Origin of the sequence: Alteromonas antoniana (assembly GCF_019249295.1) — a bacterium.
Taxonomy (GTDB): Bacteria; Pseudomonadota; Gammaproteobacteria; order Enterobacterales; family Alteromonadaceae; genus Alteromonas; species Alteromonas antoniana.
Genome location: NZ_JAESDH010000009.1, coordinates 1 through 57,671, shown reverse-complemented (window position 1 = coordinate 57,671; position 57,671 = coordinate 1). Strand labels below are relative to the sequence as shown.

Genomic DNA, 57,671 nt, shown 5'->3' with positions numbered 1-57,671 from the left:
AAATGCTGAAATCTGTACCATAGACAACCCATCTTCAGGTACCTGGCATATCGGTATTCGTGCGTACAGCAGCTATAGCGGTGTGACAATGAATTACTCTTACGAGTAATGTTACCTACCAGATAACTTAGCAAAGGCCGGTGTACCCGGCCTTTTTTGTGCACGGTGTCTTCATATCTTCCGTTTACCCGTCGGTTTCCTGCACGAATAAGCGTAAACCGCTTACGAACAGGTCTACGTAGCCAGTATTTGAGAGCGTACCGGCTAAGATTATGCCAGCAAACTTAAGGATGGGAGCGACAAGAGACACCTATGCCGGAGTGTGCTTAAAAATTAGACTAATTGCTACCCCCTCAAGACTATCAATAACAGCAAATCGGATTACACTATCGCCCTGTTGTCAGCAGCGCTTTTAGATGCTGAAAGCGCCACGCCTAGATTTGGTGAGACATTCGGAAAGTACACCGGTGCGCGTTACTGACTACATGTGTAAACCTTTTATCACTGTTTATCCATAACGCGTGTTCGTCTGACTATGAAACTGATCAAAGCACTGAGTGACATCTCGACAGATATCTCCCTTGATGCCGCACAAAAAATGCAGCGATTGCTGGTGCTGGGGTGCGAGGCCACCGGCCAGCCTATCGGGATCATCAGCCATATCGAAAACGACACTTATACTGTCATCGCTGCGCACACGCCAGACGGCAGTATTCAGCCCGGCGATACATTCGCACTCGGCGATACGTACTGCAAAGACACTTTACAGGCAAACGGCGTTGTGGCTTATCACAATGCCACCAAGTCGCCGGGTATCACCCATCCCTGCTGTGAAAAGTTTGATCTTTACAGTTACATCGGCGTTCCGGTCAGAATTCACAATGCGCCTTATGGCACGTTAAATTTTTCCTCGCCCGAGCCCTCTGACGCGCCTTTTACCGATTTACATTACGACTATCTGACACTTCTGGCTGAATGGCTCGGTATGATGATCAGCTGTAAAGAAGCGTTTGGTGAGTTGATGGCACATCAGGTGAAACTGGAGCAACAAAACGCCTTGTTTAACCACGTTTGTGAAATGGCCAGCGTAGGAGCATGGGAGCACATCGTAGATTTGGGTGAGATCAAGTGGTCCTCTACCATGAAGAAAATGCATGGACTGGAGGAGGACACGTCAATCAGTGTTGAACTAGCTTCATCTTTTCCTGCCTATATTGCCGACCGACAAATTATGGTTGACCTTAACCGAAGCACTATTGAGCGCGGTGTCCCCTGGAATAATCAATATGAAGTGCAACTCAAAAACGGTGATCGACGCTGGTTTAAGACTTATGCCAGACCAGTAATGCGAAATGGCAGGTGCGAACGGATTATTGGCTCTACGCAGGATGTCACCGCCAATGTTGAATATGAAAACAGGCTTCGTAAGCGACGTGAAGAAGCGGAGAGCGCGTTGAAAGTGCGTACTGAGTTTATTGCCAACGTAAGCCACGAATTACGAACCCCCATCCATGGCGTGATGGGAATGCTGGATGCGCTGGAGAGAACAGGACTCACTGTCAGGCAGCGAGAGCTGACTGATGTCGCACAGCGAAGCGCAGGGATTTTGCTTAATCAGGTCAATGACGTTCTGGATTTCTCAAAAATCGATGCCGGGCTGATGACATTTGTCAATCAGCCTGTTGAATTGAATGCTGTAATAGCGCAAGTGATCCTCCTGCATCGTCACGATGCAGAACACAAAGGGCTGAAACTTGAGACAGAGATAGCGTTAACCCGCGGACTAACCATTGATGCTGATGTGGTAAGAATAAAGCAGGTACTCACTAACCTTCTCTCAAACGCGGTGAAGTTTACGCACACAGGGTTCATTAACGTGTCTACCCGGGCTTTAAAACATAAAGACAATCAATACCTTGTGCAGCTCATTGTGAGCGACAGTGGAATTGGGATTGACCCCGACTGCCTGAGTAAAATTCTCACTGCCTTTGAACAAGGCGATGGTTCAGCAACCCGAACTTACGGTGGCACCGGGCTTGGACTGGCAATCGTCAACCAGATTGCGACGCATTACAATGGTGGAGTGAGTGTAAAGAGTAAAGCCGGAGGAGGCTCTACCTTTACGGTGTCATTTCAACTGAAACAAAACACGCTGCAGCCTGAGCAGAGCAATTCAGACACCCCGGACCATGATCCCGGCATTGAGGGGCTAAACGTGCTGGTAGCGGAAGATAACCCCATTAATCAGTTGGTTATTGAAGAACAGCTTACTGCGCTGGGCGTAACAATGACGATGACAGGTAATGGCGACCAGGCACTCAGTGCGGTGGTTAACGCCCAGAATACTGACTCGCCATTTGATGTGATTATCATGGATTGTCAGATGCCGGTGATGGACGGATACGAAGCTGCAACACAGATACGTCAGCTTTCGGGTAATCCTCAACATATTCCCATCATCGCGTTAACCGCCCATGCGATTGCTGGTGAGCGGGAAAAGTGTCTGAATGCAGGCATGAGCGACTTTCTGACAAAGCCTGTAGGCATAAACGAACTTAAACGCTGCCTTTCGCAACACGCCGGACGCAAATTGAAACCCGAGGAAGCTGGCATTTAGCCCATATTTTTTCTATAGTAGAGCCTCGTCAGGCCTCCCCTGCATCGTTTAAAAATAATTCACTTTACCGCTATCACTTTCCAATCTTTTCTGTTATAGTTTCGCGCCCTTTTTATGGGGGTATGTACATAAAAGCAGCAAATTGTGTTGTTTTTTACAGCAATAACGACTCGGGAGAGTCTTAATTAGAGCGGAGCACTAACATGATCCAAATGCAAACTAACCTGGACGTTGCAGATAACAGCGGCGCTCGCAGGGTTCAGTGTATTAAGGTTCTTGGTGGCTCGCATCGCCGTTATGCAGGTATCGGTGACATCATCAAAGTTACTGTTAAGGAAGCAATTCCTCGCGGTAAAGTTAAAAAAGGTGACGTACTGAATGCAGTGGTGGTGCGTACTAGAAAAGGCGTTCGTCGTGCAGATGGTTCTACTATCCGCTTTGACGGTAACGCGGCTGTTTTGCTTAATGCAAACAAGCAACCAATTGGTACGCGTATCTTTGGACCGGTTACCCGTGAGTTGAGAAGTGATAACTTCATGAAAATCATCTCATTGGCCCCAGAGGTACTATAAGGAGTCACGATAATGGCTAATAAAATTCGTCGTGATGATGAAGTAGTCGTATTAGCGGGTAAAGACAAAGGCAAAACAGGCAAAGTCCTGAAAGTGCTTATTGCTGATAACCGCGTAGTTGTAGAAGGCGTAAACCTTGTCAAGAAGCACCAGAAGCCTAATCCTCATATGCAGGTAGCTGGTGGTATCGTTGAGAAGGAAGCTTCTATTCACGTTTCAAATGTAGCGATTGTTAACCCGGCAACGGGTAAAGCGGATCGCGTTGGTTTCCGTTTCGAAGACGAGAAGAAAGTTCGTTTCTTCAAGTCTAACGGCGAACTTGTTTAATTGATTGGAGAGTACGATGGCGAAACTGCATGATTTCTATAAAGAAACAGTAGTAGCTGAACTTGCGAAGCAGTTCGGATACAAAAGCGTCATGCAAGTCCCTCGGATTGAAAAAATCACCCTGAACATGGGTCTGGGTGAAGCAGTTGCTGACAAAAAGATCCTTGAGAATGCTCAAGCTGACATGGCGGCTATCGCTGGTCAGAAACCGATTGTCACAGTTGCTAGAAAATCAGTAGCGGGCTTCAAAATCCGTGAAGGTTATCCGATTGGCTGTAAAGTAACCCTGCGCGGCGAGCGTATGTGGGAATTCCTGGAGCGTTTAGTTTCTATCGCGATTCCTCGTGTTCGCGACTTCCGTGGTTTGAACCCTAAATCATTCGACGGTCGTGGTAACTACAGCATGGGCGTGCGTGAACAAATCATCTTCCCTGAAATCGATTTCGATAAAGTGGATAAGGTTCGTGGTATGGATATTACTATCACTACCAGTGCCGAAACTGATGACGAAGCACGTGCTCTGCTGAACGCGTTCAACTTCCCATTCAAAAAATAAGGGGTGTAGGGTTATGGCAAAAGAATCAATGAAGGCTCGTGAAGTCAAGCGTGCAAAGCTAGTAGCTAAGTACGCTGAAAAACGTGCCGCACTTAAAGCGATTATCAGCGACGTTAACGCATCTGAAGAAGAGCGTTGGGATGCTGTTCTGAAGCTACAACAACTACCACGTGACAGCAGTAAATCACGTCAGCAAAACCGCTGTAACATTACTGGTCGTCCACATGGTTACCTACGCAAATTCGGTCTTAGCCGTATCAAGCTGCGTGAAGCAGCGATGCGCGGTGAAGTCCCTGGCCTGAAAAAAGCCAGCTGGTAAGGAGTAGCTAAAATGAGCATGCAAGATCCTATCGCGGATATGTTTACCCGCATCCGTAACGGCCAGATGGCACAGAAAGTTTCTGTAACTATGCCTTCATCAAAACTGCGTGTTGCTATCGCAGGTGTGTTGAAAGCAGAAGGTTACATCACTGACTTTGCTGTTTCTGGTGACGTAAAGCCTACTCTTGAAGTGACACTTAAGTACTTCGAAGGTAAGCAAGTAATTGACACTATCGAACGTGTTAGCCGTCCTGGCCTGCGCATCTATAAGAAAAAAGATGAGCTGCCAAAAGTAATGGGCGGACTGGGCGTAGCAATCGTGTCAACTTCTAAAGGTGTGATGACTGACCGTGCAGCGCGTAATGCTGGCATGGGCGGTGAGATCATCGGTTATGTAGCGTAATCGGAGGAGTTGAAATGTCACGAGTAGCAAAAGCCCCGGTAGACGTAGTATCAGGTGTAGAAATTTCTATTTCTGGTCAAGAAGTCTCTGTAAAAGGCAAAAATGGCACTTTGAGCCGTGTCTTCAACGATGCAGTTGAAGTGGTTCAGGAAGATAACCAGTTAAAAGCACTTCCTCGCGAAGGCTTTGCAAATGGTTGGGCACAAGCAGGTACTGTACGTGCAATTCTGAACAGCATGATTCAAGGTGTTTCAGAAGGTTTTGAGAAAAAGCTTCAGCTAAATGGTGTTGGTTACCGTGCGCAAGCACAAGGTGCCAAACTGAACCTGACGCTTGGTTTCTCTCACCCTGTAGTATACGAAATGCCAGAAGGCATTACGGTTGAAACTCCTAGCCAAACTGAAATCGTCGTCAAAGGCGCCGATAAGCAGGTGGTAGGACAGGTTGCGGCGAACATCCGCGCGTACCGTCCACCAGAGCCTTACAAAGGTAAAGGTGTACGTTATGCAGACGAGCACGTACGTCGTAAAGAAGCTAAGAAAAAGTAGGTGGGTGATACGATGGATAAGAAAACAGCTCGCATTCGTCGCGCAACTCGCGCACGAGCAAAAATTCGTGAACTGGCCGCGCATCGCTTGGTTGTAAACCGTACACCTCGCCACATCTATGCTCAGTTAATCGCTCCTAGCGGTGCTGAAGTATTGGCAGCGGCTTCTACTGTTGAAAAAGATCTTGCGAAAGATCTGAAATCAACTGGTAACGCTGAAGCAGCGGCGAAAGTCGGTAAAGCAATCGCAGAACGTGCAATCGAGAAAGGCATCAAAGATGTGGCCTTCGATCGTAGCGGGTTTAAATACCACGGTCGCGTGAAAGCATTGGCTGATGCAGCTCGCGAAGCTGGCCTTCAGTTCTAGGAGTTTATAATGGCTAAACAAGAAGTTCAGAACGGTGAACTGTTAGAGAAATTGATTGCCGTAAACCGCGTATCTAAAGTGGTTAAAGGTGGTCGTATCTTCAGTTTCACTGCATTGACAGTAGTGGGTGACGGTAATGGTCGCGTAGGTTTCGGTTACGGCAAAGCACGTGAAGTGCCTGCTGCAATCCAGAAAGCTATGGAAAAGGCACGTCGCAACATGGTTGACGTTGACTTAAACGGCCACACACTGCAGCACCCAATTAAAGGTCGTCACTCTGGCTCTAAAGTTTACATGCAGCCTGCATCAGAAGGTACCGGTATCATCGCCGGCGGTGCAATGCGTGCAGTACTTGAAGTAGCTGGTGTACAGAACGTACTTTCAAAATGTTACGGCTCTACAAACCCAATCAACGTTGTTCGTGCAACAGTAAACGCGCTGACCGAGATGAACTCGCCAGCGGGTATTGCCGCGAAACGTGGATTGTCTGTAGAAGAGATTTTGGGGTAATCAGACATGGCAACGATTAAAGTAAAGCAAACGAAAAGTGCGATTGGCAGACTGCCAAAGCACAAAGCGACGCTTAAGGGCTTAGGCCTGCGTAAAATCAACCATGTCCGTGAACTGGAAGACACCCCAGCAGTACGTGGCATGATCAACCGTGTAAATTACATGGTTGAGATAGTGGAGGAATAAGACATGCGTTTAAACGATATTTCTCCTGCACCAGGAGCAAAACATTCAGCTAAGCGTGCTGGCCGTGGTATCGGTTCAGGTCTTGGTAAAACCGGTGGCCGTGGTCACAAGGGACAGAAAAGCCGTTCAGGTGGTACTGTTAAGCCAGGATTTGAAGGTGGTCAGATGCCAATCCAGCGTCGTCTGCCTAAGTTTGGTTTCACGTCACGTAAAGGCATGGTTTCTGACCAGGTTACACTGACTGAAATCGCGAAGGTAGAAGGTGATACCGTTTCTCTTGAAACTTTGAAAGCTGCGGGTCTTGTTAAGAAAGAAATGCAGTTCGTCAAAGTCGTTAAGAGCGGTGAAGTATCACGCGCGGTAACGGTTAGCGGGTTGAAGGTTACTAAAGGCGCTAAAGAAGCGATTGAAGCTGCTGGCGGTAAAGTAGAGGAATAAGCTAGATGGCTAAACCAGGATTGGACTCAGGCGCCAAAAGCGGCCTGAGTGAGCTGAAATCAAGATTGTTGTTCGTACTTGGTGCGATCGTAGTATTCAGACTAGGCTCATACGTGCCTATTCCTGGTATCGATCCTGCGGTCCTTGCACAGTTGTTTGAACAACAAAAAGGCACCATTGTAGAAATGTTTAACATGTTCTCTGGTGGTGCTCTTGAGCGAGCGTCCGTTCTGGCTTTGGGCATTATGCCATACATTACTGCGTCCATTATTATGCAGTTGCTCTCGGTGGTTCATCCACCGATGATGGAGCTTAAAAAAGAAGGCGAAGCAGGTCGTCGTAAAATTAGTCAGTACACGCGTTATTTAACGCTGATCCTGGCTACATTCCAGTCAATTGGAATTGCGACCGGTCTGCCCAACCTGATTAATGGATTGGTGATAAGTCCTGGCTTCGGATTTTACTTTACGGCAGTAGTGAGCTTAGTCACAGGAACTATGTTCCTGATGTGGTTAGGTGAGCAAATTACTGAACGAGGTATTGGTAACGGTATCTCTATATTGATCTTTGCTGGTATTGTTGCCGGTCTGCCAACAGCGATAGGCCAGACTGCGGAACAAGCAAGACAGGGCGACATTAATATGCTGTTCCTGTTACTGATCGGTGTCATTGTTATTGGTCTGACTTACCTGGTTGTGTTCGTTGAACGTGCACAGCGCAGAATTGTGGTGAACTATGCGAAGCGTCAACAGGGCCGTAAGGTCTTTGCAGCGCAAAGCACGCACTTACCACTTAAAGTCAACATGGCTGGTGTCATTCCACCTATCTTTGCGTCCAGCATCATTCTGTTCCCCGGAACCATCGCAGGATGGTTTGGTCAGAATGAATCTACAGCGTGGTTGCAGGATGTAGCGCTTATGCTCTCTCCTGGTCAGCCGCTGTACGTGATGTTATATGCAGCTGCGATTATCTTCTTCTGCTTCTTTTACACGGCGTTGGTTTTCAACCCGCGTGATACAGCAGACAACCTGAAGAAGTCTGGCGCGTTTATCCCTGGCATTCGCCCGGGTGAACAAACGTCGCGCTATATCGATAAGGTAATGACTCGTCTGACACTGGCTGGCGCACTTTACATAACCTTTATTTGTTTGGTGCCTGAATTCATGCTGATTGCCTGGAATGTGCCGTTCTACTTCGGTGGTACGTCGCTTCTGATTATTGTGGTAGTTATCATGGACTTCATGGCGCAGGTGCAGACACATTTGATGTCCAGTCAATATGAGTCTGTTCTGAAGAAAGCTAATCTTAAAGGCTACGGCCGCTAAGTTAGCCTACTACGGAGTGATGTAATGAAAGTTCGTGCATCAGTAAAAAAGATTTGCCGTAACTGCAAAGTCATCAAGCGCAACGGTGTTGTGCGTGTGATTTGCACAGAGCCAAAGCATAAGCAAAGGCAAGGTTAATCTACGCGGTACAGAATATACGCATGAAAGTGTAAGCAGAACCTGACATCAGGTTCTGCTGTCTTGCTTGCAGTAATCTGGACCTTAATTTGCAATTTAGTCGACGGGTAAGTATCCTATCGGGCTTTTTAGGTCGTCGACAATAATTAGAGGAGTGCTGTTAATGGCCCGTATCGCTGGCATTAACATTCCTGAACACAAGCACGCTGTGATTGCTATCCAAGCAATTTATGGCGTTGGCCCTACACGTGCGAAAAGCATTTGTGCGGGTGCTGGTGTTGCAGAAAATACAAAAATCAAAGAGTTAGACGAAGCTACTATTGATAAGCTTCGTGATGAAGTGGCGAAATTCACTGTAGAAGGTGATCTTCGTCGTGAAGTATCAATGAGCATCAAACGTTTGATGGACCTGGGTTGCTTCCGTGGCATCCGCCACCGTCGTAGCTTGCCTCTACGTGGTCAGCGCACTAAAACTAATGCGCGTACCCGTAAAGGTCCTCGTAAGCCAATTAAGAAGTAAGCGGGGGAGTTAAGTTATGGCAAAAGCACCTACTCGTAGTACGCGTAAACGCGCAAAACGTCAGGTTGCAGACGGTATGGCTCATATCCATGCGTCTTTCAACAACACAATTGTGACTATCACAGACCGTCAAGGCAATGCACTTGCTTGGGCAACTTCTGGTGGTTCAGGTTTCCGTGGTTCACGTAAATCTACCCCATTTGCTGCACAGGTAGCTGCTGAGCGTGCTGGCGTAGCCGCACAAGAATACGGTCTGAAGAACCTTGAAGTGTTCGTTAAAGGTCCAGGTCCAGGCCGTGAGTCTGCGATCCGTGCTCTTAACGCTACAGGTTATAAGATCACAAACATTACCGATGTGACCCCTATTCCTCACAACGGTTGTCGTCCACCGAAAAAACGTCGCGTTTAATCGACGGACAGTTGGAGAAAGATCATGGCAAGATATTTGGGTCCTAAACTCAAACTTAGCCGTCGCGAAGGAACAGACCTGTTCCTGAAAAGCGGCGTTCGCGCAATCGATTCTAAATGTAAAATCGATACAGCGCCTGGTCAGCATGGTGCCCGTCGTGGCCGTTTGTCTGACTACGGTGTTCAGCTGCGTGAAAAGCAAAAAGTACGTCGTATGTATGGCGTATTGGAAAAGCAATTCCGTAACTACTATAAAGAAGCGGCTCGTCTGAAAGGCAACACCGGTGAAAACCTGTTGCAACTTCTTGAGCAGCGTCTTGATAACGTAGTTTATCGGATGGGATTTGCCAGCACTCGTGCAGAAGCGCGTCAGCTGGTTAGCCACAAAGCGATTATGGTTAATGGCAAAGTGGTAAACATTCCATCTTTTAACGTTACTGCCGAAGACGTGGTTTCTGTTCGTGAAAAAGCTAAGAAGCAATCGCGCATCGTGGCTGCTTTGGAACTGGCTGACCAACGTGAGAAGCCAACCTGGATTGAAGTAGACAGCAACAAGATGGAAGGTACGTTCAAGCGTATTCCTGAAAGAACTGACCTGTCTGCCGATATTAACGAACAGTTGATCGTCGAACTTTACTCTAAGTAAAGCTAACTAAAGAGGAAGCATTGTGGGTTCTGTGACTGAATTCCTAAAACCGAGATTAGTTGAGATCGAAAACCTTTCTCCTACTCGTGCCAAAGTAACTTTGGAACCACTCGAGCGCGGCTTCGGCCACACTCTGGGTAACGCCCTGCGCCGCATCTTACTGTCATCCATGCCTGGTTGTGCAGTAACAGAGGTTGAAATTGACGGCGTGCTACACGAGTACAGCACCAAAGAAGGTGTTCAGGAAGATGTGATTGAGATCTTGCTAAATCTGAAAGGTTTAGCGGTTCGCCTTGAAGGTAAAAACGAGGCAACCCTGACACTAGTGAAATCTGGCGCTGGCCCTGTTGTTGCTGGTGATATTCAGCATGACGGCGATGTAGAAATTGTAAACCCTGATCACGTTATCTGTACTCTGACTGGCGATGCTGAAATCAGCATGCGCGTTAAAGTAGAGATGGGCCGTGGTTATGTTCCAGCTTCTACGCGTCGCTCCTCTGAAGAAGATGATCGTCCAATTGGTCGTTTGTTAGTTGACGCTTCATACAGCCCAGTTGAACGTATTGCATATACTGTTGAGTCTGCCCGTGTTGAACAACGCACAGACTTAGACAAACTGATCATCGATATGGAGACGAACGGTACCTTGGATCCTGAAGAAGCGATCCGCCGTTCTGCGACTATCCTAGCTGAACAGCTGGATGCATTCGTAGATTTACGTGATGTATCTGAGCCAGAAGCGAAAGAAGAGAAGCCGGAATTCGATCCGATTCTACTTCGCCCGGTTGATGACCTGGAGCTGACAGTACGTTCTGCAAACTGTTTGAAAGCAGAAGCTATCCAGTACATTGGTGACCTGGTACAGCGCACTGAGGTTGAGCTACTTAAAACGCCTAACCTTGGTAAGAAATCGCTAACTGAAATCAAAGATGTTCTTGCATCTCGTGGACTGTCTCTGGGCATGCGCCTGGAAAACTGGCCACCAGAGAGCATCGCTGAAAAAGATTAATCAGGTTTATATCAAACTGATTTGTAGAGAAGGATAAAACTATGCGCCATCGTAAGAGTGGTCGTCAGTTGAATCGCAACAGCAGCCATCGTCAAGCTATGTTCAAAAACATGGCCGGTTCATTGGTTAAGCACGAAGTGATTAAAACGACGTTGCCAAAAGCGAAAGAATTACGTCGCGTAATCGAGCCTCTTATCACTATGGCTAAAGAAGACAGCGTTGCAAACCGCCGTCTGGCTTTCGCCCGCACTGGTGATAAAGAAGTTGTAGGTAAACTGTTCAACGAGCTTGGTCCTCGTTACGAAGCTCGCCCAGGCGGTTACACTCGCATTCTTAAATGCGGTTTCCGTGCAGGCGACAATGCCCCTATGGCATTCGTTGAGCTAGTAGATCGTCCAGTTGAAGAAGTCGCTGAAGAAGCGGAAGACGCAACTGAAGAGTAAGTGATTGCTCTTTTATCTTAGGCTTAGGTCTTTGATAGATTTGAAAAACCCCGCTTAGGCGGGGTTTTTTTGTTGGAGTGAGTTTATAGTTGCTTTAACGTTTCGATAATTGGAGTGAGCTTTTCAGGTAGCGTGTCGCCGATAAACTGAGGCTTTAACTCTTCGCCGGACATTGATGCTTTCTTTTCTCTGATGTACTTTGATACCGACTCTCGAGTAGTTGGCGCCCTCACTACGAAGCGAGCGTTTGTTTGCATACAAAAATAATCTGGTCTTATATTATTGATAAGCTCTACATCTACATTACCTGCGGTATGTACAAAAATAACCGTTTCAAACAGTCTGGAGATGTATTGGAACATGCTGTAAGCGGAGGAAGAACCAAATAAAATGATCTTCTGCTTAAATAATGCCATTTCATTGTGCATCGTTATTATGCGGCCAAAGTTAGGCAGCTGATTATCATATACGACTACATCCCGATAGTTAAAGCTAGCAAGTACATCTTCATCCGCGGATCTCGGCGGATATACCTTTCTTCCCAAATCTCCGAAGGCTTGTCGTTTTATATATTCGTCGTCCTTAAACGTTTCTCGAATCCGCTTATCATACCCGGTCAGGGTTGTAGTAAGTTGAATAGCAGCTTCTCTAGCCCCATGAACGGTCCAGTGGGTATCGCATACCCTGAAGGACCTTTCAGGCAATCGACTTAGTTGCATGACTGGAAAGATAAAATTAAATGATTTTGGGACTATCTTTTGTAACTGCTTTATTGGGGTACTGCGGGCTTCACTATATGGATAGTAGTCTGAATAAACGTTTTCTTTGGACGGGGCAATAAGTAAACATGTTGGTATTTTTGTTAAGGCTGAAAGCTCAATTAAGCTTTTAAAATAACTTTTCCATTTAGACTTTTCAAAGCGTGAAAGCTTCACATTACCAGTGTACTGCTCGACGCTCTGGTTAGAGTCATTATCAAGAAATAGCCAATTATTTTTCCCTTCCAGAACTTTAAAAGCGCCTTCGATTGTACCTTCAACCAAAGGATAGTACTTCCCACGACTTACAACCCCAATGCTGAAACTGGAATCGGGAAAGGTCACTGAGTGTCTGAATCCGCATAAAAGCTTGTCGTGACCTTCTGCTTCTTCCTTAAGGACTCGTTCTATAACATCCGGCCGCGATTCATTAAAGGGTAACGGCTTGACGACATTACCGCACATTAACGCTACAGAAGGTTGTGCATTGTCTGTGGGAAGAACCCACCCGCGGACTCTAATACCCTTTTCACCAATGCGTACATCAGAAACTGAAAAATCATCTTTAGGTGAATCCAGGCACCATCTGAAAACACCTTCAGCAGCGGATGATGAATGTTTAAGTTTAATTTTATAGACAGCCACTACTTAATCCTTGTAAAGCGACTTCCTTTCTAAAGGTAGGCGTTAACAACATCATATTCATCACCTAGTTTACTCTTTAAACTCGCTATTCTTTTAGGTATTTGAGTTCCAGGTTTGTTTCTTACGTTTCGATATTCTGTTTGTATTTCCATATCCAATAATCCTACGAGCCTGTCGATAGATTCTGAATATCGATGGACTGAACCAACAAAGTCGAAATCAGTAATTGGAACATTTGAAAAAAATCGCGTGTAAATGTGGGTCAAAGACTCAGCACGTTTGTACTTGATCAGATCATAAACGATGTTTTCTTTGTCTGTGATTCCTTTATCAAAATAAAGCTTTTCAAGTATAGAGTAGTGTGGATGACCTACACCTATAGCCAGAAGATGGCCTACAAGAGACCATATTCGCTCAATAGGGTCTCTAATCCAGACCAGCCGCTTTGCGTTGGGGAACTGATCAAGATGTAGAGGATGAGGCCGAAAATGTCCGTGTAGAAATATTGACCTTGATGGCACCCAAACAGGTTCACCGGCACTCATTTCAGTCGCTCCTGTGTTTGCATACACACCAAACACGCGAGATTTTCCAACAGCATTCTCAAAGCTGTATCTTAGAGAGCTCCCTGCCGTTTTGGGAATATGGTGGGAGATCCATGCTACATTTTTGTTTGGATTTAAGGGCGTAGTATCCGAAGGACGGAAAAGCTTTTCTACTTTCCAAAGAGGATGAATTCTGTACGTCATAGACCGTTATCTTTCTAAAGCGGAGGACATTAGACCACAATAGTGGTTTCTTTAAAACTTAGCCGCTTTAGGAATTGGTTGGACTCGGCGGTTATTCCTCAATACCATATGTTGGTTTTATAGCGATCTTAAAGAGAAAAGATGTCTACGACCGCCCCCGACTTTGCAGAACAGCAGTTTGATAGAGCTTGGTACTTGAAGCAATATCCGGACGTTGCCTCAGCCGGAGTTGATCCAAAGCACCACTTTTTGCAGTTTGGCTGGCAAGAAGGCCGTTGGCCATGTGGGTTTGGGGTTGTAGAATTAGACCATAAAATATGGTCTGACCTATCACCTGAAAAGTCGCTAGAATCGCTTAGAGATATTATTTTCAAGGGAAATAGTCCACAGTCTGGTCTTGCAGCTTGGTTTTTATGCCGTTGGCTAGCTAGTTGGGCCAGATGGGAGGAAGCAGCTGTTTTTATCCCGGTGATGCTTGAAGATCAAAACGCTCTGTCCTTTATTCGTCATCAAGGGCCTTATCTACTCGCCTTCAGCATTTACAGTAAACTTAATAATCTACGTGAAGCTGAATCTGTATTAGGTTCGAAAAGTTGGGCGAATACACATGATAAATCTCTGGCTCGCTCAATGCTGTTTACCGGATCAGATAAATTAGAGGTTATTAACGACGTTTTTAGAACCCATGGATTGAGTGAAATTTTGAGTTGCTCTAATCCCGGTATGAATTCAATAAACTCAGAAGCGAAAACAGAGGCTACAAACAATCAGTTTTTAAGCCCTCTGGTTTCTATCATCATCCCTTGCTTCAATGCCGAGGAAACGCTGCCAGTAGCACTCAGGAGCTTGTGCGCTCAAAGTTACAGGAAGCTCGAAATTATTGTTGTAAATGATGCATCAACTGACAACAGTGAAGATGTCATCCAGCAGTTCGTTAACGAAGACAGTCGAGTAAGATACATCGAACAACCCCAGAACAGCGGTGCGTATGCGGCACGAAACGCTGGCTTAGCAGTTGCTAAAGGTAGTCTCATAACAACTCATGACGCAGATGATTGGTCTCATCCTCAAAAAATTGCGCTACAGGTCAGGGCGTTAAGAACTAACAGAAGAGCTGTTGCTTGTTTGTCGCATTGGGCAAGAAGCGATAACTTGCTTAACTTTGAAAGATGGCGAATGGAAGATGCTTGGATATATAGGAATATCTCCAGTTTGATGTTTCGCCGAAGGGTCCATAGGAAACTTGGCTTTTGGGATAACGTTTCTGTGAACGCCGATACTGAGTATGTTAACCGTGTATCTAAACAGTTTGGAAGCTCAAGAGTTATAGACGTTTTGCCGGGTGTACCTTTAGCTTTTGGAAGAGTCGATCCCGGCTCGCTGACTCAAACTAGTGCAACACACCTCAGAACCCAATTCCGCGGATTACGCAAAGAATATATAGACTCCGCTACTTTGTGGCATACGCATAATAAGCGGTTATACATGCCAAAATCCGGAAACCGGAAATTTACAGTTCCACCTCATATGTGTCGAGGTAGCCAGGTCACTAACGAGCAAAACTTGCTGGCATATCTAAAGAGCACAAATCTGTTCGATGCTAAGTGGTATCTGGAGAAGAACCAGGATGTTAAACAAGCCGGTGCAGAGCCATTAAAACATTTTGTTAAGTGGGGCGTTTACGAAGGCAGAGATCCTACATCTACATTCAGCCTGAGTGCCTTTGCACTCATAGAAGAGAAATCGTTTTTTGATGCGATGTGCCTTTGGGTTTCCGATGCGTCGCAGCGTGAGAAATCGTTAAATGTATTAGGGCACGTCTCTGAAAAGCAAGGTAAAAGAATATTGATGTTTGGCCACCTGGCGGGTGTCGAACTGTTCGGAGCTGAACGCAGCTTTTTAGATACTGTTGAAATGCTTTCTAGTATGGGCGCGACGATTGAGGTAGTCCTGCCAGAAGCGAAGAACATCGAATACATTAGTGAAATCAAGAGATACGTCACAAAAATCCATTTCCTGCCTTTAGCCTGGTGGCATGAAACCAGAAACCTTTATACCTCAACGATCGCAGAGGTTGAAAAGATAATTGATAGATTATCTCCTGAGGTAGTTTATATAAATACGATAACACTTTGGGAGCCTTACATTGCCGCGAAAAATAAAAAAGTAGAAACAGTCACACACGTTAGAGAGTTGCCGGCTTATGACAAGGAGTTGTGCCAACTGCTAGGATCCAGTGCGGATAAAATCAGAGACTCGATCATTGGGTTATCAGATAGATTTATCGCCAACTCGGTAATAAGTGCCAATTATATCAATTTGCCGAAGCGGACATCTGTTGTTCACAATGCAGTTCGTGCCAAACACTTCAAAACGAAAGCTGTAAGTAACGGCAACAACATAAAAGCGGTAATGTTAAGCAGCAATACCAGAAAAAAAGGAATCGAAGACTTTTTCTCAGTCGCAAGGCTATGCAGTGACGCCGATTTGCCAGTAAAGTTCGAGTTGTACGGTCCCGATACGGAAGACTTACGAAACTGTATGGATGATGGCTTTCCGAACAATGTTTTCTACAAAGGCTATACCAATGATGTTGCCGCAACGCTTGGCGATGCTGATATCCTCTTAAATTTATCCCATTTTCAGGAGTCATTCGGGCGAACCGTTGTAGAAGGCATGGCCGCAGGTTGTGTTGTTATCGCGTATAGGTGGGGTGCAATTCCTGAGGTCGTATCCGGAAAATCCGGTGTGTTGACTGAGAAAGGTAACGTCAATGGCATATTCGAAGCAATACGCGATGTAAGCAGCAACACGGAGAAGCGCAGAGCGCTCTCCTCAGAAGCAGTGAAAGAGGCGTCCATGCGTTTTGATATATCGGTAATACAACAAAAACTCATGCACGGTGTATTTAACATTGATGAATGATTAGCCACAGCAGAGAAATCAACCTGCCGCCTTCCATCGGTGTAATTTTATTTCAATAATGCTAAACTTTGCGGTTATAGCGAGGGAGCGTTAAGTATTCGTAAATAGTACGACTGCATCAGTATTGGTAGGCAGCGTCGTCCTCGGAAAACGATAAAATATTGAGCAAGCAAATTTGTTGCTATTCTCAAAAGATGTTAGCCATGAACCAGTCCACAAACCCAGTACGACATCGTTCACATCATCTAACACGTCGAGTAAACATTTTAGAAAGTGTCAACGAAGGAGCGTACGCGTTTCGAATATGATTAATCAGACCTCTAGTAAAAAACTCATTTCGAAAACTAAAAGGGCGAATTCGTTTCGTTTACTTTCTTTGCTAAATAGCAGTGTGCGGAGCATTTTATGACTGTGATATTGACCCTTTCTAATAGTGATGATTGGGAACGAATTGTAAGTAAAACCCCTACCCAAAATGTTAGACATATTAGTGATGCTTCAAAAGCTGATGGCGGCTGCATTGTAAGGCAACCAGCTTCAATGGATGACTTACGCTCGACGCTAACCACATGCGAGTCGGTTTTACTGGTTTATCCATCAATAGAATCAGTCTTATCTGCAGAGATGAAAAGTGGAGCAAGCGAAGAAACCGCAGTGAGCAAAGGAATCAACTTTGGCGAAGAGCTTCTTACCATACACAAAGGTGCGCGTAGGAAGCTTAAATTGGTGAATATGCGTCATTTGAGCGTTGCTACGGAGGACGAACTACAGGCTTTATCTGAGCATGGATGGGATATATCAGGATCTCCGGAAATAGCGCCTGATGATGTATTTGTGCTTGCCGCCCTCCAACTCATTAAACAAAACAAAAAACTAAACAAATGCACTGAGCTACTGTCCGCAAGCAGTATTCCATTAAGTCAGTCAGCCGGCGATGTTGATATTGATTCGATACTGAATGGATATAAAACACTTGCAGTGGATGTGGAGAAGTCACGTCAGTCTGAAGAGGATAAATTACATCAAATTTCAGATCTAAAGCATGAATTAAGTCAAAAGGTGGGCAATGTTCATGCAATGCAGAATGAAAGGGACCTGTTACAGTCACAGTTAATTCAGGTTCAGGAAGAACTGGAGGCCTACTACACCCAGTCTGAAGAGCTAAAAGCATCACTACAGCGAGAGAAAGTTACTGCAACACAATCTGAACGCAAAGCGCAAGACGCTGTTCAAGAGCTTCAGCGTTTAAATGCCGCTCAGGTTGAAGACCTCAATTCGTTGAAGTTGGCTTTGGCCAATAAAGAAAGCTTAGCAAATGATCTTTGGGAGCAGGTTCATGACGGCCTTGCCAAGATTGAGGCACTGCTTAACGAGCGTGAAGACGATAAGAATACATTGTCAGAAAGATCAGCGTTACTGAAATCTTTTGAAGCTCAGGCTGAGGAACGGAGCAAAGAGAATGAACTGCTAAAAGCGCATTTAATTACCGTACAGGAAGAGCTGGAGAAATATTTTGTAAATGCCTCTAACGCAGAAGAGCACCTTACAACTGAATTAGAGCAACGTAATGCGTTGCAAAACGAGCTAAGTATTTCTCAAAAGAAACTGCAGCAGCTTACATCGGAAAACGCCACTCTTGAGTCTCGTCTGTTAAGGGTTGAGGATGCTAAGCGTCAGCAACATAGCGCGCATATCAGAGAACTTAAACAACAGCAACGAGAGTATACAAAGCTGGAACATAAGTTTAAGCAGCAGCGTGGTGAGCTTGCATCACATACTCAGCAAGTGAAGCGCCTGGAAAACGAGCTGGAAAATATCAAGAAGTCAGGCTCTTGGAAAATCGGCGCACCTGCAAGAGCCGTTGGAAGAGCCTTAAGCAAGGTTGATAAGAAAAAACATAAGCTTCAACAAGATATTGGCTTGCTTTATACCAGTGACTTATTCGACGCCGACTGGTATTTGAAAACATATCCGGATATTGCGGAAGCTGGTGTTGATCCAGCCGAGCATTATCTTAAATACGGTGCGGAAGAAGGGCGCTTACCCAGCGCATATTTCGACGGTAACTGGTACTTACAACGATACCCAGACATCGCTGATTCGAAGGTTAACCCGCTAATCCATTATCTGAAGTTTGGACAAAACGAAGGCCGCACTGGTTCTCCAAAGCTTTTAGAGAATAGCGCTGAGTAGGTAGGTGGTAATAATGAATAGTAAACAACTTATCTGGATAGGCGCGGGAACAGCAACAGCACCTGAGTTTAATTTCGACAACTACGCTTCTGTGACTCTCATTGAGGCAAGAGAAGCCGCATGTCGCGAACTATCAGCACTATTTCAACATAGCGAAAATGTAACGGTAAAGCATTGCTGTGTCTCGGTCACAGGCAAAGAGAGCAAGTTTTTCACGTGCAACGTAGAGGAGTTCTCTGCACTAGCAAGACCTGCAGAGTTAAAGACGTTATATCCTGGGCTTAAAGTCGAAGATTCTTCAGAGTTAGAAACGGTACCTATTGACGAACTTATCGAGCAAGAAACAAAATATGCCGATTTGGAACTATTCATCGATATTCCGGCTACAGCTGGTGAACTGGTTCGCAAGCTTGATGGTAGTGGAGTTCTGGAAAGAGTAACCAAATTGCATGTAACTGCAGGTAGTGACCTCTTGTATGAGGAAAGCCTGAGTATTACCAGCATTAAAGAGCTGCTTGATGGCTACTTCCTTACCGAAACGGCAAGGGATGAATCAGATCCTGATATTCCTACCGTGACTTTTGCATTGGATAAAAGTGCGAAAGCGATAGGGCAACTAAAGGCCGAAAACGAAAAGCTCAAAGAGCAATTGCAAGCGGCCAGGCAGCAAGAAAAAATGGCCGCAGAGTTAGTTGAAGAGCGCAACATCAGAGAAAGTCTTCTGAAAGAAAAAGAGCAGGAGCTTGAAGCCAAAACAAACGAATTGAAAGGCTTGGCTGAAGAACTGGAGTCTATAAAGAACGATTGTAACTCTAAGCATTCTGAGTTTGAGAGTGCACTAAGCAAAAACGCTGAGCTTGAAGAGAAACTTAGCATGTCAGAGCAAGCGTTAGATGAAGCAAATCAGGAGCTTGAGGAAGAAAGCAGCAAGCTGACAAAGGCCCAAGAATCTTTGCATTCAACACAATCCGAGCTGGAAGCAGCATTAAACGCTAAGGCTGGCTTCGAGGATGAAATTAAAGCGCTCGAGCAGGATGCTTACGAAAAAGAGAACGAAGCGTCGACTAAGCTCAAGAAGGTTTCAGAAGCTCTTGAAGAACTGAAGCAGAGTGAGGAGCAAAAGCGCAACGAACTTAAAGCGTCTCAGCTAAAGGTGGAAGAGTTAACTAACCAGGTTTCGAAGAAAGAGGCGGAATTAGAGGCGGCTAAAGCGCACAACGAGAGCGAAATAAGTAAGCTCAAAGATGAAGCCACAGCATTAAAGAAAAAAATTAATGAGACTGACTCTGTAAACGTAAACCTCAGTAAGTCACTGGATATCACAACAAAGCAAAACCTGAAACTGCAAGTGGACCTTGATGATTTACGGGAACGCTTTGCAAATAGTAAAGAGAATGAAGCTCGACTGAAGGCTCTCATTAGCGACCTTCACGAAAAATTACAAAAGGCAGCGAACTTCTACCACCGACTTGAAAAAACAAATCCAGAATTGCTGAGTCAAAGTGATGAGTGAAATAAAAGACGACCTACAGCAATTACATACCGAGTTGAATGACGCACTGAAGCTTGTTTCAGAGTTTAGCGGTGTCTCTGCCGAGCGTGACGTCACTCTGGATCATAACCTGCAAATAAAAGAGACGCAGAGCTTGCTGGAGAGGTGTAACGAGGTTGTTGCAGACGAAGAAGAAAAGCCAACGATACGTTTAGTTCATCATTTTGCTTGCACCGGCGGAACTTTGATATCCAAATGTATTGCCTCTCAACCCAATGTTTATCTGTTGAGTGAGGTACACCCTACAACGAAGGTTGGTTGGGTACCGAACCAAACTACTTTCATACCCCGTGATATTATCACTAATCTACGTCGTGCAGGTATTCCAAACGAAAGTAAGCTTTCTGAAGAAATTTTTGAAGCATCAATATTACAAACTGTCCGCCATCTGGAAAAGAGAGGGGGCGAGTTGGTGTTACGGGCACATACTCATTCTGACTACTGTACGACAGACGAAGTGCCTGAGATTGATACTCTATCAAGGGTACTGGAGCCTCGATTTAAATTAGCACACTTGGTAACCATCCGAAATCCAATAGATTCGTACTTGTCGCTTCAGCGTAACGGCTGGGTGCATTTCACACCTGCTAACTTTGATGAGTATTGTAGAAGGTTTCTGAAATTTATCTCGCCATTTAATAAATCCCAAATCTTTAAATATGAAGACTTTGTCAGCGACCCTGAGTCAGCAATGAGAGATATTACTTCGCAACTAGAATTATCATTTTCAGCCGAATCACTATTGGCATTTGATATGTTTGCTCTCAGTGGTGATAGTGGAAGAAAAGCATCAGAGATAAGTCCTCGATCCAGACATGAAGTTAGTGAAGAGTTAAGAAACGAAGTTCTAAGCTCAAAACATTACAAAAAAATATCCGAAATGTTTGGATATGAAATTTAAATCAAAGTAAAGAAATTTTAAAATGGAAAAGTTTGTTGTATATGATGCCGACTGGCAAACACCTGCCAGAACAGAACAGTATGTTTATGAAAGTTTGTCTAACGATGCCGAAATTTTGGATAATGCAGTTTATGTTGCGTTCCCATGGGCTAACTTAATAGATGGGTTGGCAAGACAAACTGAGTTGGGCTCTCGCCTATTAGTAGAATACGAAAAGTTAGTAGCCGAGTGTAAAAACATTAGCGGAAAGCGCATTGTTACAGCATGTCAGCACATAAAATTTAAAGACTACTATAATCTTTTTTATGATATTGGTATTACAGACCTTTTTGTCTCACACAAGGAGAAAGGTCAGACAAATCTAGGCGCGATTAACTTATATCCTCTACAGCTTTTCCCTGTTCAAGCCGCTTCAGAAATAAAGGAGCTTTATGAAGTCGCGGACTCTATCACTGAGTTTCAAAATCGTGAGTACCTCTTCTCATTTGTAGGTGCGTATGATGGAAGGTATTATCTTACAGATAGCAGGAAACATATTTTTGAAGAATTGAAAGGATGTTCTGGGGGGTTAGTAACAGAAAGATTATCATGGCACTATCAAGCCCGGGTGTATGACGAGCAGGTATACGGAAAATCTCTGTCTTCCGAATATTTAACAGAAGAACAAAGAAATGCTGTTGAATATATTAACGTTATGCAGAACAGTAAGTTCTCACTGTGTCCATCGGGTACCGGCCCCAACTCCATTCGTTTATGGGAGTCTTTGGAATATGAGTGTATACCAGTAATCCTAGCGGACACACTTGATCTTCCCAGCGATCAATCATTGTGGGAAGAAGCGTGTGTATTTATTAAGGAAGATAAACACTCTATTGCTAAGATACCTGAAATCCTAAAAAAAATAGAGTCGGATAGCGACCTCCTAAAACAGAAGTTAAGTGCGCTTAAAGAGCTCAAAAGGACTTTAGGTTTAGAGAACTTCAGTTCACATATTAGACAGGAATTAGATCTTATAAATGATAAGTCTCATTCCGGAAAGTCACTAACACTGGTTTGTGCAAATATTTCTGATGCGCAAGCCTATGAGTGGTTATCTTATTTAGAATCAGTATTTAATTTTTTCTCATACGATTTTTCGGTAAGAGTTGTAGGTTTTGAGGCGATTGACGTCAATAAGTATGACTTCAGTATTCACAAGCTTAATAGCTGCCAATTCGATTTTTCACAAGACTTTGTGACTCTCTTCGATAGTAAAACCTTGTCTGCCCCTATTTTAGACAAGTTTGATAACTTCTTCCTTATTCCCAAAAGCGCACCTAAGCTAAAAAATAAGCAACTCTATAAACTTATTTCAGAGCAGGAAAGTGAGTCTGAAAGTAAGTGCTGGTCGCCTCGCGCAACTATCATTACGTCAATGTTTAATGGTGACGAGTATAAAGATGGATTCCTTGATAATGTGGGTAAATTTTCTAATTTAGAAGAGTTAGAGAATTTTATTTTCCGGCCTCAATCACGAGGAAAAGAGCATGAAGACATTGTCGAATTCGGATTGCGACACAGTTCTACGGTTTATTTTTGGTTAAAACAAGATCCTGGTCTCTATGATGTATGGAATTTCGCAGCTAGAATTTCTAGTTCAAAATACCTGACTAATGCAAATATCGACGATAAAAGAGCACCTTTGCATATTGCCTCATTAACAGAGGCTTTAGATCAGAATGCAGACTGCGATGTGGCGAGCTCGGGCCTGAGAGTGACTGATACAAAGAATCTCTCTTGGGAGGAGTCATCTGATGAGATGGTCTGGTATACCCCAAAGACTCCAACAAAATATAGTGTTGAGAAGCTCGCAAAATACAATGACCAACAAAATGTCATGCAGGCACACAACATTCCTCATTGCATGCCGGTGTGGCGGACTAAGCTTCATAGGGAAAATGGCTACTTCAATGAGCGTCGTTTCGGACCATCATCTGACTGGGAATTTTGGTTAAGGTGTGGGAAGAATAGTAGCCAATTTTACCTATTAGACCAATCATACGGCTTATATTATCGGGCTCCTCAGTCTTATTGGCGTCGAGACCCGAATGCAAAGAATTATGATTTGGTAATTAGCAAAGAATACTTTTCAGGAGATGTACTAAGAGCGTCTCCTTTCACTGCAAATCTTAACGCACCTAAGTTTTCAGAACTTCTAAATAGCTTTGCAAAGTCAGATTATTATCATGGTATTTCTTTGCTATTTGAGGTAGCTCGAATTCCAAATAAAACGCAAAGTGAAAAAGACCTTATTGAAAGAATATCTAGCTATTATTTAGAAGTTGGATATAGCGATATTGTTGATGCTGCTCAAAGACTCGAGCCTGTGAGAGAGACGAAGGATATATATGCTGATTTGTTAGGTTGTTATTTACGAGCTTTGAAAACACCTAGTGAAGGGCTACTAAAACGTCTTCTATTATGTGCGGACAAGGTTGTTAGCGCAGATAACGACCTACTAGGCTGGTTGTTCTTCGCTAAGATTTACAATGTAGCGGGAGAGTTGGAAAAAGAATCGCTTTGCTTATCGAACGCTTATAAGGTGGACTCCTATGAATTTTGGTGTTCTGTAAACAGATTCTATGGATGTGAATATAGTCTTAAATACTTTATTGATTTGTTGGAAGACTATACAGACGTACCTTTAATGTCCGATTTGTCCTGGGTTCCAAAGGACGGTAGCGGTACCATCTACTTCTTGCCGGATTATACACACGGGAACCCCTATCAGACATTACTGTATCAAAATTTAGTCAAGTCTGGAGTTTCTGTTTCCGGGCTATCAGAAAATGATAGTATTAATCTTGATCTAGATAAGTTTAAAACAAGAGATGTTCTGCATATACATTGGATCAATGTTTTATTTAGAGGCCATACTCTTGACACGCTTCCAAGTTATCTCAATAGCTTCATCGATAAATTAAAAGAGTTAAAGGAAAAAGGCGTTAAGCTTGTCTGGACTGTTCATAATCGAGCAAACCACGAGCAAATACATAAGCCGACAGAACTTGCATTTCGTCGAGAACTAACTCAGCTATGTGATGTTGTGTTATTGCACCACCCAATGTTGAAGGCCGAAATATCTGAATGGCTACATAAAGACGCTCATATAGAAATAATTGAGCATGGCCTATATCAAAAGAATTATCCCAATAATATAGGGAGAAAGGACGCTAGGAACACTCTCAAGTTAACAGGTGAGGAGCTAGCAATTACGACATTGGGTCAAGTTAGGGAATACAAAAATCTGGACGAAAAAGTAACCTTAGTAGATGAGTTACTGAACAGAGACGGTTTGAAAATTAAGTATTTAATAGCTGGTAGAGTAAGTTGTAAAAATACATTGGAAGCCCTATCGAAATCGCATAGTAATATAGTTTGTGAAAACAGATTTATAAATGACGATGAAATTCAAATATATTTGAATGCTGCAGATTTCGTTTTACTCACTTATAGGGATATATTGACGTCAGGGAGTCTTTTTCAGTCCCTGACATTTTATAAAGATGTAATCGCGCCGAGTCTTGGAAGTATTAAGTATTATGTTTCCGATGGTATAAACGGGTATTTATACGACGAAATCATGTCATTAGAAAGTATATTAAAGAAATTAGCTGAGAATGGTGCCTTGCTAAACGGTAAATCAAGAATGATGATGCCATGTTGGCCTGATTTTTAATCATATTTAGAGTTTATAATATGTATGTTATAAGCTAATGTTTGTACATGGCGTCTTCTGAAAAGACGATTCGTTGTTTCATTTTAATATTTTTATTATTTTGTATCGTCGCCAAATGGTTCTATGCACGAAGTTAATTCATACCAGGTCTAGTAGCTAGGGGACTCGATAGAATCTACTGGTTAACGTAGGATTTAGTAATAAAATTTTTTTGAGTTCTGATTTTTTTCAATTTACTTCTGTTAATCCTTTTTCGGGTTCCTGGTATGTTTCTTGTTGGTTTTATTGGCTATGCGAGGATGCTTGTTTTAACTAATTCGCTGAAATGCGCCGTTTTTATAAATTATGAGGTTTAAATGAAGGACGAAAATACTTTTCAATTCAAAATAAGCGGTAACGATATCGCAATAGCTAAAGAGCTCGCTGATTCTTATAAAGTTTATCTGCAAACTGATGTTATACCTGTTAGACACCTCTTGAAAAATGATTTGGTTGACATTCTTTATTTTCATGGATTATCTCACGCTGGGCTTTTCTACAAATCTAATGCATATGATAAAAATAAACTGCAGATTAAGTGCATTTCTCTTCCTTGGTACTCAGGTGCGGGAAAGTTGACCAAGCAAGTTCAATTTATAAAGAATTTATGTGCTGGCGAATTAGACAGAGCTAATACCATAATTCTTGCAAATACTGTCGACGAGTTGCAGGAAGCTATTCAATGTGGTTTTCATAACTCAATTTTATGCAACAATAATTGTTGGCTTGACTGGAATCTTTTTGACATTAATAGTCGAGCTAAATCATTTGATTTGGTCGTAAATGCAAGACCTGAAAAGTGGAAAAGAGTTCATTTAGCTTCAAAAGTTCAGGATCTTGCTATAATCCAAGGTAAGAATTACAGGCCCAACGAGTATGTCGATTACAAGTTAATGAACCCCAAATATTTGAATGAAGAACGGATCAGTGTCAGCGAAGTTTTCGATATTGTTGCGCAGTCATTTGCTGGGGGGTGTTTTTCTGCTGAAGAAGGTGCATGTTATTCTTCAAGCGAGTACTTACTCAGCGGGATACCGATTGTAAGCACTAAATCCTTGGGTGGTCGCGACGTATGGTATAATCCATTCAACAGTATAATTATAGATGAGCCGACACCTGAGGCTGTCGCAGGTGCTGTCGAAGAATTGAAGTTTATGTGTGATAGTAATGTTATAGATCCTATGGAGATAAGAGATAATCATATTCGTCTTCAAAAGAGGTTTATCTCTATTTTCATCAGAAAAGTTCAATCTATACTAGACACTAATATTAGTGTTAAGTTTGATTTTCAAGATATATTCAAAAGGAGCTATTATCATAAAATGGCAGCCTTTAGTAAGTTTGAAGAAGTATGATGAATTCTAATGGAAAAATTTTTATTAAATGAGATTGTGTTATGAAATTTGTGGATTTTTTTAAGGGAGAAAGTTTGGATGGAGTTGTGGAATCTTGTCCTCAGCTTACTACAATTATTGATGAGGTGTCTAAAGAGTCTTTTCCAGTCGACTTAATAAGTTCGATTGCAAATAGGGAACAATTTCATCTAATTTCAGATTCTAATACTTTTACTTATCCCTTTGTTGATAGTCTACATACGGCCACACCAGACCATAGGTGCTTTCTTGCTTTTGGTGATAAAGAAAATTCATTTTATGTGATAGTTCATTACTCACCGATAGCGATTTACTTACCTAAGCAGAACACTTTTATTAGTTTATACAAAATATACGAAACTACTCCTGAAAAACTTGTAGGGGATTTGAACGAATTACTTGAAAAAATTACGAATCCATTCGAGCTCGGTGAATCTGGAGATAATAAGAGCCTTGGTTTGTTAATAAGAAGTCTTCGGCCATTTCATTATTTTTTTGAAGTTGAATACGGGCTATGGAACGTCGTAGAGAGTAGGAGGCTTAACGTAGATGATTTGTGCTACTTTATCAATACGGAGGAGTCGTTTTTTCCTTTTTGGGAGATCGACTTGTTTAAGTCTTCGGTCAAAGAGTATTCATTACCAACAGACTTCAACAAAGACGAATATAAAAATTTTGTAGTTGTTCCGCCATTCTTACCAGTAAAATATCCTGGTGGTGGTAGCCTTAAGGCTATTAATGAAGAGCTTGCAAACCCAGATAAGTTAGTGGTTGAGAAATCTCTGGAGCTTTGTAAGACTGAGGATCTATATAGAGACGCGGTATCAGAGCTTGAATCTTGTTCGGTTGTACTCTGGTTTGGTATTTGTAGCGAAAAGCGCAAATGGCATGAAATGATACAAACTATTGTAAATATTTCGCAAGTTTTGGTTCATAGAGGAGAGAATGTAGGTCTTGTTTTAGACGGAATGACTGGGCGTATTTCTAGCGAAGTGGAATACAAAAAGCACCTGACAGAGTATGACAATAAGGTCATTGATGAAATAAAGGCACTTTTACCTAGTAATGTGAAGTGCGTAAACCTTATCAACGCAACAAGTTGGGTCAAGTTAGGTATTGCTAGCAAAGTTGACTTTTTCATGTGCCACCACATGACAGATTCTATTTTTATTTCCAGATTTTCTGGTGTGGATGGTGTTACTCACCAGTCTCGTATTGGAACAATTGCGAAATCTCCCCAATATAGACACCCAAGTATTTCGCAGATTCCTGCTGAATGGATTGACGACGATGAGAGTAACGGCAGGTCACCAGATACGTCATACAGTATCGAGTGTGATAAAGTTACCGATCTCTTTATTAATCAATTGTTCAAAGTTCTCAATAAGAAAAGGGGCAGCGTTTGATAACTTTGTTTGTATCATCGTCTATTTTAGCTTTCGTTAGCTCGCGCTTTTCTTTTTGAAAAACATAGACACATTTCTACAACCGTCGGCTTTTTTGTATCTTATTTTATTTAATTTTGATTCGGATATTGCCTTCATTTACTGGTTTTTAGATGGTGAATTTAAAATGGATTTGGCGCTTGGATAATTAAATAATTTTTTTCGTAGACTAAGCTCTGCAGTTTAAGAAAATGTCGAAATTTAAAGTTTCGCCGACTCAGATCTTATTTTTTTAAGTATCTTTTAAAGTTGACTTCTTTTTTTAAATTGCAAGTTTTTAATTCATTTTAGCCAAAAATAAAATGGTGTCATTTGTTTAAAGGTACAGAGAGTTAATTTATAAGGTTTTAGATTCCTAATCTATATTTTGTCGTATAGTTGGACGTGGCTTCAGTTATCACGAATTAGCCTAGTGGAAAGTGCGGCGTATTTTTGTTGCAACATTATAAAAAGTAAAAGTGATCTATTTGAGTTTATCAATACTCACTATGATTTTCTTTTTAGGCACAAATTTTGGAAAAGTTACTATGAAAAATGAATTAAATATACTGGATTGCACTTTGAGAGACGGGGGGTACTATAACAATTGGAACTTCCCTTCGGATGTCGTTCGAGATTACTTACATGCAATGGATTCTGCAAATGTTGATATAGTAGAATTGGGACTACGTTCTATTAAAAACTCCAGTTTTAAAGGAGCTTCTGCTTATACAACAGACGACTATATCAATTCTTTACAGGTGCCGAACTCTTTAAAAGTCGCTGTTATGGTAAATGCTTCAGAATTAGTTGGCGAGGATTCCATAGAGTCTGTTCTAAGCCAGCTATTCCCTTGCGATGCTAAATCTTCACCGGTGGACGTGGTAAGGATAGCCTGCCATGTTCATGAGTTTGAAAATGCATTACCCGCTACTAGCTTACTAAAAGAGAAAGGTTTCATCGTTGGCTTTAATTTAATGCAGATTGCTGATCGTTCACAGGAAGAGGTAGAGTCGCTCGCCAAAGCCGCGTCAGGTTATGACATAGACGCATTATATTTCGCTGACTCTATGGGAAGTATGGACTCTGCACAGTGCAAAAAAATTATTGGCTGGTTGCAAAAACACTGGAACGGATCCTTAGGTATTCATACACACGATAACATGGGTAAAGCACTAGAAAATACTTTAACAGCAGCTGAGTCAGGTGTTAGTTGGCTAGATTCAACTGTTACTGGTATGGGGCGAGGGCCTGGTAACGCTCGAACTGAGGAGCTAGTGATTGAGGTTGCTGAGCTTCATAATAAACAAATAAATCTTGTTCCTCTTCTTTCACTGATTAATAGATATTTTCAGCCTCTTAAAAATAAGTGTGGGTGGGGCTCTAATCCTTATTATTTTCTCTCGGGGAAGTATGGAATACATCCGACGTTTGTTCAGGAAATGCTTGCTGACTCTCGTTTTGATGAAGAAGATATCTTAGCTACGCTCGAACATTTGAAGGTTGAAGGTGGCTCTAAATTTAGTCACGATACTTTGGATGCAACGCGTAAATTCTACAATAAACCGGCTCAAGGAACTTGGTCCCCTAAATCTTGTCTTGAAGGAAAAGACATTTTAATTCTTGGAGCCGGCCCGGGATTAGAAGAACATCGTCTTGCAGTTGAAGCTTATATTAGAAAATATCGCCCAGTCGTTATAGCCATGAATACGCAATCGATACTTGCTGAAGATATGGTTGACCTTAGGATAGCTAGCCACCCTGTGCGCCTGCTTGCAGATTGTGATAAACACGTAGCACTACCTCAGCCACTGATAACGCCTGTTAGCTCACTTCCTGAGGATGTTTTAGAGTCGTTAAAGAATAAAAAATGTTTCGATTTTGGTCTCAAGGTAACCTCTGAAGTTTTTAGTGTCGAGGAAACTTCCGCAGAGCTGCCTAATTCTCTTGTAATAAGCTATGCGCTTGCAGTTGCTGCGTCAGGCAATTCTAAACGGATCTATTTGGCGGGATTTGACGGTTTTGGCGCCGCAGACAAACGGTCTGAAGAGATGCAAAAAGTATTTAATCTCTTTACAGAAAGTACTGGACGTTCAATAACCTCAATTACGAACACATCTTACGACATTCCTTCTATATCTGCTTACGGGGTGTAACTGTGGAATCTAGTGAAAAAGTCGCAATTGTTATTCCAGCAAGATTTGCATCATCAAGGTATCCTGGAAAACCACTAGTCAAGCTACTAGGAAAACCCATGATAATCTGGGTGGCAGAGTTATGCTCTCTCGCAGTGTCAAGCGACAATGTATACGTTGCCACTGACGATCACAGAATAAAAGGTGTTGTAGAAAGCTTTGGATTTAACGCTGTAATGACTGGTGATGCACTTACAGGTACAGACCGGATCGCTGAAGCTGCAAAAAGCATTGATGCTGACATTATTGTCAACGTGCAAGGTGATGAGCCTTTGGTAGAGCCGGATGATATCCACAAAGTAATTTCAGCTAAGCTCAAACACCCTGATATGATTATAAACGGGTACAGTTACCTCAGTGCAGATGAAAACCCTCAGAGTGTAAATATTCCAAAAGTTGTAACGACAGAAGATGACGTGCTTTTATACATGTCTAGGTTGGCTGTGCCAGGTTTTAAAGAAAGCTCAAGGGCTCCTAAGAGCTATAAAAAGCAAGTTTGCATCTATGCTTTTGATAAAGTACAGCTTCATAAATATCGAAGTTACGGTAGAAAGAGCAATATTGAAGAGTCTGAAGATATAGAGATATTGAGGTTTTTAGAGCTTGGCCAACAAGTTAAGATGATAAAAACTCGTCCTGGTAGTTATGCTGTTGACGCTCCTGAAGATGTGAGCGTTGTTGAAGCTGCACTCAAAAAGAAACTTGCTGATGCTTAAAAATTTAAAAGAGTACAAAACACTCGTTTTTGACTGTGATGGTGTTATTTTAAACTCAAATAAAATAAAGTCCGAAGCTTTCTATAATTCAGTCTCCGATTACGGTCATGAGGTTGCACGGCAATTAGTTGACCATCATATAAAGTATGGAGGAGTGTCTAGGTACGAAAAATTTAAGTATTTTTTCGCTCGTATATTAAATCGTAGCGTGTCATCAGATGAATTGAATTCTGTAATTGACAGATATGCAAACGAGGTAAGACAAGGTTTGCTCAGTTCTGAAGTCGCTGAAGGATTGGGGGAGCTTAGAATTGCTACCCAAGGTGCAACTTGGCTTGTTGCGTCAGGGGGTGCACAAGATGAATTAAGGGTTATATTCAATAACCTTAATCTAGCAGAGTATTTTGACGGCGGTGTTTTCGGAAGCCCAACACCGAAAGATAAGATTGTAGAGATGCAATTACGTAGTGGAGCGATTGGGAACCCTTCCCTTTTCCTCGGTGATAGTAGACTCGACTACGAAGTAGCAAACAAGTTTAATTTAGACTTTGTGTTCATCACGCAGTGGAGCGAGTTTGAAGGGATAGAGAAGTATTCGAAAGAGCACAACATAGTAATGGAACGTGATATCAAGAGTTTGCTGTCTGCTTCTGGGGTTGAGTAGGTAACCTAACTCTTTGCGATGGAACAAGAGTAAGTGAAACCTCAATAGACAACAAAAGCATTAGAGGAATAAAAATTGAAAAAAGCATTAATTACCGGGGTTACCGGTCAAGACGGTTCTTATTTAGCCGAATTTTTGTTGGAAAAAGGATATGAAGTTCACGGAATTAAACGTCGTGCCTCATTATTCAATACCGAGCGTGTCGATCATATCTATGAAGACCCTCATAATGAGAACCCTCACTTTTTCTTACATTATGGAGATCTTACCGACACATCAAATTTGACTCGGATTTTATCCGAAGTACAGCCTGACGAAGTTTACAACCTTGGCGCGCAATCACATGTTGCCGTTTCTTTTGAGGCACCTGAGTACACAGCTGATGTTGATGCGATAGGGACACTGAGGTTACTCGAAGCAATACGTTTCTTAGGTCTTGAGAAAAAGACAAAGTTTTATCAGGCGTCCACCTCTGAACTATATGGCTTGGTCCAAGAAATTCCTCAAAAGGAAACGACGCCGTTTTATCCCCGTTCGCCGTATGCTGTTGCAAAAATGTACGCGTACTGGATTACTGTTAATTACCGTGAATCGTACGGTATGTATGCCTGTAACGGTGTACTTTTCAATCACGAATCTCCGCGTCGGGGCGAGACCTTCGTTACAAGAAAAATCACTCGTGGCGTTGCTAATATCGCCCAAGGGTTAGAGTCTTGTCTGTACCTTGGAAATATGGACGCGCTTCGCGATTGGGGCCATGCAAAAGACTATGTTCGAATGCAGTGGATGATGCTGCAACAAGACACTGCCGAAGATTTCGTAATCGCTACAGGTAAGCAGATTTCTGTTCGAGACTTTGTCCGCCTTAGCTGTAAGGAAGCGGGTATTTCTGTAGAGTTTAGTGGCGAGGGGGTCGACGAAGTGGCAACTGTCGCTGAAGTTGATGAAAGTATTGCTCCAGGCGTCGAAGTTGGCGATGTAATTATTAAGGTAGATCCTCGGTATTTCCGCCCTGCAGAAGTTGAAACATTGCTTGGTGATCCATCTAAGGCTAAAGAAAAGCTTGGTTGGGTTCCTGAAATTACAGTAGAAGAAATGTGTGCAGAAATGGTGGCGTCGGATTTAGAGAAAGCTAAACAACACGCACTTTTGAAAAAACATGGTTACTCTGTTGCTGTAGCAAAGGAGTAGTTACCAAAACAACAGTCGTAAGTATGGGGTGTTGAAAAATGAAACCTAGAATTCACTTAGTCTCATTTGCAGATGGTTCATTCACCCGCAGAGCGGAGGGTTTTTCGCTCGAAGCCCATGCAACTGGTTTTTTCGACAGTGTTACAGTGTTTAACATGAACCTCTTGGACGAAGACTATATTAAACAACACAAGGGGTTCATGCTTTCGAATAACCGTGGTTTCGGTTATTGGATTTGGAAGCCACAAGTTGTTTTGCAAACTGCTCGCTTATACAGTTCCAACGATATTATTGTGTACATGGATGTAGGCTTCGAGCTCAACAAAGCCGGGAAGCAGAGATTTTTTGATTATATCGACTTAACGCTTTCTCACGAGTCTAAGATGCTTTCTTTCTCCAATACCCATACAGAGTATAGGTGGAATAAGCGTGACTTACCTCAAAGGCTCGACATTAGCTTAAATAGTCCGTTTTTAAAGACTACTCAGCTTGCAGCGGGTTTTTTTCTAATGCAGAACACGGCTGAAAATGTACATTTAATCGAGATGTGGAGAGATATAGCTGTCGAAGATAATTACCACTACTCTGATGATAGCCCTTCAAAAATAGATGAGCACCCTTGCTTTGTAGAGCATAGGCACGATGCAAGTATTTTTAGCCTGTTGAGGAAAACTCGGGGAACTGAAGTAACTCATTATGAAGTACAAACCTATCCTCATTTTGCAGGTCTGAAAGAACAACTTCCAGCCTGGGCTTCAAGAAAGGGAAGAGAGTAATGGGAGTTTTGAAATAAGAATGTATTTTGGGAAATAATATGAAACAGATATTCGTAGCTGGCCACCGCGGAATGGTTGGTGCTGCAATCCTAAGGCAACTCGAATCTCGTAGCGACGTAAACGTAATCACGCGAACAAAATCAGAGTTAGATCTAACTAGTCAAAAGGAAGTGTTGGACTTCTTCGCTCAAAACAGTATTGATGAAGTCTACTTGGCGGCAGCCAAAGTTGGTGGCATACATGCGAACAATACTTATCCCGCTGAATTCATTTACGAAAATTTGATGATCGAAGCCAATATCATCAACGCTGCACATCAAAATGATGTACAAAAGCTGCTTTTTTTAGGCTCCAGTTGTATCTATCCCAAAATGGCCCCGCAACCCATGACCGAAACAGCGTTGCTCACCGGCACGCTTGAGGAAACAAATGAGCCTTATGCCATTGCCAAGATCGCCGGCATTAAACTTTGCGAGAGCTATAATCGGCAATATGGAAGAGATTATCGTTCAGTAATGCCAACCAATTTATATGGCCCAAACGATAACTTTCACCCTGAAAACTCACATGTAATACCTGCCTTATTACGACGTTTTCACGAAGCGGCACAGCGCGGCGATGCAGAGGTGTTAGCCTGGGGCAGCGGAAAGCCTAAGCGAGAGTTTTTACACGTAGATGATATGGCTGCTGCCAGCGTTCACGTGATGGAGCTTGATAAGACAACTTACGACAATAATACCGAGCCTATGTTAAGCCATATCAATGTGGGAACAGGCGAGGATTGTACGATTAAAGAACTTGTCGAGACTGTCGCTAAAGTTACTGGATTTTCCGGTAAAATCGGCTGGGACACATCAAAACCTGATGGCACACCTAGAAAGTTAATGGACGTATCACGTCTGCATGCACTTGGCTGGAAGCATCATTATGATCTCGAAACAGGCTTGCAGCATGCATATCAGTGGTTTCTTGAAAACCAGGACAACTTTAGAGGTTAATGCGTTATAGCCCTTTTTTTCCGGGCTATCTGCTTACAATCCAGAAGGCGAGGCTTCATGTACCTGGACGATAAGACATTTTCTACTGTTTTAAGCAGCACCCCTTTGGTCTCTATCGACTTATTGATCGAAAATGGCAATGGTGAGTTTTTACTCGGGGAAAGACTAAACAGGCCAGCGAAAGGGTTTTGGTTTGTTCCGGGTGGCCGTATTTTAAAAAATGAGACCTTAAAAGAGGCGTTTTCGCGCTTAACGCTTACCGAACTTGGCGAGGCTTTCGATATTAATCAGGCCTCGCTGCAAGGGCCCTTTGATCACATTTATGACGATAGCGTTTTCGGGGAAACGCCCTCGACGCATTACGTGGCAATAGCGTACCGATTGAAGGTGAAAAAACTGGTTAATTTGCCTAGCGACCAGCACTCAACGTATCGCTGGTTCAGTTTGTCAGAAATCATACAAAATTCCGCAGTTCATCCGAATACGAAAGCCTATTTTGTATCGGGTTGAACACCACCTTTTATGCAGAAAAGGGATGCGTTGTGAATAAATGGTTGAGGGGGGGGATGTTTTGTTTAATCAAAATATTATAAACCAGGTAGCAGCGAAAACGTTCAGGCACTTTTCTGAATTACACCGTCACTGAACGTTAATAGAAGACTGCGGAGGGGGCTGCTTGCACCTCATCAGTTACGCCGTCTATACTGGCTGACCGCAAAGAGTAAAAAGGAGCAGTTGCTGATGGAAGCGCAGAAAAATAATACACAAAGCTTCTCCTGTATTTTTCAGGCAAGATCTGCACTGTCACAGCACAGGAATGAAACAGCAAGGCTTCTTTATAAACTAGCAGGGTTAAATCACCCGCTCCTGTCTTCTTCTGTCGCGCCGCTTGTAGATGCAATCACTTTGCATCAGAGCGGGGGGCGTAAAACAATTCCATCTTTATGGCTCATAGTGCAAGCCTCAAATATGGGGTTAGCAGAGCCAACAGTTCAGCTAGCATCAGAGCTGGGCCTTTCGGTTTCAGGTGTCAGTTTTGTCCATTCTGCAGATCAGTTGCCGGACGATGCTTTAGCTAAGCCATTACAAGAGAGTGGCATTAAAGTCGACTTTACAGAGCAAAATCAATCAAACCTGTTTGAGCAGTGGCTTGAGTGTCCAATTATAGATGGCGAACTTGATGTTATTCCGGTTTTTATCTCTCATTCCTGGCAGAGAAAGTTTCTTAAACGAAACCTTCTAGAGGCGATTACAAACGAATTATTTTCGCCAGGATACGCATTATACGATAAAGCCCGAATTCCCGATGAACTTACTAAAGCAAATAATACCTCGAATTTGGATGTCGTTCTGAGTGCGAACACCCCAGAACTATCTGAAGACAATATTTTACTTTTAAATGAATTTGCCGAAGTTACCGGAATACGGTTTCATCTAGTAGCACCATCTCCTGAGTGTATCTTTGGAGTCAGTCAGGTGATGTCTTTCCTCAGTGGAGAAGCTGTCGACCGTGTACAGATAAGCGATCAGAGCGAATATTTTAAATCTGACATAATCGAGTTTGTAAAGAAGCTAAAGGCAGAGCGTGTAGTGATTACATCAATTGCGTCAGCACACAAAGTGTTACCGCTTATCTGTAAGTTACTTCGCAATAACATCGAATTACCTGAATATACTGAAGACTTGCTCTGCGTTTATAAGGTTAGCGACTTTTTTACTTCAGATGATGCAGGCTCTGTTATTTCTCTTCCTGACAGTGTAACCGCATTGAATTCACAAACTCCGCCGACAGGCTTTATAACTTCTGAAGCGGTAACAAGACTAGGCGGGGTCTCCAACTTCAGACTAAAACCTTTCGCGTATGGTGGCAGGCTATTCTCAGAAATAGACAGGTGGTGGGCGCCGGCATCTGAAAAATCAGAAGATGCACCTGATCTAAATTATTTCCCTGAACAGATAGAAAGTAAAAATGGCTCGGTATTGGTTTTCGATATTCAGCCAATTACGCAATCGCACTCGCCAGAGCACAGGTTTCTCTCAGACGAAAATGTAAACCTTCGTCGTCGTGTAATCACTGCACGACGATTACCTGCAATAAGCTCTGCTGATAAATCGCATCAGGCAATTTTCATTATGACATGCTTCAATAAAGGGCCTCTGCTTGCAGAGAGTATCTTTGGCGTCATCATGCAAAGTTACCCCAACATAAAACTTATTTTTAGTGATGATGGCAGCGCTGATGATTCCGTCGATGTTGCAAAAAGCCTTTTTTCACTTGTTGATAACGACGCCTTTGTCGAACTTTATGAAGGAGGTGGAGGCGAGGGCACTTATCAGCTTAGGAATAAAGCAATACATAAGTATAGTGATACTGCAGCTGTTTATCTTATTAACGATGCAGATGACATAAGCACTGCACGTCGGGCCGAACTGCAGCTAGGTCAACTCCATTCGCAGGACAAAATATATAATTTTGGTGACATCGTACGGATAAACGCCCGTGGAAATGTACTCAGTTTAGAAGGGATCGCAGAGCGATACGGCACAGCCTCTTTTGCTGGAATAACGAGTATGCATAACACCTATGGTTATTATGAAAACCTCAGGAAGGGAGCTGATACAGAGTATATCGAGCGTCTGCAATATTTTGCTCCTCAGTACTCTGGCATGTGGTGGCGTTATCCAGTGCTGTTTCAAAGCTTTACCACTAACAATCTGACTGCTGATATCTACTCTGTGAACAAGCAAGGTAATTTATCTGAGGATATTACAGCGAGAAGTAAGTACATGGAGCTTTTCAGAGCGCGTCATAAGAAGATGCTGACGAGCTCATTAACAACAATATTTCCCTTCGACAACGCGCGCTTTCCGGAATCATATCTGCAGCTTATTCCAGACTTTCTGATGTCAAAACAAAAGGCTCATATTCTGCCAGAACCAAAGGTTAACGCTGAACTGGGAAGTCAATATTTGTCTGAATTAGGCTGGGAAGGCGCGTCTGAAAAAGTCACCCCGAGTTTGGATAACGACGGCTTGAAAATCGTCTCGGAGCTGGACTCAGATAAACATGCATATCTTATGTGTAATAAACGATTTGACGACACTTTGATACGCGCGCTTAGAGAGGAAAGTACGGGCGTCTTTTTTGAGACCGAGGGTAGCCTCGGAATAAGTTTTGTCCTCATATACCTGAACGCAAATGAAGAAAAACTGACACATCAGTTTTTTTGGGTAAATCAGGCAATGCCTGTTAAAATGCCTGCCGATTGTCGGGATGTGCAGTTAGGCTTTAGAATTCAGGGAAGTGGTGTTTGCCAAATCGGTAAAATCGAAGTTGGTATTTTCTAACTAATCTTATTGTATCTACTAAACTTAACCGCAACTTATTTCGCAGAACATCTCTTTTTATGGCGAGCTAGCAGTTTTGCTTGCCTGACCTTAGTCTGTTCTGCAGTCGTCTGACGCTCACAAAACAAATTTACGATTAATCGTAGCTGGTTGAGGCAAGTGGCTCGTCCGCGATAACTTTGAAGCTCAAAAAGACCTGCGCGACGATTCAGCTTTAACTGATAGAGTAATAGTGCTGGTGCACAAAGAAAGGCAAAGTAATGAAGTTTAATACATTATCGGTAGTGGGTTTAGGTTACATCGGACTCCCTACTGCTGCGGTATTCGCATCAAGAAAAATGAAAGTGATAGGCGTCGACGTCAGTGAAAAGGCGGTTAATACAATTAATCGCGGTGAAATTCACATTGTTGAGCCGGACCTCGATCTGGTTGTGCATGCTGCTGTAACGGAAGGGTATCTTCACGCAACGCTCAAGCCAGAGCCTGCTGACGCCTTCATTATGGCTGTTCCTACGCCATTTAAAGAAAACTACGAAGCCGATCTGAGTTATATCGAGAAAGCCTCAAAAGCTATCGCGCCAGTACTGAAAAAAGGAAACCTTGTTATCCTCGAGTCAACCTCACCAGTGGGTGCCACAGAGAGTATGGCTAAGTGGTTACAGGAAGCGAGACCTGATCTGACTTTTCCTCAGACACATGGCGATAAATCCGATATTCGAATAGCGCATTGTCCTGAAAGGGTACTTCCGGGGCATGTGCTAAGAGAGTTGGTTGAAAACGACAGAGTTATCGGTGGAATGTCTGCAGCCTGCTCTGAGGCGGCTATTGCACTGTATAAAACGGTCGTGAAAGGTGAGTGCGTGGTTACCAATGCACGTACGGCAGAAATGGCTAAGCTGACGGAAAATAGTTTCCGAGATGTGAATATCGCCTTTGCTAATGAGTTATCGGTTATCTGCGACAAACTCGATATTAATGTGTGGGAACTTATTGCGCTTGCGAACCGTCATCCAAGAGTGAATATCCTCCAACCCGGTGCTGGCGTGGGTGGACACTGTATTGCCGTAGATCCTTGGTTCATTGTTGCCAGTGCACCTGAGCAAGCAAGACTTATCAGGACAGCGAGGGAAGTAAATGATGATAAACCCGAGTGGGTACTTGAAAAGGTTCGCGAAAAGCTGGATGAGTGGCACAAAGCTAACCCGAACCTTGGTCGCGCGGACGCCAGAGTGGCAATTCTGGGAGTAGCCTTTAAACCCGATATAGATGATTTACGAGAAAGCCCTGCTTTAGGCATCGCTGAAAAAATCAGTGATATGGGGTGTAAGACAGTTTTGGTTGAGCCAAATATTGATGAGCTTCCTGAAAAACTGGCCAAGGCGAACGTTTCTTTAGTCGAAATTGAAAGGGCCTTGAAAGCGGATGTGGTGTGTATCTTGGTAAAGCATACCCCTTTCATCAAAATGAAAGATGAATTGGCGTCGCATGAGAGTGTTCTAGATGCTGTAGGCCTTTTGGCATAAGAGATTTAATTTAAATTTTGTCGTCGCATTAAAAGTAAAGAACAGAGATATATGAAAGTACTTACCGTGTTCGGGACCCGTCCAGAAGCTATAAAGATGGCACCTCTGGTAAAGTTAATGAGTAAAGATGATGCTTTTGACGCCAAAGTTTGCGTTACTGGACAGCACAGAGAAATGCTTGATCAGGTTCTGGAATTGTTTGATATAACCCCAGATTTTGACCTTAAGATCATGCGCCCAGGCCAGGATCTCACTGACGTTACCACAAGTATTTTGCAGGGTATCAAGCCAGTTCTAACGGAGTTTAAACCAGACATAGTATTGGTTCACGGTGACACCGCGACAACACTTGCGGCTTCTCTTGCAAGTTATTATCAGCAGATTCCTGTTGGTCATGTGGAGGCAGGCCTGAGAACCGGTAACATATATTCACCATGGCCCGAGGAAGCAAACAGAAAGCTGACAGGCGCGCTGGCTAAACTTCACTTTGCTCCTACCGAAAAATCTGCACAAAACCTTTATAACGAAGGGGTGGCGACGGCATCGGTTTTCGTGACTGGAAATACAGTAATCGATGCGCTGTTGAATGTCGTTGATAACATCACAAATAGCCCGGATTTAGAGAGCAGATTTTCTGAGCAGTTTTCATTCATCGACAATCAGAAAAAGCTAATTTTAGTCACCGGTCACAGGCGAGAAAGCTTTGGCGGTGGGTTTGAGCGAATTTGTGAAGCGCTAGCCAAAATTGCCAAAGAAAATGAAGACTGCCAAATCGTATATCCGGTACATCTAAACCCGAATGTCCAGGAGCCAGTGAACCGTCTGCTGTCTGATATAGATAACATTACATTAATTGAGCCGCTTGATTACTTGCCTTTCGTATATCTGATGAACCGAAGTTTCCTTATTCTTACTGATTCTGGCGGAATTCAGGAAGAAGCGCCGTCGCTGGGTAAGCCGGTTTTAGTCATGCGGGAAACAACCGAAAGACCAGAAGCAGTGGAAGCGGGAACTGTGAAGCTTGTTGGCACTGACGTTGAACTCATTACTCAAGAGATCAACGCGTTACTGAGTGACCGTCATTACTATGAAGAAATGAGCTTTGCTCATAATCCTTACGGTGATGGAAAGGCCAGTGCAAGAATTTGTGATGCAATTAAACAGGCGATAAGTGCTTAGTTGGTCGCTTGGTTGGCGCAGGTATAGCCTCTGACTTTATCAATACTTCAAAGAATTAAGCAGTAAAAAATTATGCTCAAGAAACGTTTACGATTTGTCACTTCGCTCTTGGGAAAGGGCAGCTCTTCTGAAGCGGTCAATCTTAAAAGCCGTCTGAAAACAACAGGCATTTTCGATGACGAGTGGTACATTAGCACCTACCCTGAAGTAGCGAAAAGGCGTAAATGGAGAAGTGAGCCCATCGAGCACTTCTTTGAAAAAGCAAGCAAGGGCGATTACTGGCCTGGCGTATGGTTTAATCCCGAGTGGTACTTACAGCACAACGAAGATGTAAAGCGCTCGGGTGTAAACCCACTTATTCATTATCTTTATCACGGCAAAAGTGAAGGGCGTTTTCGTTCAGATATCTGTTTAATTAATCCTCGTCTCCCGGAAAACCAGTTTATAAAAGTAGGCAGTGAAGGGGTAAACTTCAGGATCCCTTTAATCGATAAGACCCGACGCCTTACTGTGTCTTTGATGTATCAACAGTACCGCAATGTCAGAATAAACAAACCGTGTGGTATCGTATTAGTGACGTGTCATGACAAGTCTGGGAATTCCATTGATGAAGGTGTGAAAGGGCTCAAATGGTCTGAGGTCTATGGTTGTTGGTATCGTTATTTAACCCAACACAGCATCGACGAACTGAAAACAGACAGTTTTTCGTTCGAGCCTCCTGAAGCAGCGATTTTCTGCAAGGTGAAAATTGCTGAATGGGATAAAGCCTCATTGGAACTGAGAAACCGGTTTCGATTTAGTTCTGGGCAGCGACAAATAGGCAATGTAAGTACAGCGACGCCTGCCGAAATAAAAAATGCGGATAAGCTCCTTAAGCGTGCAGATGCGTTAAAGGTGGCTTTTATAGCTGATGAGTTTACTTATAACAGCTTTAAGTCAGAATTTGTCCCTATAATCATCGAGCCGCATAACTGGAAGCAAACGCTGGAGGAAGAGAAGCCCGATATTTTCTTCTGTGAGTCTGCATGGTCTGGTGTGGATAGCGTTAAGCGTCCCTGGAAAGGGAAGGTTTATGGCAGTAAAAATTTTGCGAAAGAAAATCGATTAGAGCTACTTGGCATCCTTGAATACTGTAATAAGCAAAACATTCCAACCGTCTTTTGGAATAAAGAAGATCCAACACACTATCCGGACAGAACACATGATTTTGTTAAGACAGCGTGTCACTTTGATTTCGTTTTTACATCTGCAGAGGAATGTGTCGAGTTATATAAGCGCGATTATGGATTAAAAAATGTCTTCGCTTTGCCTTTTGCCACGAATCCCAGGCTATTCAATCCGATTAAAGACAGCGATAGGTCCGATAATGTTGTGTTTGCCGGAAGTTGGTATGCAAACCACGAAGACCGTTCCAGAGTCATGGAAGAAATATTAGACCCGCTTATAGAGTCTGGCTATAAACCTGAAATATATGACAGATATTATGGCGGAGATGACCCATTGCATGAATGGCCTGAAAAGTACAAGCCGTACACTAGGCCGGGCCTGCCTCATGACCAAATGCCACGTGTCTACAAGTCTTCCCTGATAGGCTTAAATTTCAATACCGTTACTGACTCATCAACAATGTTCGCAAGGCGGGTATTTGAACTTATGTCATCTAACACTCTTGTTGTATCTAACTATGCAAAAGGTGTAGATGAAATGTTCGGTGACTTGGTTGTCTTTGCGGATAAAGAGCCTGAACGATTGTCCAATTTATCTGTTGAAGATATCAATGCTCTGAGGGAAGCCGCGTTAACGAAAGTATTGAGCGAGCACACATACACTCAACGGTGGGAATACATGCTGAAGTGTATCGGTTTTGCCTTTACCCCTTCAGAGAGAACTGTGACGTTATCTTGTTTGATACATAGTCAGGACGAGGCACTTAAAGCGATAAGCTATTTTGAAGAAAACTTCGCCAGAAATAATTCTCTAAAATTACTTTTGGTGGTTTCAGCTAATGTAAGTGACCTGGAACTATCGACATACTATAAAAAATTTAATCGTTTTGGTGTTTCAGTAACCTGTTCTAGCTATATATTGCGTCACGCTCAAGAGGATGAATTTACACCTTTTCAAAGCGACTTTTTCGTATTTTGCGATATAAAAAATCTACCGGATAATCGGTGGATTGAGCACGCGAAATTGCACTCTAGCTATATGGACTTACATCCGATTGCTACGACGGGCGCTAAAGAGAAGTATTCTTTTACTAAATTTTCTGGTACTGGACCTGTTCTGGCAAAATCCGCGATGTTTTCAGAAGTGCACGCTGGCTTTTCAACCGGCAAGGAAATCATGGTTTATGAAGTCTGATACTTCCCCATCCTTCATGAGTGTATTTTAAGATGCGAATTATGATTTATGGAAGCTGTGTGAGTCGTGACGCGCTCGATTATGCTAACTATGACGTTGAACTGGTCAGGTACATTGCTAGAAGTAGTCTCGCTACACAGCAATCGCTTCCTGTGATAAAGAATGAGTTACTCGAGTCTTTACCCTCGCAGTTTCAAAAAAATATGATGCGAGTTGATATGGAGAAGACACTATTTTCCAGTATAGATGAAAACGAATTCGACTTGCTGCTTTTAGATTTAATTGACGAGCGTTTTAGTATCGGTCTATTTGGAGCTGGTAGACTAACATTGTCTAGTGAGTTCTTGGCCGTAGTTCCTAAAGACTGTAGCTACCCTGAATGGAATAGATTCAGTGAAGAAAAATTTGATGCTTGGTGCAGAGCATTAAATGAGCTTATGTTTATAATTCATCAGAAGAAAAATAAACCAGTTATCGTACTGAACAAGGTATATTTTTCCGGACTGTCAGGGCTTAGCAAATCCGAAGCTACAGAATGCAATTCTTTTATGCCCTCCGAAATAGTTCGAAATAATAATTTTTTAAATAGAATGTACGATTACATAGAATCAAGTTTCGATGATATCAGGCTGCTTGAATATCCAAATTCTCTCTTTGTTGCTAACCCCGAACACAAGTGGGGGCTGGCACCATTTCACTATATCGATGAGTTGTACGAAATGACCATGTCCAAATTGCTTGCAATAGGATAAATGTCTAGGAACGTATCTGCTTCTCTTTTGATTTTCCACAGTAATTTATTCGGAAAAAGTCGATGGACATTTCAATTATAATCCCTTGCTATAATGCTCTTGGTAAACTGGAGCGTTGTTTGGCGTCATTAAAGTGCCAGACAATTGATGAATCACGGTTTGAAGTTATTTTTATAGACGATTTTTCAAGCGATGGGAGCTATGAATACTTAAAAGAACAGAGTCGAAAGCATTCCAACTGGTCAGTGTATCAATTAAAAGAAAACAGTGGCTCGCCATCAAAGCCCAGAAACATCGGGATTGAAGCTGCCAAAGGAAGTTATGTTTTTTTCCTTGATTGTGATGATGAGATCTTGCCAGATACTTTAGAAATGCACTTCGCATTTGCACGTGATACAGATGCTTGTATTGTCAGAGGGTTCTTACTGACAGATGATGGCCACACTCAGAAGCCTATGAACCAATTACCTTCTTGGTCTGATTCGTTAACAAAGAAAGATCGCATTGAGTTGATAATAAGCAAACAAAGCACAACCGTATCAAGTCTTATCAAAAGAGAATTGGTTGTTAGTGAACGCATAAGGTGGCCAGAAGATATTAGGGTAGGTGAAGACTCTCTGTTTCTTATTGAGGTTCTTTCCAAAAGTGATCGAATTGAATATATCCCGCATCCCACGTTTGTCTACAACAAGCGGAAAACATTTACGCTCTCGAGTACTCAGGAATACGGTGGAAGGGAACTAAATAACCATATCAACGTTTGGAAAAGGCTCATTGATGCAATGCAACTTGTTGACCTTGATTACGTGGAATTGCGATTAAGAGTAGGTCTACAAACTGCAATAAGAGGGCTTATTTTTGACCGAAGCAGTGATATAAGTGCTTCAGACTTTGAAAGGTTTGCGGATTTTATAAACTTTCATAAAAACAGTATATCGAAGCATTCTTTTGATAAGCGCGTTACAGAAGTACTTGAAAGTCTGTACCAAGAAGATTATTCAAAGTTTACAGAAGCATGTAAACCAAAGCTTTTGATTGCTGGACATGATCTGAAGTTTATTATGGCAGTTGTCCCGCTTCTGAAGCAGTCATATCAGATAAAAATTGATGAGTGGAGTGGCCATGACACCCATAATGAGAAGACAAGTAAGGAGTGTTTGGAATGGGCCGATTATATTTGGTGTGAGTGGCTGCTAGGCAATGCTGTATGGTACTCGGATCGTAAATTACCTGGCCAAAAGCTTATTATTAGAATGCATAGGTTCGAGCTAGGGCGAAGTTTCGGAGAAAACATCAACATTGAGAATGTTGATGCGGTTGTTTGCGTTTCTCTGCTATTTTTTGAAAGATTATTGGAGCGTTTCCCGTCTATACCGCGAACAAAAGTAAAATTAATCCACAACTTTGTTGAGACAGAAGGCTATCAGCAAACTGAAAGTGATGAACGCTTTTTCAATCTGGCCTTGATCGGCTCTGTGCCTGCACGCAAGGGGCTTTACAGAGCCCTGCAACTTCTTCAAAAACTAATTACTAAAAATCCGAAATACAAGCTTAAGGTATTTGGCACAAAATACTCAGACATTCCATGGCTTCAGAAACACAGGGATGAAATGGATTATTTTGAAGAGTGTATGTCTTTTATACAAGAGAATGAGCTGACCGATAACGTTGAATTCTTGGGACATAAAGAGATAAAAAGCGCTCTAGCGGAAGAGAAAATTGGCTTCGTACTGTCATTAAGTGACGACACTCCCGGATATCCGGGGCCGGAAAGTTTTCATCTTGCTATTGCAGATGGATTTGCCGCAGGTGCGCGCTCTCTGATACTAAAGTGGTCTGGTTCTGAATATATTTATCATGATCACGATATTTTTAATTCTTTGGAAGATATTCAATTAACTATCCAGGAATCTGCTAACAGTTATAATAACGAGAGTTCGGTAGCTTCCGGCAAGGTGCTAATGGAATCTTACAGCACAGCGCAATTTTTGAAGGAGTTTAAGAATGCCTTTTCAGAATTATGAGCGCTGCCCTGTGTTTAAAAGATATCTACCACGTCTATACAGCGAGATTAAATCTGAATTCTTCGCAATAAAGGTTGCGAGATGATATTCGTAGGTGTAACAAGGTTTAGTGTATTTCAGCCCCAGTCTGTTGAGTGGCATGCATCTAAGGCTGCCAACTTGAACGAAAAAAAGGAAGAGTATTTATCTTACCTTTACTCAGACTACCGGATGATGTTCAGGCTACATGTGTTTATTAATCTGTCTCTTCCTATTTTGGAAAAAGGAAGTCAAGGTCATGATTACATTCATGTTGTTCAATATTCTTCGGTAATGCCTTCAAAATTCTTACGTCCCCTTAAAGAAGCGGAGCAGCGCTATAAGTTTCTTAAGTTAGTAGAAGTAAGTGAAGACGAACGCTACGAGAGAGTTTGGTCAGAGGTGAAATTATTCTTTCGGCCTAAATTCAAAGAGGGGAAGCTTGTATTTGGCTTTTTTAATCTGGACGATGATGATTTGCTCTCTGTCACATTTTTTAATCAGATGAGTCGCTACATCACGGAAGATAACATCGGTAGCTACGTATCGCTTGGACTTGGTGCAACAGGCTATTACAATTACGATGACAAAAAGCTTGAGGTTGCAAAGCTTTGTTACAATCCAAAGATTAATATAGGGCTGCTCGCGGTTAGTTATTTTAATGGCGATGGCTTTTTTATACCAAGAAGAGGTAGTCACAAGCTTGTGGACCAAGAGGCTCCTCTTATCCTGGATTCAAGAGCTATTAGTTTCTTTTGGATACGGTCTGTTCATCAGGACACTGGCCTGTATGACAAAAAAGTCTCTTCATCGGAAGGTTTGAAAAAGAACCTTGAAAAATACAAACGGCAATTAACTGCTTCTCACCTTGTTTCGCACTTCCCTTCACTTGCGTCGAAAAGGGATTTTATTCATCACTTCTGTCACAAGGTAACAAGAAAGGTTAAATCTATTTTTAGGAAGTTTTTATGATATTTGTTGGTATGACTCGCTTTAGCGTTTATCAGCCTAATTCTGTAGAGTGGAACGCGTCTAGCGGTAATACAGATTCGTCAGAATACTTAGATTATCTATATTCAGATGAGCGAATGGAGTTTCGTCTTCATACGTTTCTCGAACTATCTTTACCGCAGCTGAGTGAGGCAAGTAAAGGGTTTGACTACATCCATATTGTTCAGTATTCGAAAATTATGCCTGAGAAATTCAGAAAAGAATTGTTGGCAGCCTCTGAAAAATTTTCTTTCTTAAAGTTAATCGAAGTAGAACCAGAGACACGTTACGATTATGTATGGGACGAGGTAAAAAAATATTTTGACGCAAAATCTCTAAGCGGCCAAACTCCCTTCGGCTATTTTAATTTAGATGATGATGATCTTTTATCTACAGACTACTTTGAAGCTGCATCCAAATACATAAGAGAAGATAATGTAGGTTTTTACCTATCATTCGGGTTGGGACTAACAGGGTATTACGATTTTGAGAAGAGAAAACTCGAGTCTTTGCGTTCATGTTATCATCCTAAAATCAATATCGGGCTAATGGCTATTAGTTCATATGATGGGAATGAGTTTTTTATCCCGAAACGTGGTAGTCATACTACAGTCGATCATTATTCTCCTTTAATTATTGATTCAAGATCTTACAAGTTCTTTTGGATACGTTCGTTACAACAAGATACAACTTTACTTAAGACTAATGAACGTGAAGTTATTGCAAAGATCAAGGAGGATCTCGATCGTCACAAAGAGATTGCAAAACCGTCGGAGTTAGATCTGTACTTTCCAGCTTTAAAGCAGACTAGTGTCGTACCTCCAGATGAAGAAGTTGTTTTATTTCAAGGTGAAGAAGTACTGAGCAAGAGTGGAAGTGTTTATGGCCTTAACATTCCAGCAGAGGCTCGGGAATTCAGGATAAAATATAATTTATCTTGTCCATCTGATGTGCCACCTCACGCAGCCCTAGTCTCTGTAAGGTTTGAGGATAATGATATGGATACATCCGTTTCTGGGTTAAATATTTCTGGAGCGAAGCATATTGGATACTATCGCTATTTTGACACGAAACCAGGAACGGTTGAGGCATCAGTTTCATTCACTTTAGAAGGCAGTAGGAAAATCAGTGAAGTCGCTGTATTCCGTTGGAAGGAATCGCCGGTGCTGCTTAAGAAGTTAAGTATCTCTGCTAAGTAATAGCAGGAGTATCCAGCTATATAGATGAGCCGTTTTTCGTCTATGGTTGAAACAACTAAGTCTGGGGTTATATGACAAGAAAAGGAATTATCCTCGCAGGAGGCACAGGCACCCGGCTGCATCCGCTTACTTCGGTTGTTAGCAAGCAGCTAATGCCTGTGTACGACAAACCCATGATTTATTACCCGCTGTCCACTCTGATGATGGCGGGGATCCGGGATATCCTCATCATCACCACACCGCAGGACAAACAAAGCTTTATTGAATTGTTGGGCGATGGCAGTGCGTGGGGAATTAATCTGGAGTATGCGGTTCAGGCTACCCCCGATGGCTTGGCTCAGGCATTTATCATCGGCGAGTCCTTCATTGCAAATGATGACTGCGCGTTGGTGCTGGGTGATAATATTTTCTACGGCCACGACCTGCGTTTGAGCTTGAAAAAGGCGGCGCAAAAAACAACTGGGGCGACGGTGTTTGGCTATCATGTGAATGATCCTCATCGCTACGGGGTTGTCGATTTTGATGACGACTGGCGGGCCACATCTATCGAAGAGAAACCTGCTAAACCGAAAACAAACTATGCTGTTACAGGGCTGTATTTTTACGATAAAAATGTCGTAGATATGGCAAAGCAGGTTAAGCCCTCAGCCAGAGGTGAGCTGGAGATTACCGACCTCAATAACCAGTATCTCAATAACGGTACACTACATGTCGAGTTAATGGGGCGAGGTTCAGCCTGGCTGGATACCGGCACCATGGATAGCTTGCTCGATGCCGCGAACTTTGTGGCAGCAATAGAAAAGCGACAGGGCTTGAAAATTTGCTGCCCCGAAGAAGTCGCTTATCGTATGGGGTATATCGACGCTGAGCAACTCAGCCGACTTGCTCAACCGCTTCTCAAAAGCGGTTACGGCGACTATCTTATGAAAACCATCACAGACAGAGTGCGTTAGTCAGCCAGCGCATTTTGTTAATCCCCGTAGAATCTAAATGACTGGACGTTCATGCAAGTAACAGAAACGAAAATTCCTTGTGTAAAGGTAGTCGAGCCACGCGTATTTGGTGATGAGCGTGGCTTTTTTATGGAAACCTTCAGAGCAGACTGGTTCAGGGAAAACTGTGCAGACGTCGAGTTTGTGCAGGATAATCACTCAAAATCCGGCAAGGGAACATTGCGAGGATTGCACTACCAGTTAGAGCATACACAAGGAAAGCTGGTGCGCGTCACGCAAGGAGAAGTTTTCGATGTTGCGGTCGACATGCGTAAAACCTCCGCTACTTTTGGGCAATGGGTAGGTGTAATGCTGTCGGAAGAAAATAAACGACAGTTATGGGTTCCTGCCGGCTTTGCGCACGGGTTTTATGTCACCAGTGAATATGCAGAGTTCGTGTACAAATGTACGGATTATTATCATCCTGAATCGGAAGTGTCAGTGCGCTTTGATGATCCATCGTTGAAAATAGACTGGCGCCTTAACGGGAGAGCCCCAAATTTGTCAGCGAAGGACGAAAAAGGCGTGGCTTTTCATAACGCGCCTACGCTTTAAGGAATTATCTATGAAAACAGTGGTGATCGGAAATTCAGGTCAGCTCTCCGCCGAATTAAAAATACTTTTAGATGACAATGCATGCTTCCTTGGCCCCGAAGACACTGATATCACCGAAGAGAAAGTGCTTCACGAAACGCTGCAAGCGCTCTCACCTGATGTGATAATAAATGCTGCAGCGTACACTGCGGTAGATAAAGCGGAAGAAGAGCCTGAGCTATGTACGGCATTAAACGCAGTGGCTGTTAAAAATCTTGCTACCTATTGCCGGTTGTCTGGCTGCTTCTTAGTGCACGTTTCTACCGACTACGTGTTCAGTGGGCATAAAGGTTCGCCATATAAAACTAATGATGCGCTCGAGCCGAAAGGCGTATATGGCAAAACCAAAGCGCAAGGTGAAAAAGCGCTTCTGGATATTTTGCCGGATGACAGCTGTCTTATTCGCACTGCCTGGGTGTACTCATCTCACGGGCATAACTTTGTGAAAACTATGCTGCGGCTAATGAAAGAAAAGCCGTCACTGTCTGTGGTGGATGATCAGATAGGTTCGCCGACCTGGGCAAAAGGGCTTGCAGAGCTTTGTGTGACAGCAGCTAATAGAAAACACAAAGGGGTTTATCATTTTACCGATGAAGGGGTTGCCAGTTGGTACGACTTTGCTGTCGCGATCCAGGAACTGGCGTTACACAAGAAATTGATATCCAGCGCCGTAGCAATTTTGCCTGTGCCTACATCAGCATATCCGACGCCAGCGAAACGTCCGTCTTACAGCGTACTGGATAAACAGGAAACTCGGGTAGAGTTTCCGGAACTGGCTTTCAGACACTGGCGAGAGCAGCTCTCTGATATGATGGATGAACTTGCAGGTGGCGAACAGTGAACAAAGTAATTCTGGTAACTGGCGGCGCCGGCTTTATTGGCTCTGCGGTAATAAGGCACCTTATAAAGGACACTCACCACACTGTGGTAAATGTTGATAAGCTGACCTACGCAGGCAACCTTGAATCCTTGGCCAGTGTGAATAGTAGTGACAGGTATCATTTTGAGAAAGTGGACATCTGTGATGCAACCGAAGTAAAACGGGTACTGAATTCCTACCAGCCCGACATCATTATGCATCTCGCTGCTGAGTCACATGTCGACAGATCCATCGATGGTCCGGGTGAGTTCATTCAAACAAATGTTGTGGGCACTTACACGCTTCTTGAGCAGGCCAGAGCTTACTGTTCTTCGCTTGAAGTAGTTAAAAAGAAAGGTTTTAAATTCCATCACATATCGACAGACGAAGTCTATGGTGACTTGCTCCATCCGGATGAAGTCGAGGCAGGGACAAAGTTACCGCTATTTACCGAATCAACGCCTTATGCACCAAGCTCGCCATATTCAGCCAGTAAAGCGTCGTCTGACCAACTGGTACGTGCCTGGTTACGAACTTATGGATTTCCAACGCTGGTAACAAATTGCTCCAATAATTACGGGCCTTACCACTTCCCGGAAAAACTAATCCCTCTTGTTATTCTTAATGCCCTGGCGGGTAAGCCTCTTCCTGTATATGGAAAAGGCAATCAAATACGTGACTGGTTATATGTTGAAGATCATGCGAGAGCGCTTGTCCTGGTTGCACTTAGAGGCGAAATAGGCGAGACCTATAATATTGGCGGTCACAATGAGAAAAAAAATATTGAAGTGGTAAAAACGATTTGTTCGATTTTGGATGAAATCAGGCCGAAGCATACGACGTATGCTGAGCAAATCTCGTTTGTTGAGGACCGGCCCGGTCATGACATGCGTTACGCTATAGATGCTTCCAAAATCCAGCGTGAATTGGGCTGGGCACCGCAGGAAACCTTTGAAAGTGGTATTAAGAAAACAATCATGTGGTATCTCGAAAATGAAGCGTGGTGGAGAGCGGTTCAGGATGGTAGTTATAAGGGCGAGCGGCTTGGAGTAGGTAAAAAATAGCCGCTGTTTTTGTGATAAACTCAAACCCCGCTTAGCAGCGATTTTCTATTTTACTGGTAGCTGTTCAAAACATGAAAAAAATTGCAATGCGCACCGTGAAAGGTGTCGCAGGCCTATTGCCTAAATCCCTGAAAAATCATTTAAAAAAGAACGCTAAGCTGACTGAGTTATACAGTACGGGTATCCGTAAGTCTGGATTATTCTACGGTGTTCCAAGTAAGAAAGTGCAAAAGCGCCAGTATCAGCGTTTTTTAGCACGACAAGAACTAGATGTAAGTGCTCTCCTATCACGTGAACCTCTTTCAACGCTTAACTGCAATATTATTTTTGTTGGCGGAAACACGCTTAACATTGAAAAGAGCCTCTCTTCCCTCAAACAGGCTGCAGTTCATGCAGAGAGTCTCGTGTTAATCGCTCCCGACAATGACAATATTAGCGGTGTTAACACTGTCGATTCATTATCATCAGCGCTTTCCCAATTGGATTCCACCAAACCTGTGTTGCTAGTTCGTTGTGGAGATACATTTCATTCAGGGTTTGGTGCGTTATATCAAAGGCAAGTTGACCATGCCGACGTAGTTTACTGTGATACTGACAGCGTGGACAAACATGGAAAATATGTCGATCCTTGTTTCCTACCTGACTGGAATCCAGACTTGCAGCTTTCTACAGGTTACATTCGTACGGGGGTTTTGTGCTCCAAACTACTACTTGATGGCTTGATGACAAGCCGTTGCAACTCGATCTCTGCACTAATCGCATATATTGCGATTGAAAATCCCGAAGTAACATTCAAACATTTACCCTATACCGTGCTGCACTCGGAAACTTCCCAGCAGCTTGCCATTGATGCGTTAGCCATAAACGATATGCAAAAAGTTGTGGGTAAAGACATAGAAAGCTCAGAAGTGCAGGGAGAGGTGAATCGGTGCCTGTGGTCCACTTCTGACAAACCTCTTGTCTCTCTGATAATCCCAACTAAAGACGGCAGAGAGCTGGTTAAAGCCTGCATCGAGTCGATAATAGATAAGTCAACATATCTAAACTACGAAATCCTGCTTATCGATAATGGCAGCACAGAAGTGGAGAGTCTGGAATACTTCGAGTTTCTGAAAACGCAGCCAAAAATTCGGGTGTTAAATTATCCAGGCCCATTCAACTACTCAGCTATTAATAACTTTGGTGTTAAGCATGCTAAAGGTGATGTGATAGGTCTGATTAATAACGACATTGAAGTGATCAGTCCGCGCTGGCTGGACTACATGGTAGGGCACGCCCTACGAAAAGATATTGGATGTGTTGGCGCAAAACTATTGTATTCTGACGGGCGTATACAGCACGCTGGTGTGGTATTGGGATATGGTGGTGGCGCTGGCCATGCGCACAAGTATTTTCCGCGTTACCACCCGGGATACTTGAACCGATTGGCCGCTACTCAGAATTACAGTGCTGTTACCGCCGCCTGTTTGTTAGTCAGAAAATCATTATTTGAAGAGGTTGGCGGCCTGAATGAAAAAGACCTGGCTGTTGCCTTTAATGACGTAGATTTTTGCCTGCGGATACGTGAGCTTGGTAAGCGCAATGTGTACTGTGCCGAAGCAGAATTGTTTCACCACGAATCTGTGAGCCGTGGCCTGGATATTGCACCGGAAAAGGCGGCACGGTTTAATCGGGAGCTAGCCTATCTGCAAAACAGATGGGCAAATGTAATTGCCCACGACCCTGCCTATAGCCCGAACCTTACGCTGCGAAGTGAGAACTTTGCCATTAAAGAAGAACGTGAGTATATTTCCTCATCAGATAGTTAAATTAGCATCAAGCGATAAATAATCGAGTTGGAATGAAATGGAAGATTTGAAGAAAGGCTTAAAAATAGCTGTAGCCGGTACTGGTTACGTCGGACTATCAAACGCAGTACTACTTGCACAGCACAACACGGTGACCGCTGTCGATTTGGTACCTGAAAAGGTAGAGCTTCTAAACAGCAAAAAGTCGCCTATCGAAGATAAGGAAATCTCGGCTTACCTGTCTGAAAAAGAATTAGATTTAACGGCGACCCTCGACGCAGAGGCAGCATACAAAGATGCCGATTTCGTGGTAATTGCCACGCCAACGGATTACGATCCGCAAACGAATTACTTCAATACCAGCAGTGTCGATGCGGTTATTAGATCCGTAATGGCCGTGAATCCGAAAGCGGTAATGGTGATCAAGTCTACCGTGCCAGTTGGTTTTACCTCTGAAGCGAAAGAGCGACATGGCACAAAAAATCTTATGTTTTCTCCTGAATTTCTTCGTGAAGGCAAAGCACTTTACGATAACCTTCACCCAAGCCGTATTATCGTAGGCGAGCAGAGTGATCGTGCAAAAGTGTTCGCCAGCTTGTTAGAGCAGGGGGCGATTAAAGAAGACATTGATGTGTTGTTTACCAACAGCACCGAAGCGGAAGCGATTAAGCTGTTTGCTAATACCTACCTGGCTATGCGTGTAGCGTACTTTAATGAGTTAGATAGCTACGCAGAACGGCATGGGCTGAATACCAAACAAATTATCGAAGGCGTAAGCCTGGACCCGCGCATCGGCAGCCACTACAACAACCCGAGTTTTGGATACGGTGGTTACTGTCTGCCAAAAGATACGAAGCAATTGCTGGCTAACTATAGTGATGTGCCCAACAACATGATCCAGGCGATTGTCGATGCAAACCGCACACGAAAGGACTTTATTGCTGACTCTATCATTGCTAAAAATCCAAAAATTGTGGGTGTTTACCGCCTCATCATGAAATCAGGCTCGGACAACTTTCGCGCCAGTGCAATTCAGGGGATCATGAAGCGCATTAAAGCGAAAGGTATCGAAGTGGTAGTGTACGAGCCGGTACTGACAGAAAAAGAGTTCTTTAAATCCCGTGTCATTAACGACCTGGAGGCATTTAAAGCAGAGTCTGATGTGATCGTTGCTAACCGTATCACTGACGATATCGAGGATGTGCTTGAGAAAGTGTATACCCGCGACCTGTTTGGTGCTGATTAACTTCTAGCCTTCAGATAATCATAACGCAGTCTGCCTGCTTACCGGCAGATTGCGTTTCTTAGATTCTTTTAAATTATTCATATCTTTCCCTGCTCTGTAATGGCGTTCTCGCAAACGAGTGCATGATTTCGCTTTCTGGGCGGCTAAATGTTTTGCTAGTTTTATCTGCTATCTGCTATCTGCTATCTGCTATCTGCTAACCGCAACCTGCTAACTGCGCGTCGCCAATCACTATTTGCTACTTCCAGCTCGCTCACCCCTAACCACTAACCGATACGAATCACAGCCTGCAGTTTCCCGTTTACGACATAATTCTGACTTAAAGCGCCAAGGCTCAAGGGAGTGAAAAGCGCACAAAAAGTAATAATCACCTCAATAAATCTCGCAAAAATGTTCTAAATGAAAAGATTGCTGTAAACCCGGTGCTGGTCGTAAAATCCGCAGCAATTCAGTTACCTGCCGCAAGGTTTCTATTCCTTTTCCTCCCCAAGGCATTCTGACTGAAGTACTTATTAATTTGTTGTTGTTCGATGTCATTGTGAAGAAGTGAGCAATTATGCAAAGGCTGCGTGATTTAGCCCTTGAAGTACTAAATGAGTACCAGCTTTTATCCCAAGAGTTTGGAAGTTATCAGAAAATAGCCGGTCTGAACTGTGTTGAAGGGTGTGGCGCATGCTGCAATAACCCTCAGGTTGAAGCGTCGGTGTTGGAAATGCTACCTCTGGCTCTGCACTTGTTCGATACCGGGAAGGCTGAAGCCTATTTACAGCAGATGCAAGATGGCGGCGGGTTTGCCTGTCATCTCTTTCAGCGTCACTCGCTGGATGGCATTAAGGGAGCCTGTACGGTCTATGAATGGCGCCCCGGCATCTGCCGTATGTTTGGCGTGGCAGGGTATCGAACCAAAACTGATCAGCCAACGCTATCGGTTTGCGCGACGATAAAAGCATCGAAACCACATAAGTTTGCCGATGCGCTTATTGCCATGTCCACGTCCGCTCCGCCTATGTTGTCGCATGGTCGTCAGCGCATCGCGAAAATCGACTACGCACTGGGTGAAAAGCTGATGCCAATAAACGAGGCACTGGTAGCCGCGCTCGAAAAGGTGCTAACTCAAGCGGCATATAGCGCCTTAGATGATGGCAACGTGGCTGCCTGAAATTTTGGTAATCTGACAAGCCTGCTGGTATGTGGCGTCGCATTGCTGATCTTCTTTAGACAGGCAGTTTTTTGGACGAACAGGGCAGGTGATCGCAAATGTATCCCTGCCGGTATTTAAGGAACATGCCACAAGCCGGGGCGTAACCCTGGCGCAATCTCAAAAAGCGTAAGTGCTTGTAGTTGGGGGGAGTCGTGCCGGAAGGTCCTGAAATTCGTCGTCAGGCGGACAAACTTGCCGAAGTGCTAAGTAATAAGAAATGTAACAACATTGAGTTTGGTCTTATTCGGCACAGGCCTTATTCAGAGGTTCTGCGTGGGGAAAATATTCTCAGCGTAACTTCAAAAGGCAAAGCAATGCTGATTCATTTTGAAAATGGGTACAGCATTTTTAGTCATAACCAGCTGTATGGACGCTGGGAGGTGGTGGCCGCAGGGGAAAGACCTGAAAGTTCCCGCCAACTGCGCCTTGCACTGGATACGTCAGCAGGAAGCGCATTATTGTACAGTGCGTCAGATATCGACGTTTTGCCAACTTCCGAATTAGTAAATCATCCTTTTCTGTCTAAGCTGGGTCCTGATGTATTGGATAATAATGTAACCCCGGCTGTCATCACAAAACGATTACGGGCCCGCAAATTCAATGGACGGCAATTAGCGGCGCTGTTATTAGATCAGCATTTCCTGGCGGGATTAGGCAACTATCTACGTTCTGAAATTCTTTATAGTGCAGGCCTGCTACCGGTAAGGAAGCCCTCGTCATTGTCTGCAGAGGAAGTCGAGACTTTGTCAGTTGCAATAAAACAGATCACGGTTAGAAGTTATAAAACGAAAGGGGTTACGGTAACTCATGAGATCTATGATCGCGTGCGTAAACACGGTGGCAGTTTCGAACAGGCGCGATTCGCTGTGTTTAATAAAGAGTCAGAACCATGTTTAAAGTGTAGTGCAGAAATAAAAAGAGAAAACAGAGGGGGGCGGCGTTTGTACTATTGTGAAAATTGTCAGGAGTAAACCGGAGAGGAGTTAGAAAGCATCCTTGCTTTCACTGTATCTATCTACTAATTATTGTTTGCAACCGCGTCAGTAAATTCTTCATCGGTCATTCCGGCAGACAGGGCATAACTTCTTAGCTTGTCATCATCTACGCCAGCATGTTGTGCAGCATTGAGGATCTTAATAACCTGTCCGCGCTGTGAGGAAGACTCACGAACCGCGGTTTCTACCACTTTATCTGCTTCATCAGGAAACACTGCAAGCATAGCATCTACCACATACTCCCCAACGAACGGCACGGCATTGAGTGCGGAAGTCATAATCTCAACAAACTTGTTGGGATGTTCCTGGCTCAGAGTCTGAACAATGCTGTCAGCTGAGTCAGGCTCAGTAAGCACAGCCACGCGAACAATTTCATCTAACTCTTCCGGTGTACTGTTAGCCGCGGCCTGAACCACGAAATCGACATAGCTAGGCTCGGCAGTAATTGCCAACTTAACGATAGAAGCGCATGAGCTTACGTCTTTCTCTATAGCCAGCTGCACAATTTCTTCGGTGGATGCAGGCTGTGCTGAAATCGCCGCGAAGATAATTTCTCTGTACTGATCCGGGTAAGTATCCAGAGCGACGTCAACAATAGACACCACATCCTTTGGATAGTGGCTGGCAATTGAGCGTATAGCTCTACCTACCGACATATTCTGGTCTACTTGTCGTTTAAGAAACGTCGTTTTAAATTCGTCGTTCTGTTCCTGCGCTGTCGAAGGAGCTGATAACACTGGTGCTGTAAAGCAAAGCGCGGTCAGACAAAGTAACAGACCTGATTTACGCATCATTTATTCTCCACCCTTATATATGTAGTAATCGTGGGACACATCCTGGTCGGCACATTAATTCAACGTAATGTTTGAACCCTACTGTATGTAAATAGTTCAAATTGTCTATAAATTAAGACGGTTGAGTGAAAATTAGCCGGTCGATGCGAAAGTATCAACTTTTTTAAGGTATAGGTGTTGACCTTTACTTATATTTCTCTAGAATGCGCCTCCGCTTCGACGGGAAAGTCAAACTCTTACCGGTCGCAACAACGCCACAGGCATTGTTGATGCGGTTTTCAAGAAAACGCTTTAGAAAATAAATTTCAAAAAGACGTTGACACTGAAAACGAAACGCGTAAAATGCGCGTCCGCTTCGAAGGGAAACGTTCGAAGCAACACATTGAGAAGGTTGATTAAAACACTCAATGTTGCCATCGGCAAGTCCGGTAGCAAACGTTCTTTAACAATTTATAACAAGACAATCTGTGTGGGCACTCGTTAAGAGTGTCAACAACGACAATTCATATTTCGATATATTTAATTGAAGAGTTTGATCATGGCTCAGATTGAACGCTGGCGGCAGGCCTAACACATGCAAGTCGAACGGTAACAG

Annotated in this window: 52 protein-coding genes and 1 rRNA gene (1 of these 53 running past the window's edge); 50 read left to right on the top strand and 3 right to left on the bottom strand. The window is 43.2% G+C overall.

The window, feature by feature from the left end:
• The 19 genes from JKP77_RS09525 to rplQ all read left to right on the top strand — a co-directional run.
• A protein-coding gene (locus JKP77_RS09525) for a S8 family serine peptidase (protein ID WP_218310954.1) crosses the window boundary here: on the top strand, nt 1-109 show its final stretch. It extends 1,559 nt beyond the left edge of the window; only the last 109 of its 1,668 coding nucleotides appear in the window; its start codon lies beyond the left edge, outside the window; its stop codon occupies nt 107-109.
• 426 nt (nt 110-535) lie between these two features.
• On the top strand, nt 536-2,617 hold the full coding sequence (locus tag JKP77_RS09520; protein ID WP_218310953.1) for a GAF domain-containing hybrid sensor histidine kinase/response regulator: 2,082 nt from the start codon (nt 536-538) through the stop codon (nt 2,615-2,617).
• Between the two features lie 203 nt (nt 2,618-2,820).
• Complete coding sequence (rplN, locus tag JKP77_RS09515; RefSeq protein WP_218310952.1) at nt 2,821-3,189, top strand: 50S ribosomal protein L14; 369 nt, start codon at nt 2,821-2,823, stop codon at nt 3,187-3,189.
• 12 nt (nt 3,190-3,201) lie between these two features.
• Nucleotides 3,202-3,516 carry a 50S ribosomal protein L24 gene (rplX, locus tag JKP77_RS09510; RefSeq protein ID WP_218310951.1) on the top strand — a complete coding sequence of 105 codons (315 nt, stop codon included), beginning with the start codon at nt 3,202-3,204 and terminating at the stop codon, nt 3,514-3,516.
• A gap of 16 nt (nt 3,517-3,532) precedes the next feature.
• The gene (gene rplE, locus JKP77_RS09505) at nt 3,533-4,072 is read left to right on the top strand and encodes a 50S ribosomal protein L5 (protein ID WP_218310950.1); all 540 of its coding nucleotides are present in this window, start codon (nt 3,533-3,535) and stop codon (nt 4,070-4,072) included.
• 13 nt (nt 4,073-4,085) lie between these two features.
• Complete coding sequence (gene rpsN / locus JKP77_RS09500) at nt 4,086-4,391, top strand: 30S ribosomal protein S14 (RefSeq protein ID WP_218310949.1); 306 nt, start codon at nt 4,086-4,088, stop codon at nt 4,389-4,391.
• Between the two features lie 12 nt (nt 4,392-4,403).
• Nucleotides 4,404-4,796, top strand: a complete 393-nt coding sequence (gene rpsH / locus JKP77_RS09495) for a 30S ribosomal protein S8 (RefSeq protein WP_218310948.1) — start codon at nt 4,404-4,406, stop codon at nt 4,794-4,796.
• 14 nt (nt 4,797-4,810) lie between these two features.
• Nucleotides 4,811-5,344 carry a 50S ribosomal protein L6 gene (rplF, locus tag JKP77_RS09490; RefSeq protein ID WP_218310947.1) on the top strand — a complete coding sequence of 178 codons (534 nt, stop codon included), beginning with the start codon at nt 4,811-4,813 and terminating at the stop codon, nt 5,342-5,344.
• Between the two features lie 12 nt (nt 5,345-5,356).
• Complete coding sequence (gene rplR / locus JKP77_RS09485) at nt 5,357-5,710, top strand: 50S ribosomal protein L18 (protein ID WP_218310946.1); 354 nt, start codon at nt 5,357-5,359, stop codon at nt 5,708-5,710.
• A gap of 9 nt (nt 5,711-5,719) precedes the next feature.
• Nucleotides 5,720-6,220, top strand: coding sequence for a 30S ribosomal protein S5 (gene rpsE, locus JKP77_RS09480; RefSeq protein WP_218310945.1), 501 nt, complete (start codon nt 5,720-5,722; stop codon nt 6,218-6,220).
• 6 nt (nt 6,221-6,226) lie between these two features.
• Nucleotides 6,227-6,406, top strand: a complete 180-nt coding sequence (gene rpmD, locus JKP77_RS09475; RefSeq protein ID WP_044058207.1) for a 50S ribosomal protein L30 — start codon at nt 6,227-6,229, stop codon at nt 6,404-6,406.
• A 3-nt stretch (nt 6,407-6,409) separates the two neighbouring features.
• Complete coding sequence (gene rplO / locus JKP77_RS09470; RefSeq protein ID WP_218310944.1) at nt 6,410-6,844, top strand: 50S ribosomal protein L15; 435 nt, start codon at nt 6,410-6,412, stop codon at nt 6,842-6,844.
• 5 nt (nt 6,845-6,849) lie between these two features.
• Complete coding sequence (gene secY, locus JKP77_RS09465) at nt 6,850-8,169, top strand: preprotein translocase subunit SecY (RefSeq protein WP_218310943.1); 1,320 nt, start codon at nt 6,850-6,852, stop codon at nt 8,167-8,169.
• 24 nt (nt 8,170-8,193) lie between these two features.
• The gene (gene rpmJ, locus JKP77_RS09460) at nt 8,194-8,307 is read left to right on the top strand and encodes a 50S ribosomal protein L36 (protein WP_013786217.1); all 114 of its coding nucleotides are present in this window, start codon (nt 8,194-8,196) and stop codon (nt 8,305-8,307) included.
• Nucleotides 8,308-8,470: 163 nt separating this feature from the next.
• A complete protein-coding gene (rpsM, locus tag JKP77_RS09455) occupies nt 8,471-8,827 on the top strand; it encodes a 30S ribosomal protein S13 (RefSeq protein WP_012519216.1) in 357 nt (118 codons plus the stop codon).
• Between the two features lie 16 nt (nt 8,828-8,843).
• Nucleotides 8,844-9,236, top strand: coding sequence for a 30S ribosomal protein S11 (gene rpsK, locus JKP77_RS09450; RefSeq protein WP_073325331.1), 393 nt, complete (start codon nt 8,844-8,846; stop codon nt 9,234-9,236).
• Nucleotides 9,237-9,260: 24 nt separating this feature from the next.
• Complete coding sequence (rpsD, locus tag JKP77_RS09445; protein ID WP_218310942.1) at nt 9,261-9,881, top strand: 30S ribosomal protein S4; 621 nt, start codon at nt 9,261-9,263, stop codon at nt 9,879-9,881.
• Nucleotides 9,882-9,900: 19 nt separating this feature from the next.
• Complete coding sequence (locus JKP77_RS09440; protein ID WP_218311036.1) at nt 9,901-10,890, top strand: DNA-directed RNA polymerase subunit alpha; 990 nt, start codon at nt 9,901-9,903, stop codon at nt 10,888-10,890.
• 41 nt (nt 10,891-10,931) lie between these two features.
• Entirely contained in the window at nt 10,932-11,333 is a 402-nt protein-coding gene (gene rplQ, locus JKP77_RS09435) for a 50S ribosomal protein L17 (protein ID WP_218310941.1), read from the top strand.
• Nucleotides 11,334-11,416: 83 nt separating this feature from the next.
• Here the strand turns inward: rplQ and JKP77_RS09430 are convergent, their stop codons facing one another.
• Together JKP77_RS09430 and JKP77_RS09425 are read right to left on the bottom strand one after the other, a co-directional pair.
• A complete protein-coding gene (locus JKP77_RS09430; RefSeq protein WP_218310940.1) occupies nt 11,417-12,736 on the bottom strand; it encodes an alginate O-acetyltransferase AlgX-related protein in 1,320 nt (439 codons plus the stop codon).
• A 29-nt stretch (nt 12,737-12,765) separates the two neighbouring features.
• On the bottom strand, nt 12,766-13,485 hold the full coding sequence (locus JKP77_RS09425) for a hypothetical protein (RefSeq protein WP_218310939.1): 720 nt from the start codon (nt 13,483-13,485) through the stop codon (nt 12,766-12,768).
• Between the two features lie 141 nt (nt 13,486-13,626).
• On the opposite strand from JKP77_RS09425, the gene JKP77_RS09420 reads away from it, so the two are divergent.
• The 30 genes from JKP77_RS09420 (at nt 13,627) to nei (ending at nt 56,258) form a co-directional block, all read left to right on the top strand.
• On the top strand, nt 13,627-16,410 hold the full coding sequence (locus JKP77_RS09420; protein WP_218310938.1) for a glycosyltransferase: 2,784 nt from the start codon (nt 13,627-13,629) through the stop codon (nt 16,408-16,410).
• A gap of 540 nt (nt 16,411-16,950) precedes the next feature.
• On the top strand, nt 16,951-18,603 hold the full coding sequence (locus JKP77_RS09415; RefSeq protein ID WP_218310937.1) for a coiled-coil domain-containing protein: 1,653 nt from the start codon (nt 16,951-16,953) through the stop codon (nt 18,601-18,603).
• A 13-nt stretch (nt 18,604-18,616) separates the two neighbouring features.
• Nucleotides 18,617-20,116 (top strand): coiled-coil domain-containing protein, encoded by a 1,500-nt coding sequence (locus JKP77_RS09410; RefSeq protein WP_218310936.1) that lies wholly within the window; start codon nt 18,617-18,619, stop codon nt 20,114-20,116.
• Nucleotides 20,109-21,056 carry a sulfotransferase family protein gene (locus JKP77_RS09405; RefSeq protein WP_218310935.1) on the top strand — a complete coding sequence of 316 codons (948 nt, stop codon included), beginning with the start codon at nt 20,109-20,111 and terminating at the stop codon, nt 21,054-21,056. Before JKP77_RS09410 ends, JKP77_RS09405 begins: the two co-directional genes overlap by 8 nt.
• A 22-nt stretch (nt 21,057-21,078) precedes the next feature.
• A complete protein-coding gene (locus tag JKP77_RS09400; RefSeq protein ID WP_218310934.1) occupies nt 21,079-24,774 on the top strand; it encodes an exostosin domain-containing protein in 3,696 nt (1,231 codons plus the stop codon).
• A 356-nt stretch (nt 24,775-25,130) separates the two neighbouring features.
• Nucleotides 25,131-26,168, top strand: coding sequence for a glycosyltransferase (locus tag JKP77_RS09395; protein WP_218310933.1), 1,038 nt, complete (start codon nt 25,131-25,133; stop codon nt 26,166-26,168).
• A 41-nt stretch (nt 26,169-26,209) separates the two neighbouring features.
• Entirely contained in the window at nt 26,210-27,592 is a 1,383-nt protein-coding gene (locus JKP77_RS09390) for a hypothetical protein (RefSeq protein ID WP_218310932.1), read from the top strand.
• Nucleotides 27,593-28,158: 566 nt separating this feature from the next.
• A complete protein-coding gene (locus JKP77_RS09385; protein ID WP_218310931.1) occupies nt 28,159-29,766 on the top strand; it encodes an aldolase catalytic domain-containing protein in 1,608 nt (535 codons plus the stop codon).
• Between the two features lie 2 nt (nt 29,767-29,768).
• A complete protein-coding gene (locus JKP77_RS09380) occupies nt 29,769-30,521 on the top strand; it encodes a 3-deoxy-manno-octulosonate cytidylyltransferase (protein ID WP_218310930.1) in 753 nt (250 codons plus the stop codon).
• The gene (locus JKP77_RS09375) at nt 30,514-31,185 is read left to right on the top strand and encodes an HAD family hydrolase (protein WP_218310929.1); all 672 of its coding nucleotides are present in this window, start codon (nt 30,514-30,516) and stop codon (nt 31,183-31,185) included. Before JKP77_RS09380 ends, JKP77_RS09375 begins: the two co-directional genes overlap by 8 nt.
• Before the next feature lie 75 nt (nt 31,186-31,260).
• A complete protein-coding gene (gmd, locus tag JKP77_RS09370; protein WP_218310928.1) occupies nt 31,261-32,376 on the top strand; it encodes a GDP-mannose 4,6-dehydratase in 1,116 nt (371 codons plus the stop codon).
• Nucleotides 32,377-32,414: 38 nt separating this feature from the next.
• The gene (locus JKP77_RS09365; protein ID WP_218310927.1) at nt 32,415-33,152 is read left to right on the top strand and encodes a hypothetical protein; all 738 of its coding nucleotides are present in this window, start codon (nt 32,415-32,417) and stop codon (nt 33,150-33,152) included.
• Nucleotides 33,153-33,178: 26 nt separating this feature from the next.
• Nucleotides 33,179-34,150: a GDP-L-fucose synthase gene (gene fcl, locus JKP77_RS09360; protein ID WP_476726936.1), complete on the top strand. Its 972-nt coding sequence runs from the start codon at nt 33,179-33,181 to the stop codon at nt 34,148-34,150.
• Nucleotides 34,151-34,207: 57 nt separating this feature from the next.
• The gene (locus JKP77_RS09355; RefSeq protein ID WP_218310925.1) at nt 34,208-34,660 is read left to right on the top strand and encodes a GDP-mannose mannosyl hydrolase; all 453 of its coding nucleotides are present in this window, start codon (nt 34,208-34,210) and stop codon (nt 34,658-34,660) included.
• Between the two features lie 231 nt (nt 34,661-34,891).
• Nucleotides 34,892-37,498 (top strand): glycosyltransferase family A protein, encoded by a 2,607-nt coding sequence (locus JKP77_RS09350; RefSeq protein WP_218310924.1) that lies wholly within the window; start codon nt 34,892-34,894, stop codon nt 37,496-37,498.
• Between the two features lie 260 nt (nt 37,499-37,758).
• Entirely contained in the window at nt 37,759-39,021 is a 1,263-nt protein-coding gene (wecC, locus tag JKP77_RS09345) for a UDP-N-acetyl-D-mannosamine dehydrogenase (protein ID WP_218310923.1), read from the top strand.
• A gap of 51 nt (nt 39,022-39,072) precedes the next feature.
• Nucleotides 39,073-40,200: a non-hydrolyzing UDP-N-acetylglucosamine 2-epimerase gene (gene wecB, locus JKP77_RS09340; RefSeq protein WP_218310922.1), complete on the top strand. Its 1,128-nt coding sequence runs from the start codon at nt 39,073-39,075 to the stop codon at nt 40,198-40,200.
• A gap of 72 nt (nt 40,201-40,272) precedes the next feature.
• Nucleotides 40,273-42,561 carry a CgeB family protein gene (locus tag JKP77_RS09335; protein ID WP_218310921.1) on the top strand — a complete coding sequence of 763 codons (2,289 nt, stop codon included), beginning with the start codon at nt 40,273-40,275 and terminating at the stop codon, nt 42,559-42,561.
• Nucleotides 42,562-42,593: 32 nt separating this feature from the next.
• Nucleotides 42,594-43,313: a DUF6270 domain-containing protein gene (locus JKP77_RS09330; RefSeq protein ID WP_338024856.1), complete on the top strand. Its 720-nt coding sequence runs from the start codon at nt 42,594-42,596 to the stop codon at nt 43,311-43,313.
• A 62-nt stretch (nt 43,314-43,375) separates the two neighbouring features.
• Nucleotides 43,376-45,337: a glycosyltransferase gene (locus JKP77_RS09325; protein ID WP_218310919.1), complete on the top strand. Its 1,962-nt coding sequence runs from the start codon at nt 43,376-43,378 to the stop codon at nt 45,335-45,337.
• 81 nt (nt 45,338-45,418) lie between these two features.
• A complete protein-coding gene (locus JKP77_RS09320; RefSeq protein WP_218310918.1) occupies nt 45,419-46,327 on the top strand; it encodes a glycosyltransferase in 909 nt (302 codons plus the stop codon).
• Entirely contained in the window at nt 46,324-47,544 is a 1,221-nt protein-coding gene (locus tag JKP77_RS09315) for a glycosyltransferase (RefSeq protein WP_218310917.1), read from the top strand. Before JKP77_RS09320 ends, JKP77_RS09315 begins: the two co-directional genes overlap by 4 nt.
• 71 nt (nt 47,545-47,615) lie before the next feature.
• Nucleotides 47,616-48,497 carry a glucose-1-phosphate thymidylyltransferase RfbA gene (rfbA, locus tag JKP77_RS09310; RefSeq protein WP_218310916.1) on the top strand — a complete coding sequence of 294 codons (882 nt, stop codon included), beginning with the start codon at nt 47,616-47,618 and terminating at the stop codon, nt 48,495-48,497.
• Nucleotides 48,498-48,548: 51 nt separating this feature from the next.
• Nucleotides 48,549-49,091, top strand: a complete 543-nt coding sequence (gene rfbC, locus JKP77_RS09305) for a dTDP-4-dehydrorhamnose 3,5-epimerase (protein ID WP_218310915.1) — start codon at nt 48,549-48,551, stop codon at nt 49,089-49,091.
• A 10-nt stretch (nt 49,092-49,101) separates the two neighbouring features.
• Nucleotides 49,102-49,971 (top strand): dTDP-4-dehydrorhamnose reductase, encoded by an 870-nt coding sequence (rfbD, locus tag JKP77_RS09300; RefSeq protein ID WP_218310914.1) that lies wholly within the window; start codon nt 49,102-49,104, stop codon nt 49,969-49,971.
• Nucleotides 49,968-51,053 (top strand): dTDP-glucose 4,6-dehydratase, encoded by a 1,086-nt coding sequence (gene rfbB / locus JKP77_RS09295; RefSeq protein WP_218310913.1) that lies wholly within the window; start codon nt 49,968-49,970, stop codon nt 51,051-51,053. Before rfbD ends, rfbB begins: the two co-directional genes overlap by 4 nt.
• Before the next feature lie 71 nt (nt 51,054-51,124).
• Nucleotides 51,125-52,861 carry a glycosyltransferase family 2 protein gene (locus tag JKP77_RS09290; RefSeq protein ID WP_218310912.1) on the top strand — a complete coding sequence of 579 codons (1,737 nt, stop codon included), beginning with the start codon at nt 51,125-51,127 and terminating at the stop codon, nt 52,859-52,861.
• A gap of 37 nt (nt 52,862-52,898) precedes the next feature.
• Nucleotides 52,899-54,086 carry a nucleotide sugar dehydrogenase gene (locus JKP77_RS09285; protein WP_218310911.1) on the top strand — a complete coding sequence of 396 codons (1,188 nt, stop codon included), beginning with the start codon at nt 52,899-52,901 and terminating at the stop codon, nt 54,084-54,086.
• Nucleotides 54,087-54,642: 556 nt separating this feature from the next.
• Nucleotides 54,643-55,245, top strand: a complete 603-nt coding sequence (locus JKP77_RS09280) for a YkgJ family cysteine cluster protein (RefSeq protein ID WP_218310910.1) — start codon at nt 54,643-54,645, stop codon at nt 55,243-55,245.
• A 194-nt stretch (nt 55,246-55,439) separates the two neighbouring features.
• On the top strand, nt 55,440-56,258 hold the full coding sequence (gene nei / locus JKP77_RS09275; RefSeq protein WP_218310909.1) for an endonuclease VIII: 819 nt from the start codon (nt 55,440-55,442) through the stop codon (nt 56,256-56,258).
• 47 nt (nt 56,259-56,305) lie between these two features.
• On the opposite strand, the gene JKP77_RS09270 is transcribed toward nei, so the two are convergent.
• Nucleotides 56,306-57,073, bottom strand: a complete 768-nt coding sequence (locus tag JKP77_RS09270; RefSeq protein ID WP_420840064.1) for a hypothetical protein — start codon at nt 57,071-57,073, stop codon at nt 56,306-56,308.
• 523 nt (nt 57,074-57,596) lie between these two features.
• Between JKP77_RS09270 and JKP77_RS09265 the strand changes: the two genes are divergently transcribed.
• Nucleotides 57,597-57,671: ribosomal RNA gene (locus JKP77_RS09265) — 16S ribosomal RNA — on the top strand; the annotation flags it as partial.

Coding starts and splice junctions, on each gene's coding strand:
- JKP77_RS09520 (WP_218310953.1), top strand. CDS start 536: ATGAAACTGATCAAAGCACTGAGTGACATCTCGACAGATATCTCCCTT.
- rplN (WP_218310952.1), top strand. CDS start 2,821: ATGATCCAAATGCAAACTAACCTGGACGTTGCAGATAACAGCGGCGCT.
- rplX (WP_218310951.1), top strand. CDS start 3,202: ATGGCTAATAAAATTCGTCGTGATGATGAAGTAGTCGTATTAGCGGGT.
- rplE (WP_218310950.1), top strand. CDS start 3,533: ATGGCGAAACTGCATGATTTCTATAAAGAAACAGTAGTAGCTGAACTT.
- rpsN (WP_218310949.1), top strand. CDS start 4,086: ATGGCAAAAGAATCAATGAAGGCTCGTGAAGTCAAGCGTGCAAAGCTA.
- rpsH (WP_218310948.1), top strand. CDS start 4,404: ATGAGCATGCAAGATCCTATCGCGGATATGTTTACCCGCATCCGTAAC.
- rplF (WP_218310947.1), top strand. CDS start 4,811: ATGTCACGAGTAGCAAAAGCCCCGGTAGACGTAGTATCAGGTGTAGAA.
- rplR (WP_218310946.1), top strand. CDS start 5,357: ATGGATAAGAAAACAGCTCGCATTCGTCGCGCAACTCGCGCACGAGCA.
- rpsE (WP_218310945.1), top strand. CDS start 5,720: ATGGCTAAACAAGAAGTTCAGAACGGTGAACTGTTAGAGAAATTGATT.
- rpmD (WP_044058207.1), top strand. CDS start 6,227: ATGGCAACGATTAAAGTAAAGCAAACGAAAAGTGCGATTGGCAGACTG.
- rplO (WP_218310944.1), top strand. CDS start 6,410: ATGCGTTTAAACGATATTTCTCCTGCACCAGGAGCAAAACATTCAGCT.
- secY (WP_218310943.1), top strand. CDS start 6,850: ATGGCTAAACCAGGATTGGACTCAGGCGCCAAAAGCGGCCTGAGTGAG.
- rpmJ (WP_013786217.1), top strand. CDS start 8,194: ATGAAAGTTCGTGCATCAGTAAAAAAGATTTGCCGTAACTGCAAAGTC.
- rpsM (WP_012519216.1), top strand. CDS start 8,471: ATGGCCCGTATCGCTGGCATTAACATTCCTGAACACAAGCACGCTGTG.
- rpsK (WP_073325331.1), top strand. CDS start 8,844: ATGGCAAAAGCACCTACTCGTAGTACGCGTAAACGCGCAAAACGTCAG.
- rpsD (WP_218310942.1), top strand. CDS start 9,261: ATGGCAAGATATTTGGGTCCTAAACTCAAACTTAGCCGTCGCGAAGGA.
- rplQ (WP_218310941.1), top strand. CDS start 10,932: ATGCGCCATCGTAAGAGTGGTCGTCAGTTGAATCGCAACAGCAGCCAT.
- JKP77_RS09425 (WP_218310939.1), bottom strand. CDS start 13,485: ATGACGTACAGAATTCATCCTCTTTGGAAAGTAGAAAAGCTTTTCCGT.
- JKP77_RS09420 (WP_218310938.1), top strand. CDS start 13,627: ATGTCTACGACCGCCCCCGACTTTGCAGAACAGCAGTTTGATAGAGCT.
- JKP77_RS09415 (WP_218310937.1), top strand. CDS start 16,951: ATGGATGACTTACGCTCGACGCTAACCACATGCGAGTCGGTTTTACTG.
- JKP77_RS09410 (WP_218310936.1), top strand. CDS start 18,617: ATGAATAGTAAACAACTTATCTGGATAGGCGCGGGAACAGCAACAGCA.
- JKP77_RS09405 (WP_218310935.1), top strand. CDS start 20,109: ATGAGTGAAATAAAAGACGACCTACAGCAATTACATACCGAGTTGAAT.
- JKP77_RS09400 (WP_218310934.1), top strand. CDS start 21,079: ATGGAAAAGTTTGTTGTATATGATGCCGACTGGCAAACACCTGCCAGA.
- JKP77_RS09395 (WP_218310933.1), top strand. CDS start 25,131: ATGAAGGACGAAAATACTTTTCAATTCAAAATAAGCGGTAACGATATC.
- JKP77_RS09390 (WP_218310932.1), top strand. CDS start 26,210: ATGAAATTTGTGGATTTTTTTAAGGGAGAAAGTTTGGATGGAGTTGTG.
- JKP77_RS09385 (WP_218310931.1), top strand. CDS start 28,159: ATGAAAAATGAATTAAATATACTGGATTGCACTTTGAGAGACGGGGGG.
- JKP77_RS09375 (WP_218310929.1), top strand. CDS start 30,514: ATGCTTAAAAATTTAAAAGAGTACAAAACACTCGTTTTTGACTGTGAT.
- JKP77_RS09365 (WP_218310927.1), top strand. CDS start 32,415: ATGAAACCTAGAATTCACTTAGTCTCATTTGCAGATGGTTCATTCACC.
- JKP77_RS09355 (WP_218310925.1), top strand. CDS start 34,208: ATGTACCTGGACGATAAGACATTTTCTACTGTTTTAAGCAGCACCCCT.
- JKP77_RS09350 (WP_218310924.1), top strand. CDS start 34,892: ATGGAAGCGCAGAAAAATAATACACAAAGCTTCTCCTGTATTTTTCAG.
- wecC (WP_218310923.1), top strand. CDS start 37,759: ATGAAGTTTAATACATTATCGGTAGTGGGTTTAGGTTACATCGGACTC.
- wecB (WP_218310922.1), top strand. CDS start 39,073: ATGAAAGTACTTACCGTGTTCGGGACCCGTCCAGAAGCTATAAAGATG.
- JKP77_RS09335 (WP_218310921.1), top strand. CDS start 40,273: ATGCTCAAGAAACGTTTACGATTTGTCACTTCGCTCTTGGGAAAGGGC.
- JKP77_RS09330 (WP_338024856.1), top strand. CDS start 42,594: ATGCGAATTATGATTTATGGAAGCTGTGTGAGTCGTGACGCGCTCGAT.
- JKP77_RS09325 (WP_218310919.1), top strand. CDS start 43,376: ATGGACATTTCAATTATAATCCCTTGCTATAATGCTCTTGGTAAACTG.
- JKP77_RS09320 (WP_218310918.1), top strand. CDS start 45,419: ATGATATTCGTAGGTGTAACAAGGTTTAGTGTATTTCAGCCCCAGTCT.
- JKP77_RS09315 (WP_218310917.1), top strand. CDS start 46,324: ATGATATTTGTTGGTATGACTCGCTTTAGCGTTTATCAGCCTAATTCT.
- rfbA (WP_218310916.1), top strand. CDS start 47,616: ATGACAAGAAAAGGAATTATCCTCGCAGGAGGCACAGGCACCCGGCTG.
- rfbC (WP_218310915.1), top strand. CDS start 48,549: ATGCAAGTAACAGAAACGAAAATTCCTTGTGTAAAGGTAGTCGAGCCA.
- rfbD (WP_218310914.1), top strand. CDS start 49,102: ATGAAAACAGTGGTGATCGGAAATTCAGGTCAGCTCTCCGCCGAATTA.
- JKP77_RS09290 (WP_218310912.1), top strand. CDS start 51,125: ATGAAAAAAATTGCAATGCGCACCGTGAAAGGTGTCGCAGGCCTATTG.
- JKP77_RS09285 (WP_218310911.1), top strand. CDS start 52,899: ATGGAAGATTTGAAGAAAGGCTTAAAAATAGCTGTAGCCGGTACTGGT.
- JKP77_RS09280 (WP_218310910.1), top strand. CDS start 54,643: ATGCAAAGGCTGCGTGATTTAGCCCTTGAAGTACTAAATGAGTACCAG.
- JKP77_RS09270 (WP_420840064.1), bottom strand. CDS start 57,073: ATGCGTAAATCAGGTCTGTTACTTTGTCTGACCGCGCTTTGCTTTACA.